At 60.8% G+C, this 57,671-nt stretch carries 49 protein-coding genes (2 of these 49 only partly in view); 40 read left to right on the top strand and 9 right to left on the bottom strand.

The features are described from left to right. From CEY05_RS16195 to CEY05_RS16170, 6 genes are all read left to right on the top strand, one after another. A protein-coding gene (locus tag CEY05_RS16195) for an ABC transporter permease (RefSeq protein WP_088599383.1) crosses the window boundary here: on the top strand, nucleotides 1–384 show its final stretch. It extends 525 nt beyond the left edge of the window; only the last 384 of its 909 coding nucleotides appear in the window; the start codon falls outside the window, past its left edge; it ends in the stop codon at nucleotides 382–384. A 14-nt stretch (nucleotides 385–398) separates the two neighbouring features. Next, nucleotides 399–1,193, top strand: a complete 795-nt coding sequence (locus CEY05_RS16190) for an ABC transporter permease (RefSeq protein ID WP_088599382.1) — start codon at nucleotides 399–401, stop codon at nucleotides 1,191–1,193. A gap of 1 nt (nucleotide 1,194) precedes the next feature. Continuing rightward, a complete protein-coding gene (locus CEY05_RS16185; protein ID WP_088599381.1) occupies nucleotides 1,195–1,563 on the top strand; it encodes a (2Fe-2S)-binding protein in 369 nt (122 codons plus the stop codon). A gap of 92 nt (nucleotides 1,564–1,655) precedes the next feature. Beyond that, entirely contained in the window at nucleotides 1,656–3,215 is a 1,560-nt protein-coding gene (locus CEY05_RS16180) for an NAD(P)/FAD-dependent oxidoreductase (protein WP_088599469.1), read from the top strand. Then, a complete protein-coding gene (locus CEY05_RS16175) occupies nucleotides 3,212–4,384 on the top strand; it encodes an FAD-binding oxidoreductase (protein WP_088599380.1) in 1,173 nt (390 codons plus the stop codon). Before CEY05_RS16180 ends, CEY05_RS16175 begins: the two co-directional genes overlap by 4 nt. A gap of 101 nt (nucleotides 4,385–4,485) precedes the next feature. Then, on the top strand, nucleotides 4,486–5,535 hold the full coding sequence (locus tag CEY05_RS16170) for an ABC transporter substrate-binding protein (protein WP_088599468.1): 1,050 nt from the start codon (nucleotides 4,486–4,488) through the stop codon (nucleotides 5,533–5,535). 95 nt (nucleotides 5,536–5,630) lie between these two features. Here CEY05_RS16170 and panB read toward each other — a convergent pair whose 3' ends face one another. Then, entirely contained in the window at nucleotides 5,631–6,479 is an 849-nt protein-coding gene (gene panB / locus CEY05_RS16165) for a 3-methyl-2-oxobutanoate hydroxymethyltransferase (protein WP_088599379.1), read from the bottom strand. 362 nt (nucleotides 6,480–6,841) lie between these two features. Between panB and CEY05_RS16160 the strand changes: the two genes are divergently transcribed. Next, a complete protein-coding gene (locus CEY05_RS16160) occupies nucleotides 6,842–8,284 on the top strand; it encodes a DUF1254 domain-containing protein (protein WP_088599378.1) in 1,443 nt (480 codons plus the stop codon). 82 nt (nucleotides 8,285–8,366) lie between these two features. On the opposite strand, the gene ubiA is transcribed toward CEY05_RS16160, so the two are convergent. Next, nucleotides 8,367–9,293, bottom strand: a complete 927-nt coding sequence (gene ubiA, locus CEY05_RS16155) for a 4-hydroxybenzoate octaprenyltransferase (protein ID WP_088599377.1) — start codon at nucleotides 9,291–9,293, stop codon at nucleotides 8,367–8,369. A gap of 2 nt (nucleotides 9,294–9,295) precedes the next feature. Beyond that, nucleotides 9,296–10,501 (bottom strand): PLP-dependent aminotransferase family protein, encoded by a 1,206-nt coding sequence (locus tag CEY05_RS16150; protein WP_088599376.1) that lies wholly within the window; start codon nucleotides 10,499–10,501, stop codon nucleotides 9,296–9,298. Nucleotides 10,502–10,760: 259 nt separating this feature from the next. Here CEY05_RS16150 and CEY05_RS16145 point away from each other — a divergent pair, with 259 nt between their 5' ends. The 12 genes from CEY05_RS16145 (at nucleotide 10,761) to CEY05_RS16090 (ending at nucleotide 25,267) form a co-directional block, all read left to right on the top strand. Continuing rightward, on the top strand, nucleotides 10,761–11,255 hold the full coding sequence (locus CEY05_RS16145; RefSeq protein ID WP_088599375.1) for a GAF domain-containing protein: 495 nt from the start codon (nucleotides 10,761–10,763) through the stop codon (nucleotides 11,253–11,255). 482 nt (nucleotides 11,256–11,737) lie between these two features. Then, complete coding sequence (gene dapA / locus CEY05_RS16140; RefSeq protein WP_233161539.1) at nucleotides 11,738–12,673, top strand: 4-hydroxy-tetrahydrodipicolinate synthase; 936 nt, start codon at nucleotides 11,738–11,740, stop codon at nucleotides 12,671–12,673. Between the two features lie 536 nt (nucleotides 12,674–13,209). Then, on the top strand, nucleotides 13,210–14,859 hold the full coding sequence (locus CEY05_RS16135; protein ID WP_088599373.1) for a GMC family oxidoreductase: 1,650 nt from the start codon (nucleotides 13,210–13,212) through the stop codon (nucleotides 14,857–14,859). A 347-nt stretch (nucleotides 14,860–15,206) separates the two neighbouring features. Next, nucleotides 15,207–15,593: an FmdB family zinc ribbon protein gene (locus CEY05_RS16130; RefSeq protein ID WP_088599372.1), complete on the top strand. Its 387-nt coding sequence runs from the start codon at nucleotides 15,207–15,209 to the stop codon at nucleotides 15,591–15,593. A gap of 14 nt (nucleotides 15,594–15,607) precedes the next feature. Then, nucleotides 15,608–16,324: a DUF502 domain-containing protein gene (locus tag CEY05_RS16125; RefSeq protein WP_198952809.1), complete on the top strand. Its 717-nt coding sequence runs from the start codon at nucleotides 15,608–15,610 to the stop codon at nucleotides 16,322–16,324. Between the two features lie 68 nt (nucleotides 16,325–16,392). Then, a complete protein-coding gene (aspS, locus tag CEY05_RS16120; protein WP_088599370.1) occupies nucleotides 16,393–18,180 on the top strand; it encodes an aspartate--tRNA ligase in 1,788 nt (595 codons plus the stop codon). Between the two features lie 91 nt (nucleotides 18,181–18,271). Continuing rightward, nucleotides 18,272–19,132 carry an endonuclease/exonuclease/phosphatase family protein gene (locus CEY05_RS16115; protein ID WP_088599369.1) on the top strand — a complete coding sequence of 287 codons (861 nt, stop codon included), beginning with the start codon at nucleotides 18,272–18,274 and terminating at the stop codon, nucleotides 19,130–19,132. Further along, complete coding sequence (clsB, locus tag CEY05_RS16110) at nucleotides 19,129–20,358, top strand: cardiolipin synthase ClsB (protein WP_255407771.1); 1,230 nt, start codon at nucleotides 19,129–19,131, stop codon at nucleotides 20,356–20,358. The genes CEY05_RS16115 and clsB overlap by 4 nt, the downstream gene beginning before the upstream one ends. Before the next feature lie 182 nt (nucleotides 20,359–20,540). Continuing rightward, nucleotides 20,541–23,066 carry a 3-hydroxyacyl-CoA dehydrogenase/enoyl-CoA hydratase family protein gene (locus CEY05_RS16105; protein WP_088599367.1) on the top strand — a complete coding sequence of 842 codons (2,526 nt, stop codon included), beginning with the start codon at nucleotides 20,541–20,543 and terminating at the stop codon, nucleotides 23,064–23,066. Between the two features lie 9 nt (nucleotides 23,067–23,075). After that, nucleotides 23,076–24,281 carry an acetyl-CoA C-acyltransferase gene (locus tag CEY05_RS16100; RefSeq protein ID WP_088599366.1) on the top strand — a complete coding sequence of 402 codons (1,206 nt, stop codon included), beginning with the start codon at nucleotides 23,076–23,078 and terminating at the stop codon, nucleotides 24,279–24,281. A 105-nt stretch (nucleotides 24,282–24,386) separates the two neighbouring features. After that, nucleotides 24,387–24,689, top strand: a complete 303-nt coding sequence (locus CEY05_RS16095; protein WP_233161538.1) for a hypothetical protein — start codon at nucleotides 24,387–24,389, stop codon at nucleotides 24,687–24,689. After that, nucleotides 24,686–25,267: a DUF6036 family nucleotidyltransferase gene (locus CEY05_RS16090; RefSeq protein ID WP_198952789.1), complete on the top strand. Its 582-nt coding sequence runs from the start codon at nucleotides 24,686–24,688 to the stop codon at nucleotides 25,265–25,267. The genes CEY05_RS16095 and CEY05_RS16090 overlap by 4 nt, the downstream gene beginning before the upstream one ends. A 39-nt stretch (nucleotides 25,268–25,306) precedes the next feature. Here the strand turns inward: CEY05_RS16090 and CEY05_RS16085 are convergent, their stop codons facing one another. The 5 genes from CEY05_RS16085 to CEY05_RS16065 all read right to left on the bottom strand — a co-directional run bounded on the left by CEY05_RS16085 (nucleotide 25,307) and on the right by CEY05_RS16065 (nucleotide 30,980). Continuing rightward, entirely contained in the window at nucleotides 25,307–26,182 is an 876-nt protein-coding gene (locus CEY05_RS16085) for a CPBP family intramembrane glutamic endopeptidase (protein ID WP_088599365.1), read from the bottom strand. A 74-nt stretch (nucleotides 26,183–26,256) separates the two neighbouring features. After that, nucleotides 26,257–27,132, bottom strand: a complete 876-nt coding sequence (locus tag CEY05_RS16080) for a DMT family transporter (protein WP_088599364.1) — start codon at nucleotides 27,130–27,132, stop codon at nucleotides 26,257–26,259. 187 nt (nucleotides 27,133–27,319) lie between these two features. Then, a complete protein-coding gene (locus CEY05_RS16075; protein WP_088599363.1) occupies nucleotides 27,320–27,889 on the bottom strand; it encodes a carbon monoxide dehydrogenase subunit G in 570 nt (189 codons plus the stop codon). A gap of 172 nt (nucleotides 27,890–28,061) precedes the next feature. Continuing rightward, nucleotides 28,062–29,627 carry a hypothetical protein gene (locus tag CEY05_RS16070; protein WP_088599362.1) on the bottom strand — a complete coding sequence of 522 codons (1,566 nt, stop codon included), beginning with the start codon at nucleotides 29,625–29,627 and terminating at the stop codon, nucleotides 28,062–28,064. 84 nt (nucleotides 29,628–29,711) lie between these two features. After that, on the bottom strand, nucleotides 29,712–30,980 hold the full coding sequence (locus CEY05_RS16065; RefSeq protein WP_088599361.1) for an O-antigen ligase: 1,269 nt from the start codon (nucleotides 30,978–30,980) through the stop codon (nucleotides 29,712–29,714). Between the two features lie 184 nt (nucleotides 30,981–31,164). Here CEY05_RS16065 and CEY05_RS16060 point away from each other — a divergent pair, with 184 nt between their 5' ends. Genes CEY05_RS16060 through rfbC form a run of 6 tightly spaced genes read left to right on the top strand, consistent with a single transcriptional unit; the run spans nucleotide 31,165 to nucleotide 36,665 of the window. Continuing rightward, the gene (locus CEY05_RS16060; protein ID WP_088599360.1) at nucleotides 31,165–32,280 is read left to right on the top strand and encodes a glycosyltransferase; all 1,116 of its coding nucleotides are present in this window, start codon (nucleotides 31,165–31,167) and stop codon (nucleotides 32,278–32,280) included. Continuing rightward, nucleotides 32,271–33,242, top strand: a complete 972-nt coding sequence (locus CEY05_RS16055) for a glycosyltransferase family 2 protein (RefSeq protein ID WP_233161537.1) — start codon at nucleotides 32,271–32,273, stop codon at nucleotides 33,240–33,242. Before CEY05_RS16060 ends, CEY05_RS16055 begins: the two co-directional genes overlap by 10 nt. Before the next feature lie 2 nt (nucleotides 33,243–33,244). Then, entirely contained in the window at nucleotides 33,245–34,315 is a 1,071-nt protein-coding gene (rfbB, locus tag CEY05_RS16050) for a dTDP-glucose 4,6-dehydratase (protein WP_088599358.1), read from the top strand. Further along, nucleotides 34,312–35,211, top strand: a complete 900-nt coding sequence (gene rfbD / locus CEY05_RS16045; protein WP_088599357.1) for a dTDP-4-dehydrorhamnose reductase — start codon at nucleotides 34,312–34,314, stop codon at nucleotides 35,209–35,211. Before rfbB ends, rfbD begins: the two co-directional genes overlap by 4 nt. Before the next feature lie 3 nt (nucleotides 35,212–35,214). Beyond that, entirely contained in the window at nucleotides 35,215–36,111 is an 897-nt protein-coding gene (gene rfbA / locus CEY05_RS16040) for a glucose-1-phosphate thymidylyltransferase RfbA (RefSeq protein WP_088599356.1), read from the top strand. Then, a complete protein-coding gene (gene rfbC, locus CEY05_RS16035; protein ID WP_088599355.1) occupies nucleotides 36,108–36,665 on the top strand; it encodes a dTDP-4-dehydrorhamnose 3,5-epimerase in 558 nt (185 codons plus the stop codon). The genes rfbA and rfbC overlap by 4 nt, the downstream gene beginning before the upstream one ends. 54 nt (nucleotides 36,666–36,719) lie before the next feature. On the opposite strand, the gene cysQ is transcribed toward rfbC, so the two are convergent. Further along, nucleotides 36,720–37,502: a 3'(2'),5'-bisphosphate nucleotidase CysQ gene (gene cysQ, locus CEY05_RS16030; protein WP_088599354.1), complete on the bottom strand. Its 783-nt coding sequence runs from the start codon at nucleotides 37,500–37,502 to the stop codon at nucleotides 36,720–36,722. A 959-nt stretch (nucleotides 37,503–38,461) separates the two neighbouring features. Here cysQ and cysD point away from each other — a divergent pair. The 15 genes from cysD to CEY05_RS15955 all read left to right on the top strand — a co-directional run. Continuing rightward, nucleotides 38,462–39,313 carry a sulfate adenylyltransferase subunit CysD gene (gene cysD / locus CEY05_RS31735; RefSeq protein ID WP_233161564.1) on the top strand — a complete coding sequence of 284 codons (852 nt, stop codon included), beginning with the start codon at nucleotides 38,462–38,464 and terminating at the stop codon, nucleotides 39,311–39,313. Further along, the gene (gene cysN, locus CEY05_RS16020) at nucleotides 39,313–41,202 is read left to right on the top strand and encodes a sulfate adenylyltransferase subunit CysN (protein ID WP_088599353.1); all 1,890 of its coding nucleotides are present in this window, start codon (nucleotides 39,313–39,315) and stop codon (nucleotides 41,200–41,202) included. The genes cysD and cysN overlap by 1 nt, the downstream gene beginning before the upstream one ends. A gap of 11 nt (nucleotides 41,203–41,213) precedes the next feature. Beyond that, complete coding sequence (locus CEY05_RS16015) at nucleotides 41,214–42,575, top strand: FAD/NAD(P)-binding protein (protein ID WP_158219344.1); 1,362 nt, start codon at nucleotides 41,214–41,216, stop codon at nucleotides 42,573–42,575. A 180-nt stretch (nucleotides 42,576–42,755) separates the two neighbouring features. Then, a complete protein-coding gene (locus CEY05_RS16010) occupies nucleotides 42,756–43,574 on the top strand; it encodes an ABC transporter permease (protein WP_088599351.1) in 819 nt (272 codons plus the stop codon). Then, the gene (locus CEY05_RS16005) at nucleotides 43,564–45,015 is read left to right on the top strand and encodes an ABC transporter ATP-binding protein (RefSeq protein WP_088599350.1); all 1,452 of its coding nucleotides are present in this window, start codon (nucleotides 43,564–43,566) and stop codon (nucleotides 45,013–45,015) included. Before CEY05_RS16010 ends, CEY05_RS16005 begins: the two co-directional genes overlap by 11 nt. A 2-nt stretch (nucleotides 45,016–45,017) precedes the next feature. Beyond that, nucleotides 45,018–49,640: a glycoside hydrolase family 99-like domain-containing protein gene (locus tag CEY05_RS16000; RefSeq protein ID WP_088599349.1), complete on the top strand. Its 4,623-nt coding sequence runs from the start codon at nucleotides 45,018–45,020 to the stop codon at nucleotides 49,638–49,640. A gap of 81 nt (nucleotides 49,641–49,721) precedes the next feature. Beyond that, complete coding sequence (locus tag CEY05_RS15995; RefSeq protein ID WP_143220467.1) at nucleotides 49,722–51,116, top strand: hypothetical protein; 1,395 nt, start codon at nucleotides 49,722–49,724, stop codon at nucleotides 51,114–51,116. A gap of 20 nt (nucleotides 51,117–51,136) precedes the next feature. Then, nucleotides 51,137–51,910 carry a glucose-1-phosphate cytidylyltransferase gene (gene rfbF, locus CEY05_RS15990; protein ID WP_088599347.1) on the top strand — a complete coding sequence of 258 codons (774 nt, stop codon included), beginning with the start codon at nucleotides 51,137–51,139 and terminating at the stop codon, nucleotides 51,908–51,910. Then, entirely contained in the window at nucleotides 51,907–52,986 is a 1,080-nt protein-coding gene (gene rfbG, locus CEY05_RS15985) for a CDP-glucose 4,6-dehydratase (RefSeq protein WP_198952788.1), read from the top strand. The genes rfbF and rfbG overlap by 4 nt, the downstream gene beginning before the upstream one ends. Before the next feature lie 80 nt (nucleotides 52,987–53,066). Continuing rightward, entirely contained in the window at nucleotides 53,067–54,389 is a 1,323-nt protein-coding gene (rfbH, locus tag CEY05_RS15980) for a lipopolysaccharide biosynthesis protein RfbH (RefSeq protein ID WP_088599345.1), read from the top strand. Nucleotides 54,390–54,400: 11 nt separating this feature from the next. Beyond that, nucleotides 54,401–55,225 carry a transketolase gene (locus CEY05_RS15975; protein ID WP_088599344.1) on the top strand — a complete coding sequence of 275 codons (825 nt, stop codon included), beginning with the start codon at nucleotides 54,401–54,403 and terminating at the stop codon, nucleotides 55,223–55,225. After that, nucleotides 55,222–56,169, top strand: a complete 948-nt coding sequence (locus tag CEY05_RS15970; RefSeq protein ID WP_088599343.1) for a transketolase family protein — start codon at nucleotides 55,222–55,224, stop codon at nucleotides 56,167–56,169. The genes CEY05_RS15975 and CEY05_RS15970 overlap by 4 nt, the downstream gene beginning before the upstream one ends. After that, complete coding sequence (locus CEY05_RS15965) at nucleotides 56,166–57,104, top strand: NAD-dependent epimerase/dehydratase family protein (protein WP_088599342.1); 939 nt, start codon at nucleotides 56,166–56,168, stop codon at nucleotides 57,102–57,104. Before CEY05_RS15970 ends, CEY05_RS15965 begins: the two co-directional genes overlap by 4 nt. Then, the gene (locus CEY05_RS15960; RefSeq protein WP_088599341.1) at nucleotides 57,101–57,526 is read left to right on the top strand and encodes a GtrA family protein; all 426 of its coding nucleotides are present in this window, start codon (nucleotides 57,101–57,103) and stop codon (nucleotides 57,524–57,526) included. Before CEY05_RS15965 ends, CEY05_RS15960 begins: the two co-directional genes overlap by 4 nt. After that, on the top strand, nucleotides 57,519–57,671 hold the start of the coding sequence (locus CEY05_RS15955; RefSeq protein ID WP_088599340.1) for a glycosyltransferase family 2 protein. It continues 804 nt past the right edge of the window; 153 of the gene's 957 nt are visible here — the first part of the coding sequence; the start codon lies at nucleotides 57,519–57,521; the stop codon falls past the right edge of the window. The genes CEY05_RS15960 and CEY05_RS15955 overlap by 8 nt, the downstream gene beginning before the upstream one ends.

Here is a 57,671-nt window from a genome sequence, read left to right as displayed (position 1 = left end):
GTGCACGTGATGTTGCCTTTCATGGTGATCCCGGTGTGGACGTCGCTGCAGAAGCTGGATCCCGCCGTGGAGCAGGCGGCTTATTCTCTCAATGCGTCGCGCTTGCAGACCTTGCTGCGCGTGGTGCTGCCGCAGACCGCGCCGGGCATCCTGTCGGGCAGCCTGATCGTGTTCGGCTTGAGCGCCAGTTCCTTCGCCATTCCGGCGCTGCTGGGCGGGCGTCGCCTGAAGATGGTCGCCACCATCGTCTACGACGAATTCCTGACCGAATTGAATTGGCCGCTGGGCGCGGCCATCGCTATTCTGCTGCTGGTGGCAAATGTGATCATCATGATGGCCTATAACCGCGTCATCGAACGTTCCTACCGGCGCAGCCTGGGCTGACTGGATACCTGACCATGCAAAAAAACGGTCCCTTCGCGCTGGCGTTCAACTTCCTGGTGGTGGCTTTCGTCCTGGCGCCGCTGGTGGTGGTGTGCCTGGTGGCTTTTACGCCGGCATCCACGCTGACCATACCCACTACCGAATTTTCCTTGCGCTGGTTCCATGCGGTGTTCGAGCATGCGGACTTCATGCAGTCCTTTCGCAACAGCTTGTGGTTGGCGACGCTGTCGGCAACGTTCTCGGTGTGCCTGGCCGTGCCGGCTGCCATCGCGATCACGCGCTATCGCTTTCCTGGACGCGACCTGTTGAACGGCTTGTTCCTGTCGCCGCTGATGATTCCGCATCTGGTGCTGGGGGTGGCGTTGCTGCGTTTCTTCGCGTTGATCGGGCAGACCGGCAGCTTTGCTTGGCTGGTGGTCAGCCATACCGTCATCGTCACGCCTTATGTGTTGCGCCTGGTGATCGGCGCGCTGGTCGGCTTCGACCGTTCCATCGAGCATGCGGCCCTGTCGCTGAATGCCAGCCGCGCGACGGTCTTCTGGCGCATGACGCTGCCCTTGATCATTCCTGGTGTATCGGGCGGGTGGCTGCTTGCCTTCATCAACAGCTTCGACGAATTGACCATGTCGGTGTTCATCACGTCGCCGACCACGATCACGCTGCCGGTACGCATGTATATGTACGCCACCGAATCGATCGATCCGATGATGGCCGCGGTGTCGGCGCTGGTGATCGCATTGACCGCGTTGACCATGCTGTTGCTGGACCGCGTCTATGGCCTGGATCGCGTGCTGGTGGGACAGAAATAGGATGCCGATACTCAAACGCCTGACTGAAACGGCGCGCGCGCCGGTCGCGTTCACGCTGGATGGCGCGCCGGCCCAGGCCCTGATGGGCGATACCGTGTTGACGGCGGTGCTCACGCACATCGACCGCGTGCGCCGTTCCGAATTCGGCGGCGGCCCGCGCGCGGGTTTCTGCATGATGGGCGCGTGCCAGGATTGCTGGATGCAGCTGGAAGACGGTGGCCGCTTGCGGGCCTGTACGACGTTCATCGAACCGGGGATGAGACTGCTGTCGCAATGGCCGGAGGCATGGCAGCCTGCCGCGGCGGCTGCGCTTGAGTTGCAGCCACAGCCTGCGCCGCCGTCCGCAAGCGATCCGGAGGAGCGACTGTGAACGGTTTCGTCGCGCCAAATTTTGGAGTGACGACGGCCGCGCCTGGCGCGCCGGCTACGCTGGGCACATCGACGGCCCCGTCCCGCCCCACTGTGCAAGATCTCCAACCCGTCATCATCGGTGCCGGCCCGGCCGGTATCCGCGCCGCGCAGGCATTGGTCGCGGCCGGCCTGCGGCCGATCGTGCTGGACGAGAGCCTGCGTGCCGGCGGCCAGATCTATCGGCAGCCGCCCGCCGCGCCAGGCTATACGCGCACGCCTGCGACGCTGTACGGCTTCGAACATCGCAAGGCGACCCGCCTGCATCGCCTGATGGCGCAGCTGGCGCCGAGCATCGATTACGAACCTGGCTCGCTGGTGTGGAACCTGGCGGACGGCGTGCTGGACGTCATGCGTGACGGCAGCAGCCGGCAGGTGCCGTATCGCCACCTGATCATCGCCACGGGCGCGACGGACCGCGTCCTGCCCATGCCCGGTTGGCTGACGCCAGGCGTCTACACACTTGGCGGCGCGCAGGTTGCGTTGAAGTACCAAGGCTGTGCCATCGGCAGCCGGGTCGTGTTCATGGGTACGGGTCCCTTGCTTTACCTGGTGGCGTATCAATACGCCAAGGCCGGCGCGCATGTCGCGGCGGTGCTGGATACGGCCCGCTTCAAGGATCGTCTCGTGGCCTTGCCGGGCCTGCTGCGTGCGCCCGTGCTGCTGGCCAAGGGGCTGTACTACATGGCCTGGCTGCGCCGCCACGGCGTGACGCTGCATGAAGGTGTTCGGCCTTTGCGCGTTGTGGGCGATACCCGTGTCGAAGCCGTTGAATTCCAGGCCGGCACGCAGACCATGACCGTTGCGTGCGACGCGCTGGGCTTTGGCCTGGGCTTGCGTTCGGAAACCCAGTTGGCCAGCCTGGCGGGCTGCCGCTATGCCTTCAACGCGCGCGATCGCGCATGGCTGCCTACCCACGATGCGGCAGGTCGCTCATCGGTGGCGGGCGTATATCTGGCGGGCGACGGTGCCGGCATTGCCGGTGCGGACGCCGCCGAGCTATCGGGCGAGCGGGCCGCGCTGGCCCTGCTGCAGGACATGGGCCGGCAGGTCGACCCTCGGCATGTCCGTAGTCTGGATGGCAAGCTGCTGCGCTGGCAGCGCATCCGTGACGCATTGGAGCGCGCCTTCCCCTTCCCGGATGACTGGGCTGCCGGCATCGAGGATGACGTCATGGTCTGCCGCTGCGAAGAAATCTCCGCCGGTACGCTGCGCGCGTCCGTCGCAGGCCAGGGGACGCAGGAATTGAATCGCTTGAAAGCGCTCACGCGCGTCGGCATGGGCCGCTGCCAGGGCCGCATGTGCGGCGCCGCCGCGGCCGAAGTGCTGGCGCATGCCTGCGGCGTCGGCCCCGACCAGGTCGGCCGCCTGCGTCCGCAGCCACCGGTCAAACCCATCCCCATCCACATAGTGATGATGGCCACCCCCGGAACCGCGGCCGCTGCGACGTCGTCAACGCCCGCCGCACCCGCGACGCCTATCGCGTCCACAACGCTCGCCCCGTCTGCCGTGCCTGCAGTAGCGGTAGTGGCATCCGCTGCTGATACCGCGGCGCACGACGCCGCCCGGGCCGTTGTCCCTGCCGCAACGGAGTCTGTGGAGGTCCACCGCTGATGGAACGCATAGACACCGAAGTCGCCATCATCGGCGGCGGCATCGTTGGCGGCAGTGCGGCCCTGTTCCTGCGCCGCCGCGGCGTGCCCGTCACGCTGCTGGAGGCGGCCGCTTGCGGTGCCAAGGCCAGCGGCGTGAACTACGGCGGCGTGCGCCGCCAGGGCCGCCCCATCGAGCAGATGCCGCTGACCCGCCGCGCCCATGAACTGTGGGGCCAACTGCCCACCCTCATCGACACCGATGGCGAATACCTGCGGTCCGGCCATTTGAAGCTGGCCCGAACCGAAGCCGACATGGCCGCGCTGGAAACCTATCGCCAGGCCACGCGCGGCTACGGCATGCACCTGCGCATGCTGAACCGTGCGGATCTGCAGCGCGACTATCCCTGGCTGGGCGAAGAAGTGACAGGCGGCTCATTCTGCCCGGAAGACGGCCACGCCAACCCGCGCCTGGTCTCGCCGGCCTTCGCCCGCGCCGCGCAGGCCGCCGGCGCCGTGGTGCGCGAATCCACATCGGTCACCAGCGCCGTCCACGATGGCCGGCAGTTCATCGTGCGCGCCGGCACCACGCTGGAAGTGCGCGCATCCTTCCTGCTGAATTGCGCGGGCGCCTGGGCCGGTGCTTTCGCCGAGTCCTTCGGCGAAGCGGTGCCGGAAACCTCGATCCATCCCCTGATGATGGTGACCGAGCCCCTGCCGCCCTTCATGGCAGTAAGCCTGGGCATACAGGGCGGCGGCATCTACGCGCGCCAGGTAACGCGCGGCAATTGCGTCATCGGCGGCGGCCGTGGCCTGTCGGTGGGCACCGACTACGCACGCCCCGGCCAGCGCGACATCCCGGCCTTGTTGTCCAACGCCGCCGCCTTGCTCAGGCCGCTGCGCGGCGCACAGGTGATCCGTTTCTGGACCGGCGTGGAAGGCAGCATGCCCGACCACAATCCGGTGCTGGGGCCCAGCCGTACGACGCCGGGCCTGTTCCACGCATTCGGCCTGTCCGGTGCCGGCTTCCAGGTCGGCCCGGCGATAGGCGAAGTGCTGTCGCAGCTGGTGGTCGACGGCCATACCGAAATACCCCTCGATGCATTCCGCATCGATCGATACGCGGCTGCCGCTCATGAGGCCGCTTGTCCAGGTCATCCGTTACGTGAGCAAACGCTGGAGGCATCATGACCATCGATACCCATCGCGGCCGCAAGGTGCGCAAGCCGGGCACCGCCCCGGCGCAGAAATCCATCCGCCCGGCCGCCGGGGCGGTCCCGTCCGTCCCGTCAATGCGCAAAGGGCTGCTCGCCAGCTTGCTGGCCGGCTTCCTGGCCATGACCGCCTTGTCGGCCACCGCCATGGCGGAACAGAAGACCCTCTACGTCGGCATGAATGGCGGCGATATGGAGCGGGCCTTCACCCAGAATGTCTTCCCGGCGTTCGAGAAGGCCAACAACGTCAAGATCGTCGTCGTGCCCGGCACGTCGACCGAAGTGCTGGCCAAGGCACAGGCGTTCAAGGACAAGCCGCAGATGCACGTCATGTTCCTGGACGACGGCGTGATGTCGCGCGCCATCTCCATGGGCTTGTGCGAGAAGATCCAGGACAGCGCCGTGCTGCAGCAGCTGTATCCCGCCGCCGTCATGAAGGACGGCATGGCCGCCGGCATCGATACCGGCATGACGGGCCTGGGCTACAACACCCACATCTTCAAGGACAAGGGCTGGGCGCCGCCCACTTCGTGGATGGACCTGGCCGATGCCAAGTACAAGGGCAAGGTGGTGTTCCAATCCGCCGCCAGCAGCACCTTCGGCCTGCATGCTTTCCTGATGTTCAATCGCATCCTGGGCGGTAATGACCAGAACGTCGAGCCGGGTTTCGCCAAGTGGAGTTCGTCCATCGGTCCCAACGTCCTGGAATACATCACGAACTCGGCCAAGCTGGCGGAGATGATCCAGTCCGACGAGGCCGCCATCTTCCCGCTGACGCCGACGGCCATCGCACGCTTGAAGAAACGCGGCATCCCGGTGGAGTACGCGCAGCCCAAGGAAGGCTCGGTGATCCTGGTGGTGGGTGAATGCGTGGTCGCCAAGAATTCGGAGCCGGAGCTGTCGCAGAAACTGGCCGCCTACCTGCTGTCCAAGGAGGCGCAGGAAGCGGCGCTGGAATACGGCGGCCACTTCCCGTCCAACCGCAACGTCACGGGTACCGGCGACAACGTGGCGGTGCTCAAGCAATTCCAGGAGTACATGGCCAATGCCAAGGTGCTGGATTGGGACGCCATCAACGCGACCCGCGCGGCGTTCAACGCCCGCTGGAATCGCGTGATGGAACGTTGATCGAAAGCATCACCAGAAGGTGTGCTCCGGCTCGATCTGTCAGCGCTATGGCAATCATGCTCCGGCGATCGCGCGGAGCATTGGCCTCGTAACGATCAATACGTGTGCTCGGGCGCCGGGAAGCTGCCGTCCTTGACCGCCCGCACATAGGCGGTCACGGCGGACTGGATGCTGTCGGCGCCTTCCATGAAGTTGCGCACGAAGCGCGCCTTGCGGCCGGGGAAGACGTTCAGCATGTCGTGCAGTACCAGCACTTGGCCGGAGCACCCCGCACCCGCACCGATACCGATGGTGGGTATGCCCACCTCGGCGGTGATCTCGGCCGCCAGCGTGGCAGGCACCATTTCATAAAGCAGCATGGTGGCGCCTGCGTCGCGCGCGGCGCGTGCCTGTTGCTTCAGGTGCGACGCACTGGCGTCATCCTTGCCCTGCACGCGATAGCCGCCCAGCGCATGCACGAACTGCGGTGTCAGGCCCATGTGGGCGCACACCGGAACGCCGCGTTCGGCCAGGAAGGCGATGGTGTCGGTGAACCACGACGAACGCTGGTCCAGGCCTTCGATCTTGATCATCTGCGCGCCGGCCGCCATCAAGGCCGCCGAGCTGGCATAAGCCTGCGCGGGCGATTCCTGGTAGCTGTTCCAGGGCAGGTCCGCCAGCACCCACGCGCTGCGGTTGCCGCGCGCCACGCATTGCGTGTGATAGATCATGTGTTCCAGCGTCACCGGCAGCGTGGATGCCTGGCCCTGCACCACGTTGCCCAGCGAGTCGCCGATCAGCAGGATGTCCACACCGCACTGGTCCAGTAGCGCCGCGAAGCTGGCGTCGTAGCAGGTGAGCATGGCGAGCTTCTCGCCCTGCTTGTGCATGGCCTGCAATTGGGCGAGGGTGATGGGTTTGCGGTCGGCGGGAGTCGCCGTGCCGCTGGCTGCGGTGGGGTACATAGGCAAACCTTCTTCCAGGTGACTCGGTCGCCAGCTTCTGGCGGCCGTCGGCGCGGTGGCGCGCCGAAGAGCTTCATTCTAGTGCTTATACGCACAAGTTTGGTGCATTGCGGCATTGCCCGCGGGGGGCATATGGAAAGGTCGAGCAACAGCGCAGGCCGGGTACAAGGGTAGGGGCAGACAGGTCACGTGGCGGACGGGTAGCAATTCGACGGGACGTAGAAATCCAAAAGGATTGCGCCGCCTCCGCCGTTTTTCATGCTTTTCTCCACCCTATCTCAACCCTTCATCCAGGTCGGACAGCGAGGCGCCGTCGCTAAAATTTTCCTTAGCCGTGCCGGTGCGCGGACAAGGTGAACCGCATGATCTGGCGCCGCATTTCCCGACGACTGGCATGTTTCTTCCTGGCGGGTGGGCTCGCGGGCGGCTCCCTTGCGCAAGCCCCTGCTGACGTAAGCCCGCAGGAGGCCCGCAGCATCGCCGCCGATGGCTATCTCTATGCCTATCCCTTGATGGTGATGGAGATCGCTCGCCGCATCCAGACCAATGTCGTCGATCCCGACATGCGTCTGGGTACCGGTGCGCCGCTCAATCGTTTCACGCACATGGCCCGCCTGCCCGATCCGCTGCTGCATGACATCGGCCCCACGCCGGATATCGACGTGCTGTGGTCCTCGATGTGGTTCGACGTGGCGCGCGAGCCGCTCGTCATCGACGTGCCCAACGCGAAGGGGCGCTACTTCATGATGACGGTGGCCGATATGTGGTCCGATGTATTCGCTGCCCCCGGCACCAGGACTACGGGCGCGGGCGAAGGCGTCCGTTGCTATGCGATCGTCGCACCGGACTGGCGCGGCAAGTTGCCGCGCGGCGTCGAACTGCTGCGCGCGCCCACGTCCAGCGGCTGGCTGCAGGTGCGTATCGCCCTGGATGGGGCTGGCGATCTGGCGGCTGCCCAGGCTTTCCAGGCCGGTCTCAACGCGATGCCGTTCTCGAATTGGCGCAAGAAGGGCGCTACCCCACAGCCGGGGAAGTATGACGTGGCGCTGCTGCGCCGCCCGCCTGACGAACAGGTGGCCGGCATGAGCCCCGAGGACTATTTCGCCACCTTTGCCGAATTGGCTGGCCGCTATGCGCCGCACGACAACGACACGCCGATCCTGCAGCGCCTGCGCAGGATCGGCATCGAGCCCGGCAGCCGTTTCGAATTCAAGCGCCTGCCCGCCGTCTTGCAGACCGCCATCGAGCAGGGCGTGCAGGCAGGCCAGGCGCAGGTGCGTTCCCCGCCGGAGCCGCGCGCGGGCAATGTTGGCCTGATCATGCCGCTGAAGCGGCGCGGCAGCTACGGCACGGATTACGCCTTGCGGGCGCGTTCGATGCGGCCGGGTTACAGTCCCGCGCCCTGGGTGGCACCGCTGAGCGACGACATGGTCCAGGTGCGTGCCGATACCGATACTGATGGCCGTTTGCTGGACGGCACGTTCCGCTACGAGATCCGCTTCGAGAGGAAGCAGTTGCCGCCGGTGCAGAGTTCCTGGTCGATCACGCTGTACAACGATCGCGACGAGTTGCTCGACAACCTGGGCAATCGCCATGCCGTGCGGATGCGCGACAAGATCAATGTCGAGGAGGATGGGACGGCGACGATCTACCTGCAGTACGAGCAACCGCTGGCCGAGCGCACGCGCAACTGGCTGCCGGCGCCGCAAAGCGGGCACTTCTCATTGGTCATGCGCCTGTATTGGCCGCAGGACGCGGCCGTGGAAGGAACCTGGAAACCGCCACAGATCCGCCGGCTGCGTTAAGTTCAGCATCGCCACGACCAAGAAAAAGCGCGCCACGCTTGTCACAGCGTGGCGCGCATCATTCTGCGTCAGATGACCAGACCTATGCAGCCAGACCGCCCGCTACCGATGCGGCGACCAGCATCACGCCCACCCACAGGTTGGCACGGAACAGGCCCAGGCCCAGTTCGGGACGGCGGATGTCGAAGCGCAGCAGTTGCCAGATCAGATGGATCGCGATCAGGCCCATGCCGACGTAATACGGCCAACCCATGCCGACGCCCCAACCGCCCAGCGTCCACAACACCATGGTGGCCACGTAGAACGCACCCACCCACGTCTTGCCGGCATCGCCGAAGCGCAAGGCGGTGGAGTGCAGCCCCAGGCGGCGATCGTCGCGCACGTCGATGTACGCATAGATCGTGTCGTAGCCGATCTGCCACGCGATGGTGCCGACGTACACCGCGATGGCGCCCCAGGGCACCATGCCGCGCGTGTCCGACCAGGCCATCAGCATGCCCCAGTTGAAGCATACGCCCAGCACGGCTTGCGGCCAGTAGGTGAAGCGCTTGCACAACGGGTAGATGACCACGATGGGCAGCAAGGCCACCGCCAGCCAGCGGCTCATGGGATTGATGAAAAACAGCAGGGACGCGCACACCGCCAGCTGCGCCAGCAGGAACCAGAGCGCCTTGCGCAGCGTCAGCTGCCCGCTGGTCAAGGGCCGATAGCGCGTGCGTTCGACATGCTTGTCGATGTCGCGATCGAAGATATCGTTCAGCGTGCAGCCGATGCCGCGCATCAGCAGCGCGCCCAGCGAGAACACCACCAGGCGCAGCAGGTCCGGCCAACCGGCCGCTGCCTGCCCCAGCGCGGCCAGCGCCGGCAGCAGGGTCAGCCAGGTACCGATAGGCCGGTCCAGCCGGCATAGCCGCGCATAGGGACCCCATGAACGCGGCAGCCAGCGCGCCACCCAGTCATCGAAAACGATGTCGTTCAGATCGATGGGGCTGGATGATTGCTGCGCCATCGTCACGCGAGCTGGGCCTTGATCAGGCGGCCCAGCGTCGCCACGCCGGTGCGGATCTTGTCTTCCGGCACGGTGACGAAGGACAGGCGCAGCGTGTTGCGCGGCGCCGGCGCGTTGGCGTAGAACGGTTCGCCGGGAACGAAGGCGACCTTCTCTTCGATGGCCTGTTGCAGCAATACCTGGGTGTCGATGCCTTCGGGCAGCGTGACCCAGATGAACATGCCGCCTTCCGGACGCGTCCAGGTGGCCGACGACGGGAATTCCTTCTGCAGCGCATCCAGCATGTAGTTGCATTGCTGGCGATACAGCTCGCGCACGGTCGGCAGATGGGAGTCCAGGAAGCCGTCCTTGACGATTTCATACACGGCCATCTGCGTCAGCGTGGCGGTGTGCAGATCGGTGGCTTGCTTGGCTTGCACCAGCTTGTCGATCAGCTTGCGCGGGGCGGCGATATAGCCCAGGCGCAGGCCGGGGGCCAGCACCTTGGAGAAGGAACCCATGCGGATCACCAGGGCGTTGGCTTCGCCGCCCAGGGCCAGCAGGCTGGGTTCGGGTTCGCCGGCATAGCGCAATTCGCCGTAGGGATCGTCCTCGACCACGGGCAGGCCCAGGGCGGCGGCGCGTGCGATCAGGTCCTGGCGACGCTGGCGGCTGAGCGTGCGGCCGGTGGGGTTCTGGAAGTTGGGCAGGGCGTACAGGAAGCGGGCGCCCTTGGTGTTTTCTTCGGTCAGGGCTTGCGGCACCAGGCCGCCTTCGTCCGAGTCCACCGACACGAAACGCGGCTGGTACAGGCTGAACGACTGCAGCGCACCCAGGTAGCTGGGGGTCTCGACCAGCACCTTGCTGTCCTTGTCGATCAGCACCTTGCCCAGCAGGTCCAGGGCCTGTTGCGAGCCGGAGACGATGAGGATGTTTTCCGGCGCCACGTTGGCGCCCTTGCTGTTCAGGTCGTTGGCGACCCAGGAACGCAGGGGGGCGTAGCCTTCGGTGGGGCCGTATTGCAGGGCCGCGCGGCCGTTCGAAACCAGTACCTTGTCGAAGGCTGCCCGTACGACGTCTACCGGAAATCCGCTCGGGGCCGGCAGGCCGCCCGCGAAGGAAATAATGTCCGGGCGCTCGGTTACCTTGAGAATCTCGCGGATGGCGGAGCTGGTCAGTTGGGTGGCGCGTTCAGAAAAGGAACATTCAGGTTCGAAAGGCTTGTCCATGGATCGGTCTTAGGCTCAAAGAACAAAAGCAATACGGTGCATTCAACCGGCCGCCCCCATGGGCGGCGAAGGAGCATTGTCCCACTTTTACAAAAAAACGCTCGGGGGAAGGAGGGCGGGGCGGGCATCCGGTGCCCTGGGAACCGGCCCCGTTTATGGATACGGCCCGGGACTGGCGTAAAGTTGCGGTTTCATGGACCGGTAGGGGTCGTTGCCCGGCCGGAGTTGTCTCGCAATCGCCACATCCTGGCCATATCTCATGTTCACCATCGCCACGCCGTCCACCCAAGATAAAGCCGGCCTGTACGCCGAAGTCACCGCGCAAGCCCGCGCGCTGCTGGACGGCGAGCACGACCGCATCGCCAATGCCGCCAACCTGGCGGCGCTGGTCTACCGCACGCTGCCGGACCTGAACTGGGCCGGCTTCTATTTCTTCGACGGCCAGGAGCTGGTGCTGGGGCCTTTCCACGGCAATCCGGCTTGCGTGCGCATCACGCTGGACCGCGGTGTCTGCGGTGCGGCTGCCAGCCAGCGCCAGACCCAAGTGGTGGCGGACGTGCATGCCTTCCCCGGCCACATCGCCTGCGACGCGGCATCCCGCTCGGAAATCGTCGTGCCCCTGGTGGTGGGCGATCGTTTGATCGGTGTCTGGGATGTCGACAGCCCCATCCCCAGCCGCTTCGACGAGACCGACCGCGTCGGCATGGAGGCGCTGTGCAAGGTCTATCTGGACAGCCTCAAGGCCGCTGGGTAATATCGTCGGCAATCCGGCTGCAGCGTCGTCGGATACCGGACACGAGTCGGCGACCGTGGGGTGCGGTTTATTGCAACCAGCGCATCGCCAATCCGTGAATATCCGGGCGCAATGCGCGGGATCCGCGCAAGACAGACCTGCGGTTCGCCGCACATTCTTCCCTATATGCCCTTTCATGCTTTCCTCGCCAACGTTCTCTCTGCCTCCGGCAGGGGTGACGCACGCCTGGTCAGCCTGAAAAAATCCAAAAAACAGCCGCTCGTCTGACCGGAGCTGCTGTTCCGTCAGAAGAGCGACGGAACAGCCAGCGGCCAGCAGCATGGCGGTGGCGACAGGGCAGCAATCCAAATCCCCCCCGTGGCGCTTCTTGCGGACTTTCATCGGTCTTCGCACAGGAAGTTATCGCCATGTTCAACGCTCGCCCGCATTACCCCGCGCAGGATCCTCAGCCAGTCTCTTCGCGAGACCCGTTGCAAAGTCCAGTGCAGGATTCTCTCCACGCCGCCCTGCACGGCCGCCGGCGTGCCCCTTTCCATGGCATCTGGGTGCCATTGATCACGCCCTTCGCCGGCCAGCAAGTCGACCATCCCGCGCTGCGCCGCCTGGTGCGCCATTACCGCCGTGCCGGCGTGCACGGCCTGGTGGCCTGCGGCACCACGGCCGAGGCAGCCGCCATGGACGTGGCCGAGCAGGGAGAAGTGCTGGACACCATCCTGGCCGAAGCCGGCGCCACGCCGGTGGTCATGGGCATCGCGGGCAACAACTTGCGGCAAGTGCAGGCGCGCGCCCGCGAGTGGGGCACGCGGCCGATTGCGGGCCTGCTGGCGACGGCGCCGTACTACATCCGGCCCAGCCAGGCAGGCTTGCTGGATTGGTTCACGGCCTTGGCCGACACCGCGCCGGCGCCACTGGTCATGTACGACATTCCCTATCGCACCGGCGCCACGCTGGAGCTGGCGACGCTGCTGCAGCTGGCGGGACATCCCAACATCGCCGCCATCAAGGATTGCGGCGGATCGCTGGACAAGACCATTGCTTTGATTGCGGACGGGCGGCTGGCGGTGTTGGCAGGTGAGGACCTGCAGGCCTTGACCACCCTGTGCCTGGGCGGACGGGGCGTCATCGCGGCGTCGGCGCATGTGCGGCCGGATCTGTACGTGGCGCTATACGAAGCCGTACAGTCCGCGCGCCTGGACGATGCGCGTGCGGTGTTCCACGCCTTGGCGCCGGTCATCCGCCTGCTTTACGCTGAACCCAACCCGGGCCCCGTCAAGGCCCTGCTCGGTCGCCTGCACGGTTTCGACGGCGCGGTCCGCGCACCTTTGATCGCTCCCGACGCGAACCTGCTGCATCGATTGGAAGCCGCCGTCGCAGCCTTGCAGCCTGTCAACGCTGATGCGACCGTCGCAGTCGCCTAGGAAATCGGCAGCTGTTGGAGTGGAGAATTTTTATTTATGGGGGATACCCCCATCCCCCCTTTTCTTGGGCTAGCGCCCTTATGGCCGCCACAGTCTCTCCCAACTCGTTGCTAACCGGTGGAGGAAATTTTTCGATGATCGACAGACAGACCGCAGCCCAGGGGCGCTAGCCAAAGAGGGGGGCGATGGGGACTCCCCCAATCATCAAAAACTTTTTCACTGCTGGCCCCGCGTTGTCCGAGCAACCTGCAGCCCAGGGGCGTTAGCCCAAGAGAGGGGCGATGGGGGCTCCCCCATCATCAAAAACTTCTTCGCTGCTGGCCCCGCGTTGTCCGAGCAAGTCGCAGCCCAGGGGCGCTAGCCCAAGAAGGGGGCGATGGGGGAACTCCCCCATCATCAAAAAACTTCTACGGTTACCTTCCTTTGCACGGTATTGCGCACTATCTGCCCTCGCGCACAACCCGACTTGCCCTCAACGGTGCAAGTCGTCTAAAACCCCTTGGACCCGCCGCCACGAGCGGGACCGAGGAGACGAGATGAGTAGCAACGCTTATGAAGACGAGCCGGTCGCCGACGCAGGCTGGACGTTCGATTACATCATCGTGGGCGCTGGTTCGGCCGGCTGCCTGCTGGCCAACCGCCTGACCGCCAACCCCAACATCCGCGTGTTGCTGCTGGAAGCCGGCGGTCCCGACGACTGGCGCTGGATCCACATCCCCGTCGGCTATCTCTATTGCATCGGCAATCCCCGCACCGACTGGTGCTATCGCACCCAACCCGACCCGGGCCTCAACGGCCGCGCCCTCGGTTATCCGCGTGGCCGCGTGCTGGGCGGCAGTTCCTCCATCAACGGCATGATCTACATGCGCGGTCAGGCCGCCGACTACGACGGCTGGGCCGCCGCGGGCAACACCGGCTGGGGCTGGCGCGACGTCCTGCCTTATTTCACCCGTGGCGAGGACTACCACGGCGCCAGCAATTCCTACCATGGCAAGGGCGGCGAACTGCACGTCCAACGCCAGCGCCTGTCCTGGGCGCTGCTGGATGCTTTCCGTGCCGCCGCCGAACAGGCCGGCATCCCCCCCATCCGTGACTTCAACCGCGGCGACAACGAAGGTTGCGACTATTTCGACGTCAACCAGCGCCGGGGCATCCGCTGGAGCGCCGCGCGCGCCTTCCTGCATCCCATCCTGAAGCGTCCCAATCTGAAAGTGGTGACAGGCGCCCGCGTTTCGCGCCTGGCGTTCTCCGGCCGCCGCGTCGAGGGTGTCCACTTCCAGGGCGAAGACAACCGCGATCGCGTGGCCCTGGCGCGCGCCGAGGTCGTGCTTGCAGCCGGCGCCATCGGATCGGCGCAATTGCTGCAGGTATCGGGCATAGGCCCCGCCGCCATGCTGCAGAACCTGGGTATCCCGGTGGTGCAGGACCTGCCGGGCGTCGGCGAGAACCTGCAGGATCACCTGCAACTGCGCCTGGTCTACAAGGTGACCGGCGCCAAGACGCTGAACGCCATCGCCGGCACCCTGTGGGGCAAGGCCATGATGGGCATGCAATACGCCTTCGCCAAGCGCGGGCCGCTGACCATGGCGCCGTCGCAATTGGGCGCATTCGCGCGCTCGGGACCGGAGCAGACCCGCGCCAACGTCGAATATCACGTGCAGCCCCTGTCGCTGGAGAAATTCGGCGACCCCCTGCACACCTTCCCCGCCTTCACGGCGTCGGTGTGCAACCTGCGCCCGACCAGCCGCGGCCATGTGCGTATCGTGTCGCCATCCGCGCGTGAGCATCCGCACATCCAGTGCAACTACCTGGCCACCCCGGAAGACCGCCAGGTCGCCGCCGACAGCGTGCGGCTGACCCGCCGCATCGTGTCGCAGCCGGCACTGGTGCGCTACAAGCCGGAGGAATACAAGCCCGGCGTGGAATTCCACACCGATGCCGACCTGATGCGCGTGGCGGGCGACATCGGCACCACCATCTTCCATCCGGTAGGCACCTGCAAGATGGGCGTGGATGACCGCGCCGTGGTCGACCCCCGGCTGCGGGTGCGCGGGGTGCAGGGACTGCGGGTGATCGACGCGTCGGTCATGCCCACCATCACGTCGGGCAACACCAACGCGCCTACCATCATGATCGCGGAAAAGGGCGCCGCGATGATCCTGGAGGACGCCGGCGTCGCGGCGTGATCGTGGGGGCGATCGCCCATGTTCGGCGCAGTATTCGGCGCATTGAGCGCTAGTCGCACCTCCCGGATCGGCCCAGGGATCGAGGCCAAACCCGGCTGCGGCCGGCGAAGCCGCCGGCCTGTTACAGGCCAGCGCCGAGGCGTCGTGGGCCGGGGCCGCGCAGCCGGCTCCGGCTGTCCGTGAATGCCGCCCCCGGGCGGCGGCGCGCGCCTTGGAACGGGGGCGCCTTCTATACGCTAAAATTCAAGACTTTCCCGCTTTTTTTGCCGGCCTCGCCGCCGTTCCGGGAGCTGTCTCCTGGGATAGGGCGAGCGATTTTTTTGTGCCGACGCCCTTGGGGTCGAACCATGCCCATCTACGCTTACAAATGCAGCGCCTGCGGTTTTGCCAAGGACGTCCTGCAAAAAATCTCCGACGCACCGCTCACGGTCTGCCCTGAGTGCGGCGCCAGTGCCTATTCCAAGCAAGTCACCGCCGCCGGCTTCCAGCTGAAGGGCTCGGGCTGGTACGTGACCGATTTCCGCAATAACGGCAACGGCAACGCCGCCAACGGCTCGACCGCGGCCAAGAAAGACACCGGCGCCGACAGCGGATCCTCCGCCAAGGAAGCCACGGCGGAATCCAAGCCGGCTGACTCGTCGTCCAGCGGCGCGTCGTCCAGCAGCGGTAGCAGCAACGCCAGCCCGGCCGCCCCCGCGCCGGCTGCCAAGCCCGCAAGTCCCGCCGCGTCCTGACGACCCCGATGTCGATGCGCTTTTTCAAGAAGTACTTCATCACCGGCCTGTTGATCTGGGTGCCCCTGGTCATCACGGTGTGGGTGCTGGGCGTGCTCGTCGCCACGCTGGAAGGCTTCGTCCCCAATTTCCTGTCGGCGGAATCGCTGTTCGGGGTCGACATCCCCGGTTTCCGCTTCGTGCTGGTGATCGTGGTGGTCCTGCTGACCGGCGTGTTCACGGCCAACCTGCTGGGCCGCACCCTGGTCGAGCAGTGGGAAAAGATCGTCGGCCGCATCCCCCTGGTGCGTTCCATCTACAACTCGGTCAAGCAGGTCAGCGACACCGTGCTGGCGCCCAACGGCCAGGCTTTCCGCCAGGCGGTGCTGATCCAGTACCCGCGCCATGGCTCGTGGACTATCGCCTTCCTGACCGGCACCCCCAGTGGTGAAGTGGCGGAGCACTTGCAAGGCGAGCACGTCAGTGTCTACATTCCGACTACGCCCAATCCGACTTCCGGTTTTTTCCTGATGATGCCGCGCAGCGACGTCATCGATTTGCATATCAGCGTGGATGCCGCGCTGAAGTATGTGGTTTCCATGGGTGTCGTGGCCCCCCCGGCGTCGACCGCCGCGGCCACGCCGCCTGCGGTTCCACCCTCGGTTCCACCTTCCATGCCCCCTGGCGCGATTCCCACCGCGCCAGGCGCTCGTCGACCCAGTAATGATGGGCCGACAGGGCCCAAGCAATAAGCTGGCGTCCCGGCAAGGCCCCCAATCATCGTGACGCCTCAACAAAGTCAATAACGGAGTTTTCCCGTATGCGTACCTGCTACACCGGCCAGGTTTGCCGTGACCAACTAGGTCAGACCGTTACCCTGTTCGGCTGGGTAAACCGCCGCCGCGACCACGGCGGGGTGATTTTCATCGACTTGCGCGACCGTGCTGGCCTGGCGCAGATCGTGTTCGATCCGGATAACGCCGCTTTCGCCACCGCCGAGCGCCTGCGCAACGAGTTCTGCATCAAGGTCACCGGCCTGGTGCGCCTGCGTCCGGAAGGCACCGCCAACGCGGATCTGGCCTCGGGCGAGATCGAAGTGCTGTGCAAGGAAGTGGAAATCCTGAACGCGTCGGTGACGCCGCCGTTCCAGCTGGACGACGACAACCTGTCGGAAACCACCCGCCTGACGCACCGCGTGCTGGACCTGCGCCGCCCGCAGATGCAGCGCAACCTGATGCTGCGTTATCGCGTGTCCATCGAAGTGCGCAAGTTCCTGGACGGCCTGGGTTTCATCGACATCGAAACCCCCATGCTGACCAAGAGCACGCCCGAAGGCGCCCGCGACTACCTGGTGCCGTCGCGCGTCAACCCCGGCATGTTCTTCGCGCTACCGCAGTCGCCGCAGCTGTTCAAGCAGATGCTGATGGTGTCGGGTTTCGACCGCTACTACCAGATCACCAAGTGCTTCCGCGACGAAGACCTGCGCGCTGACCGCCAACCGGAATTCACCCAGATCGATTGCGAAACCTCGTTCCTGAACGAATTCGAGATCCGTGAAATCTTCGAAGGCATGATCCGCCACGTCTTCAAGGTGGTGCAGAACGTCGACCTGGCCGACACCTTCCCCACGATGACGTGGACCGAAGCCATGCGCCGCTATGGTTCGGACAAGCCCGACCTGCGCGTGTCGCTGGAATTCACCGACATCGGCGACATCATGCGCGACGTCGACTTCAAGGTGTTCGCTTCGGCCGCTACCGCGCCGGGCAGCCGTGTGGTCGCCCTGCGCGTGCCCGGCGGCGCGGCCCTGTCGCGTAGCGAAATCGACAGCTACACCCAGTTCGTCGGCATCTACGGCGCCAAGGGCCTGGCCTGGATCAAGGTCAACGAAGTGGCCAAGGGCCGCGAAGGCCTGCAGTCGCCCATCGTCAAGAACATTCATGACGCTGCGCTGAACGAGCTGCTCAAGCGCACCGGTGCGCAAGACGGCGACATCATCTTCTTTGGCGCGGACCGCGAGAAGGTCGTCAACGACGCCATCGGCGCGCTGCGTATCAAGATCGGCCACAGCGAATTCGGCAAGACCACGGGCCTGTTCACGGCCGGCTGGCAGCCCCTGTGGGTGGTCGACTTCCCCATGTTCGAATACGACGAGGAAGACGCCCGCTACACCGCTGCCCACCACCCCTTCACCAGCCCGAAGGACGGCCACGAGGACTTCCTGGAGACCGATCCCAGCAAGGCGTTCGCCAAGGCCTACGACATGGTGCTGAACGGTTGGGAAATCGGTGGCGGTTCGGTGCGTATCCACCGCGAGGAAGTCCAGAGCAAGGTGTTCCGCGCGCTGAAGATCAACGCCGAGGAAGCGCAAGAGAAATTCGGCTTCCTGCTGGACGCGCTGCAGTACGGTGCGCCCCCGCACGGCGGCATCGCCTTCGGCCTGGACCGCATCTGCACCATGATGACCGGTGCCGATTCGATCCGCGACGTCATTGCCTTCCCCAAGACCCAGCGTGCCCAGGATCTGCTGACCCAGGCCCCGTCGGCGGTCGACGAGAAGCAATTGCGCGAACTGCATATTCGCCTGCGCAACGCCGAAGTCAAATAAATGCGGTAACCTCGGTAGCATGAATACCGGGATGCGGCGCCTGCTGGAGCTTCCACGGGCGCCGTTTTTATTGGGTTAGTGTCCACGCACCATGTCGATACTGCGCGTCGTCAGCTACAACATCCACAAAGGCAAATCCGCGTCCGGTGCGCGCGATTCGCTCAAGGAATTGCGCCTGGGGCTGCATGGCCTGCGCCCGGACCTCGTCTTCCTGCAGGAAGTGCAGGGGCGCAATGACCACCGCAACGTCATCGATGCCCAGCACATGTCGCTGGGCGCGGCCCTGCAGATGGAAGTCTGCTACGGGCGCAATGCGGTGCGCAGTGCGTCGGACCACGGCAATGCGCTGCTGTCGCGCTATCCCATCCTCGATCACGAAAACCAGGACATCTCCGATCACCGCATGGAGCAGCGCGGCCTGCTGCATGCGCGCGTGGGCATCAAGGGCCACGACGTGCATTGCTTCGTGGTGCACCTTGGCTTGTTCGCGGGCAGCCGTGAGCGGCAGATCCAGGCCCTTACGGACCGGATCGATCGCCTGGTGCCTGCGGGCGCCCCCATCCTGATCGCCGGCGATTTCAACGATTGGGGCGACCGGCTGTCGCCCTTGTTCGTCCAGCGGCTGGGCGTCTATGAAGTGTTCTCGCACGCGCCGCGCTCGCATGGCGGCGATGTTCCACGCCTGCGCGATTCCATGCGGCGGCTGACCAATGTGCTGCGCGGCGTGCCCAACAGCCTGTCCATGCTGGAACGCCACAACCTGGTGTCCATGGACGGCAATTACCGCATCGCGCCGCCGCCGCGCACGTTTCCCGCCGTGTTCCCCTGGTTCCGGCTGGACCGCATCTACCAGCGCGGCTTCGCGGTGCGCAGCGCGCGCGTATTGCGTGGCCGTGAATGGTCACGCCTGTCCGACCATGCTCCCCTGCTGACCGAACTGGAAATCCCTTGAGTACGCATGCCTTGAGGTTGGACTGGACGGAAGGCAATGCCATCCGCCTGCTGATGAACGGCGCGGATTTCTTTCCGGCCTTGTGCGAGGCCATCGACGATGCACGCCATCATGTGCATCTGGAAACGTATATCTTCCTGCTGGATCGCACCGGACGTAAGGTGCTGGAGGCGCTGGAGCGCGCTGCCGGACGCGGCGTGCGCGTGCGCGTGGTGATCGACGGCTTCGGCAGCCAGGAACAGGGAGACGCTGTCGTCGCGCGCATCAAGGCGGCGGGCGGCGATTGCCGCATCTTCCGGCCGGAGCCGCACTGGATCAAGCGTTTGATGTTCTCGCGCAGCCGGCTGCGCCGTTTGCATCGCAAGGTCGCCATCGTGGATTCCGAGATCGCTTTCATCGGCGGCATCAATATCCAGGACGATTACGACGATGTGGCCTTGACGGAGGAAATCGCCGCGAATCCCCGCTTCGATTTCGCCGTCGAAGTGCGGGGGCCTTTGGTGCCTTATGCCGTGCATGCGCAGGACCTGCTGTGGGTGAGATTGAACTGGGCGGCGGCGCGGCGCCATCCCAAGCAATGGCGGCGGCCTGCGCAATGGCGCCGGCTCCAGAAGCCGGGCGATGCGCCCGCCCAGCCGCCGGCCGGCGGGTTGCGCGCGGCGCTGGTGTTGCGGGACAACCTGCGGTTTCGTAATACCTTCGAGCGGGCTTATCTGTACGGGATTTCCCGCGCGCGCGAGGAGATCCTCATCGCCAGCGCGTACTTCTTTCCGGGCGTGCGCTTTCGCAAGGCCTTGGCCCGCGCCGCGGCGCGTGGTGTGCGGGTGCGTCTGCTGCTGCAAGGCAAGATCGAATACCGCATGCAGTACTACGCCACGCATGCGCTGTATGAAGAGTTGCTGCGCGCGGGTATCGAGATCTACGAATACATGCCCAGCTTCCTGCATGCCAAGGTGGCGGTGATCGATCACATGGCGACCGTGGGTTCGTCCAACCTGGATCCCTTCAGCCTGCTGCTGGCGCGTGAAGCCAATGTGGTGGTGGATAACGCGGGCTTCGCGGAAGAGCTGCATACGCGCCTGGAGGCGGAGATTGCGCGGGGCGGGCGGCTGGTGCGCAGTGTCGAGTACGCACGGCGTGGATGGTTGCGGCGGTGTGTGGATACGGTGTCGTATACCGTGCTGCGCCTGGGCGTGGCGTTGACGGGACGGTCCGGAAAGTATTGACGGGCGCTTCAGTCGCCACCGCGTCGCCGCGGCTTTCCGGCGCGCTGCTGGAATGCTTTGCGGCACCGTGTCGGATGAGTCATGTTGCGCGGACAAGCGGGCGATGCTCGCGTTATGCTGGCCCTTACGATAAATGCACCGATGCGCCGCTGTAATTCGCGGGGGCGCCGCAGGAGACAGGCATGGAGACAAGCAAGCATCCCACCGTTGAAGAGGTCACCTTGACCCCCACCGCGCGGATACGCAAGGTAGCCGTGCTCGGCGCCGGCGTGATGGGCGCGCAGATCGCCGCGCATTGCGTCAATAGCAGTGTGCCGGTGCTGCTGTATGACCTGCCTGCGGAAGGTGCCGACCGCAGCGCCATCGCGCGCAAGGCCGTGGCGGGCCTGGCCAAGCTGAACCCGGCGCCACTTGCGCTGCCTGCCTTGGCCCAGCACATCGAACCGCTCAACTACGACGAACACCTGGACCGCCTGCACGAGTGCGACCTGGTCATCGAAGCGATTGCCGAGCGGCTGGATTGGAAAGAGCAACTCTACCGTTTGATCCTGCCCGCGCTGGCGCCGCATGCCACGTTGGCCAGCAACACTTCCGGCTTGTCGCTGAGTTCGCTGGCGGCGAGCCTGCCAGCGGACATCCAGCCACGCTTCTGCGGCGTGCATTTCTTCAACCCGCCGCGCTACATGCCCTTGGTCGAATTGATCCCCGGGCCGCTTACGGCGCCCGAGTTGCTGGACGACCTGGAGACCTTCCTCGTCGCCGATCTGGGCAAGCGCGTGGTGCGGGCGAAGGACACGCCGAATTTTGTGGGTAACCGCGTTGGCGTCTTCGGCATCATGGCGGCCATGATAGAAGCCGATCGTCATGGCCTGACCTACGACATGGTCGACGAGTTGACCGGCAAGCGCCTGGGCCGGGCCAAATCCGGCACTTTCCGCACGGCGGACGTGGTCGGCCTGGACACCCTGGCGCACGTGATGCGTACCATGCAGGATGGACTGCCGGACGACCCTTTTCATCCGACCTTCGCCACGCCCCCGGTACTGGCGGAGCTACTGCGTAATGGCGCGTTAGGGCAGAAGACGGGCGCGGGCTTCTATCGCAAGGCCGGCAAGGCCATCCTGCGCCTGGATCCGGCCAGCCGGGATTACGTGCCGATCGATGCACAGCTGGACGACCGGGTTGCTGCTGCCTTGTCCCAGCGCGATCCGGCACGCCGACTGCAGGACTTGCATGCCTGCGATCACCCGCAGGCACGTTTCGTCTGGGCCTTGTTGCGCGATACCTTCCATTACGCGGCGGTGCATCTCGCGGACATCGCGGAGACCGCGCGCGACCTGGACCAGGCCATGCGTTGGGGCTTCGGCCATGCGCAGGGGCCGTTCGAAGTCTGGCAGGCGGCGGGTTGGTTGCAGGTCGCGCGCTGGATCCAGGAGGACATCGACAGCGGCGCGGCATTGGCTGCGACGCCCTTGCCGTCATGGGTCCTTGAAGGACCTGTCGCGGAGGCGGGCGGTGTGCATACGCCGGAAGGCTCGTGGAACCCCACGCTCGGCCAATTCCAGCCACGGCGCATGCTGGCCGTCTACGCAACGCATCTGGCGCCGCCGTTGCTGGTGGGCGAAGCGAGAGCAGGCGCCGCGAAGTTGGCGGCGCACTCGTCCACGGCATCGACCGCACCGGCGAAATCGCCGGCGCTGGCCGCCGCCGTGATGGCCTTGGGCGATACCGTCTACGAAGACACCGATATCCGTTTGTGGACGGCTTTCGAGCCTGGCCGTGCCGACATCCTCGTCGCGTCGTTCAAGACCAAGATGCACACCATCAGTCCCACCGTCACGGCCGGGATTCTACGTGCGATAGATCTTGCCGAAGCCAACTACCGTGGCCTGGTGATCTGGCAGGATGGCGAGCCCTTCTCCGCCGGCGCCGACCTGCAGTCCATGTTGCAAGCCTACATGCAGGGCGGGGCGGCAACCATCGAACCGATGGAGCGTGAACTGCAACGCGTGGCCCAACGCATGCGCAACGCGCAGGTGCCCACCGTCGTGGCGCTGGCGGGCCTGGCCTTGGGCGGCGGTTGCGAAATCTCCGTGCATGCTTCCGCGCGCGTCGCGCATATGGAGACCTATATCGGGCTGGTCGAAGTCGGCGTCGGCCTGGTGCCAGGTGCGGGCGGCCTGGCTTACTGCGCCCGCCGCGCCGCCGAATTGCGCGCCGCCAGCGCACCAGACGCACCACTGCTGTGGTTCGTGCAGAAATTCGCGCAGGCCGTGGCCACCGCGCAGGTTTCCCGGTCCGCCCTGGATGCGCGCGAGATCGGTTATCTGCGCGAAAGCGACCTCATCGTTCCTCATCCGGATGCCTTGCTATATGCGGCCCTGCAGCAGGCAGGCGCCCTGGCTGATGCCGGCTGGCGGCCGCCTTTGCAGCAACCCTTCCCGGTAGCGGGCCGCGACGGCATCGCCACGCTGACCGCGCAGTTGGTGAATATGCGCGATGGTGGGTTCATCTCCGCTTACGACTACGAGTTGGGCTTGGCGGTCGCGCAGGTCATCTGCGGCGGCGATGTCGATGCCGGTTCGCTCGTGGACGAAGAATGGATGCTCGCACAAGAGCGCCGTGCCTTCCTGCGTCTGCTCGGCCAGCCCAAGACTCAGGAACGCATCGCCGGCCTGCTCAAGACGGGCAAGCCGGTACGGAATTAAGGAGCCACCATGACCCGCAATCTCCAAGACGTCTATATCGTCGCCGCGACCCGCTCGCCAGTTGGCAAAGCGCCGCGCGGCATGCTGCGCACCGTGCGTCCGGACGATCTGCTGGCGCACATGATTCGCGCCGCTCTGGCTCGCGTACCCGCCTTGGACCCCGCCGCCATCCAGGACGCCGTCATCGGTTGCGCGCGTCCGGAAGGCTCGCAGGGCTTGAACGTCGCGCGACTGGCCGCCTTGTTGGCCGGCCTGCCGGACACCGTTGCCGGCATGACCGTCAATCGCTTCTGCGCCTCGGGCCTGAGCGCCATCGCCCTGGCCGCGGACCGCATCCGTGTCGGCGAGGCGGACGTCATGCTGGCGGGCGGTGTCGAATCCATGAGCCAAGTGCCGATGATGGGCTACGCCCCGTCATTTTCGCCGTCCGTCTTTGCCAATGACGAGAACATCGGCATCGCCTACGGCATGGGCCTGACCGCGGAACGCGTCGCGCAACAATGGCAGGTATCGCGCGAAGACCAGGACGCCTTCGCGCTGCGCTCGCATCAACGTGCGTTGGAAGCGCAGAAGGCAGGTGAGTTCGACGACGAAATCAGCGGCGTCGCTGTCACGCTTCGTGCGCCCGACCTGTCGCAAGGCACGGGCGAATCCGTGCAAGCCGGCATCGCGTTCACGCGCGACGAAGGTCCGCGCGCAGACACCTCCGCGGAAGCCTTGGCGCGCCTGAAGCCCGTCTTCGCCGCTCGCGGTAGCGTCACCGCCGGCAACAGTTCCCAGACCTCCGACGGCGCCGCCGTGTTGCTGTTGGCTTCGGAGCGCGCCGTGCGCGACCACGGCCTGACCCCGCTGGCACGTTACGTGGGCTGCGCCGTACGCGGCGTCGCGCCGGACATCATGGGCATAGGCCCGCGCGTCGCCATCCCCGCCGCGCTGGACCAGGCAGGCCTGAGCTTGAACCAGATCGACTGGATAGAACTGAACGAAGCCTTCGCCGCCCAATCCTTGGCGGTCATTCGTGACCTCGACCTGGACCCTGCCAAGGTCAACCCTTTGGGCGGCGCCATTGCCCTGGGCCACCCCCTTGGCGCCACCGGCGCCATCCGCGCCGCCACGCTGGTGCACGCATTGAATCGTCGGCAATTGAAGTACGGTATGGTGACGATGTGCGTAGGGACTGGCATGGGGGCTGCGGGGATATTCGAGCGGGTGTAGCAACCACCGACTATCAGTTGGTGTTCGTACCTGGCTGATAGGTAGAAGGGCGCCGTGTCCTCGTGGTTCCGTGTGATAATTTCCCGTCGACTTGGAGGTCACGCCATGGACGCGCGCGAGAACGAACAACGAATGCTTGATAGCTGCATCGCGGCAGCGTTAGGCCAGGTAGCGTCCGCGCGCGATCAAGTTGAGGCTAGCATTTTTCGTCTGGCCGCTGCCGCAGTGGAAACCTACTATCCAACACGTGCGGACGCGCTGTGGACTTCGAGCGAGGTGTATTTCGACAAACACGCCGATGAGTGCCGTTTGCCGCCCGCCGACTTGATGGCACAGGGCCACATCGTGACGCTGCCGCGATTGCGAAGCATGCTCCTTCGTCAGTTGGAAGAGAGAGATCGCGCGTGAAAGCGAATTTTCCTTTTCATCTCGATACGCCGTTGGCTCGGTCGCTGCGCGATCTGCTGTTGCAGTTGCAGGATCGGCTCCAATTGCAGCGCACAATCAAGGGCTATATCGCCGGCGGAATCGCAGTGCATCTGTATACCGCGTATCGGGTGACCACCGACGTCGATATGGAATTCGACGCCAGAATCCCCATTCCTGGCGATCTTTCAGTGGAGTTGCCAGGAACGAATGGCCGCGACCCCTGGCTATACATCGATACCCAATACAACTCGGCGTTCTCCCTGATCCACGAGGATCATCGAGAGGACGCCTGGCGGGTACCTCTCGGTCTCAGCCACATCGATGTCTACGTCCTGTCTCCGGTGGATCTTGCCGTAAGCAAGATTTCCAGATTTGCGCAGAACGATAGAGAAGACATTGCAATGCTGGTGCGCCAAGGCCTGGTCACAGCCGACGCTATCGAGACGCGCGCGAACGAAGCGCTGTCGTGCTACGTGGGTCACCTGGATTCGCTCAGGACCAGCATTCGGTTGGCAGTGGAGCTTGCGAGAAAAATCGAGGCACAGATTCTCCCATAAGCAGATGCGAGCCTTGTGTCGGGGCCTGCGCTTCATCTCCTAACGCATCGCAGAAGCCTGCAATTCCGGATACGTAAGAAAGAAGAAATGCACGGCATTCAGACCAAAGCGCGTCATTACCGCAGCACGGAGACCTCCACGCTGATAAGCCCAGCCACACGCGGTGCCTGCGACGGTGGCAAGTAGCATCCAGCGCCATCCACCCGCATAACACGCCGCGCCGGAAAAAATCGCCGCTACGAATAGCGCACCGAACCGAGCAGTCTTGCCATTGTGGAAAAGTCGAGACAGCCCACCCTGCACGTAAGCGCGGAAGAACGCTTCCTCGGCTACACAAACCAGCAGTAGATTATTCAGCGTCCAAAGCAACGTGTAGGGCGGTAGCTTCGGTGCCCAGTGCACGATACCCAGTGCAAGGGCCAAGGTCATGCAGAGGGGGATTGCCAAAAGCAGTGCCGCGCCCGCCGCGGGAAAGACTTGTCGCCAGAAGCGGCGTGACGTGATCCAGGGGAGAGTAAGAACCACCCAAAATCCGACCAGCGGCTTGTCCAGATTCAGGAACAGCGTAAAGGGCACGGCATCGGGTGTCGTACGCACGGCGTAGAGCGCCACCGGATTCTGGAAGCCGGGTAGTTGATGGGTACCCAATGCGATGGCTACCCCGATATAGAGCATATGCCCCGGCACCAGCAGATAAGGAGGCATGCGTGGCTGAACCGCTCCGGCTGCGGTGAACAGGACGCCAAATATGGCCAGCGCTTCCCAAGTTAGCTGCAGGTCCAGGGTCGCTGCCGTATAGCCAAAGGCAAGCAGCACCGGCAGATGAATCCGCCATCGCGCCGGCTGCAGCCAGGCGCATGCCGCAGCCAGAAAGACGCAAGCCCAGGTCAGCCAAGCCAAAGGGTCGTACAACATATATCGTTTCCCATCGTGAGATTGCGCGGTACGTCGGCGTGTCGCCCGCCGGCGTACCGCAACAACGCACGACGTCAGCGCAGGGCGGGAAGCCTGATCAGGCCCAACGCCAGCGCGGTACCGGCCAATACGACCGCGGCACCCGCCAGCATGTTGGACGTGACGATCTCGTCAAGCAGGAAGGCTCCCCAGAACACGCCGAAGATAGGTACCAAAAACGTCACACTAATCGCACCGGTCGGCCCGACACTGGCAATCAGTCGGAAAAAAAGGACGTAGGCAAAGCCTGTGCAGACAAGTGCCAGCAGCAATGTGGCGCTCCAGGCCTGGAAGGAGACGGGCTGCGATGGCCAGGTCCAGATGGCGAAGGGAAGAAGCGTCAACGCTGCCGCGAGCATGCTGCCGGCTGTATTGGTCAACGCATCGACGCCGGCCAGATAGCGTTTGGTGCAATTCGCGGAGATGCCGTAGCAGACGGGCGCCAGTAACGCGGCCAGAACGGGCAAGCCGCTGCCGCCCGAACCGAAATTGAATTTGTCCCAGACCAGGACCACGATGCCTGCCAGTCCCAGAGCCATCCCAGCGACTCGCGAAGGGGCGAGGCGATCACCCAGCCAAATCCAGCCTATCGCGGCGCCCCACATGGGTGTGACCGCGTTGGCGATAGACAGGAAACCTGCGCCCAGTTGCTGTGCGGCATAGGCGAACAGAATGAAGGGGAGGGTAGCGTTGAATGTGCCGACGACGAAGATTGCTTTCCAGTTGCGGAGCAACGTGCGGGTCTTGTTCTGCCAGATCAGCAGCGGCAGCAGAGCGAGGGCGGCAAGGCCGACGCGGAGCTCGATCAGCGGGGCCGGGCCAAACTCGGGCACGCCCATGCGGATGAAGAGAAACGATCCGCCCCATACCGCGGCGAGGATTAGCAGGTCGGTTATATCGCGGCTACGCATGGCTTAGATTTGCTTACAGCCTGGGGGCAGCAAGCATATCACCAAGGACGTTGACGATATGCAACGAGAGACGCTACGGCAGCGTCAAGCCGCCCGCCTGGGCTATGACACCGCAGGCGAGCGACGACGCGGTTCTCGGCAAGCGGAGCGCATCGTCAATAAACCATAAATCGCGAAAGCGGAGCGATCAGGTGAAGAAGGTGTGATATCCCACAAATACCACCACAACCGCCAGCACTGCCGCCCAGGACCAACGCGAATTGTGCAGGCCGCGTGATTCCGGAGTCGGGGGCGGCGCCGGGGGGGCGACACGGGGTTGCCGCGACATGTAATCGATGAAGGAGGCGAAGAACTTCTCGACTATTTTCTCGGCCGCCTTCACCAGCGTGGCCTCGCCGACTTCGCCCAGTTTGCCGCCTGCCATCGCAGCAACCGTATAGGACAGGCGGGTACCGTCGTCCTTGGGGGACAAGTTGACTTGAGCAGTGCCGATTGCAAGCCCGGCCGCTGCGCCCTTGCCCTCGAAGACAAGTGTGCAACCGTGGGGGGCGTTGACATCCGAGAGCAAAAGCTCGCCCTCATAGTCCGCGCCAAGACCGGCCACTTTGACGCGAACGGTAAAGGCATATTCCGTCGGCGATTTGCACTCCACCTGCACACAGCCGGGAATGCATTCCCGAAGAACTGAACAGGTAGTTAGCGCTTCCCAGGTTTGATGCTGGGTCGACGGAATCCATTGAGCATCTGAAATGCGCATGGCTGTCTCCTTTCTTCTTATGGAGTTTCAACCATTCTGGACCTGTTTTTGTGGTCTCGTCTACGGGGTTCTCCATAAACGTTCGTTGCAGGATGTGACGGAGCGGTTAAGAGGTGAAAGCGGTGAACTAATTTACAGGAAGCTTAACTCTCGCCGGGCACTCCATTTTCCGTTACTGGCTTAAGCTTCTCGCTGTGTAAATCTGGTACGGCGGATCACCCGATTTCGGCAATAAATGATAATGGTTCTGAATGTATTGGTTGATTAGCGGATGCGTATTTTTAAAGCGAAGGTCGTCCCGGCCGTCAAGCGGCAGATCGAAGATTAGCGCAAACCCGGGTTTTGACGCCTCGATGCGTTCGATTTCAGATTTTTCGAAAGCTTTAGAGCGGGGAAAGAGTGCATAAATTTCCCACATCGGCGCTTTGCGCTGCAGTAAGGCATACGCACCGGGCCACAAAGGCGCTGCGATGAACGTTTGACCATTGGGTGCATATTCTGCGGCCAGATGGCGTAGTAGATCAATATCGTTGGCTGTGCCTCGGGCAACCTGCAGTTCGCTGCCACTGATTTCTACGGTGACACATTGTTTGCTGGTCGAGCATTGCCAGCCAGGTTGATATAAAAAGGTGAGCCAGACGCTTGCAGCACAAAGAACTACCGCTAGCGGCCATTTAATCTTTCCTCGGGCTTGCGACAAGAGAACCATGCACCCGATCAGCAGCGGAAAAATGCCCTGAGCGAGATGACTTATATCAGCGCGAGAGAACGCAAAGTGTGCGTACGGGAAAGCTAAAAACGCTGTCGCCACCAATGCCGGAGGGACTGATTTTCCTCTCGCCCTTTGCCATTCGGCCGCTGCGATTGCCAGTACCCCAAAGACAAGCGTGCCCATGAAGAGCAGGCCCGTCAAAACAGAGCGAGCAGCATCGGCCACAGACATTGCGGCAAAGTTGATGGTCCAGGGCCACGGGACAGATAGCGGCAAATTCGTGGCATTCTGTTCAAGCAAGAAACGAACGCTCTCCCAAAAAGCAATCGCAAAACCTGGAACCAGCAGAGCCATCAAAATGATTGGCAGAAAGCCTAACAGCACCCCTACGCCCCAAATGGCCGTCGCTTTGATAAAACCTGGGTGAGGATGATGTTTGATCCTTATCCACGCGATCACTCCAAGGCTGCCAACCGCTCCATACAGACCGTGATTGCGTCCAAAAACCGCGGCTAAACCAACACATCCTCCGGCGATAAAATAGCGCTTGGGTATTGGTTTATTGATGAGATGTGTCAGGACACCAACCAGAAATATCGAGACCGAAATATCGAAAATTTTGTGGCGAGGAAACATCCATGCCAGGAATGTGACCGACGACAACAGCCAGAAAATAGTCTCGGATCGGCTCTTGTTTTTTGTGGATTGAGCCACTAGAAACAAACCCACGGCCAGTCCCAATGCTTGGAAGACAGCAGCGGCTGCGCGGACTCCAATTATGCCCTGGTTACCGAAAAGGCCTACCAGAGCTGCCGACCAATAATATCTGCCAGGGTCGTATGCCATGAAATCACGAATCGGAACCTCGCCTAGCAATACGCGTTGAACGCCATACCATAGAAACCCTTCATCCCAAAGGCTGAATTCCTTGTTTCCTTGCCATAGGAAAGAAATCAAAACAGCCAGGAAGGAGATTGCCCAAACCTGGAGGGCGATGTTGTTATTTTTTTGCGTATTCAGGTTCATAAAGCGGCGGACAGCTGTTGCGGTAATTGGCAGTTTAGTGCGGGGGAACCATTACGTTGCCCGCTTGGCTCGGATTGCCTGGCATCAATCCACGCGATGCCGGATCCCGGCAGCTTGTGACACGGCGAGCAACCAGGCAACGCTGACGGCATAGAACGAAACAGTGCGCATGCCCCGAAACATCAGTTCCGTCAGACCAAACACCGCAAAGCCCAGGCAAAACGCCAACCCCATCGCAGCCGCCGTTCTATATTCCTGCTCGATCCCTTCACAAGTCAGCCGTCTAAAAAAAATCCACGCGGGAGCGAAATAAGCGAGCATCAGTCCTATTCCTCCCAGAATTCCTGTAGTTGCCAAGGTATAAAGTGGATCGCTGTGCGCTTCGCCGAAATTTTGAGCGACATAGTGTGAGACACCACGGCCTTCTTCGGCCTTCAGACGGCCTGCGAACGGCTTCCCTCCGCCCACCCCAAATACCGGCGATTCGGCGAACATCCGCCAGGCCGTGCCCCAGAGTTGCAGGCGTATGCACATGGAGCTGTCCGTCAATGGCGCAATTTCGCATTTGCGCAGTTCATTGACGCCCATTTCGACTCGATGGCGCAAGGCCGAGCTACTCGCACCCACGCCTACTGCGATCGTTAGTGCAACAAAACAGATAGCGATGGCTTTGCGTCGACCGGCCTTGTGAGCGAAGAGTCCTACGCCAATCAGAATGAAGATCGGAACCGCCATCCACCCGGTGCGTGTCTGTGTCAGAACGAAGCCATAGAACGCTGCAATGGCCGTGATGACTTTCAGCACGGACTCGGTTCGTCGGTACTTGGTCAGACGCCAGCCCAGGGAAAACAGGGTGAGCACGCCAAACAGCAACAGCAGATTGCCGTAACCCACTGCGTTGTATTCCTCTGTTTCGGGGCGGCGCCCTGTTTCCCAAGCCAGCTTGGCCACCGTAGCGGTGGCGATCCAGCTGGCGGCACCGAATCCCAGGACGGGAAAGCGTAAGTGTCCAGCGTCCAGGCGGCGAAAGGCGGCCAGACAGACCAGAACGCCGAGCACCAGTCGCCCAGCTCGCTCGAATTCCGATCCTGACCCCGACGTGAAATGGTGTGTCGCCTGACTTGCAAGCACCGCCACCAGGGTCACAGCCAGGCAGATCGTCAACGTCCTGTAGCCCCGCAGACTACCGTCCGGCGGGGCGGACAGACAGGAAATCGCCGCCACGCTCAGCAGGAGAGTCACGTAGAACAACGCGCTGCCGCCCTGAGATGTCGCTACCAGCAATACAGGTAACAACCCGATGGATCCGATGAGCAAGATGGAAAAAAAGCAGTAGGGGCGGTTCGTGGTCATGAAACGGTGACATAACGCAAGTAAAGGTGGCAGGCAGCGCGCAAGGAATCGAAGTAAAATCGTCCAGCTATCTGGTGGGGTAATGATAGCTGATACCGGCTGACAGCCTTGGACGCGCCGGATCAGCCCTTTGGTTGACAGGCCCTCAAAAATTCTTCATAAGTAATAGGGCGGATATCCCCTCATGCTTTACGTGTCGATCGCTTTTATCGTGTCCGCGGTATTTACGCTGCTGACGCTGCGCTTCGGCCATTGGCACGCGAGGTACACATCGGATCACGATATGTCGGGCGTGCAGAAATACCACGTGCGTCCGGTACCGCGGGTCGGAGGCGTCTCGCTCATGATCGCCATGCTGGCAGTTTGCGTTGTGGCAGCGTGGCGCGAGCCTTTTCTTCTGAAACAGCTCTTATTGCTACTGGCCGCCGGCGTGCCCGCATTCCTGGGAGGATTGGCGGAAGACGTAACGAAGAAAGTACGTGCGATTGTGCGCTTGGTCCTGGCCATGGCCGCTGGCGCCCTTGGGTATTATTTTCTCGGGGCGGCCGTTGTCCGCCTGGACATAATCGGTATCGATTGGCTGCTGCAATTCACCGTAATTTCGTTTCTCCTTACGATGGTCGCGGTCGGCGGAGCCGCTAACGCCATCAATATCATCGATGGATACAACGGCTTGGCAGCTGTGGTATCCGTGATGATCCTCGCCGGCCTTGCATACGTCTCTTATTATCTAGGCGACCGCTTGTTGGTTGTGGCTTCGGTGGGCATGATAGGAGCCATAGGCGGATTTCTTATCTGGAATTACCCGCGAGGCCTTATTTTTCTCGGAGACGGCGGAGCTTATTTCATCGGTTTTTTTATCGGTGAACTTTCGGTTTTGATGCTCTACCGTCATCCTGATGTGTCTGCCTGGTTTCCGTTGCTTCTTTGTATATACCCTGTTTTCGAAACGCTTTTCTCGATTTACAGAAAGCGCTGGTTGCGGGGACGGTCACCCGGCATGCCGGATGGCGTGCACCTGCATATGCTGGTCTACAAACGTTTGGTGCGGTGGGCAATAGGGTCGACCGAGGCCAAGGACAAGGTGCAGCGCAATGCCATGACGTCGCCTTATCTATGGGTGCTGTCTTCGCTCGCCGTAATACCTGCGGTATGTTTTTGGCAGTATGAATATGTGTTGATGGGGTTCGCGGCGCTTTTCTCCATTATTTATCTTGGTCTTTATCGAACTTTGGTCCGCTTCGCATCGCCACGCTGGCTGATGGTGAAGAAGGAAGTGGACGAATCTGAATGCAAGTAATGTCTTTTGAGAGGTCCGAGCCCGTATCGCGCGATGGTGATATCCCCCATGTTGTCATACTGCTATGCGCCTACAACGGCGCACAGTATCTGGCAGAGCAGCTGAATTCGATCGAAAACCAGACGCATCAGGAATGGTCGGTGTGGGTCTCCGATGACGGGTCGACTGACGGGACGTGGGACATACTCGAACAGTATCGCCAACGCTGGGGGGCGGATCGCCTGTGCGTAGTGCCCGGCCCGGCGCGCGGATTTGCAGCGAACTTTCTCTCTCTGGTGTGTCGGGGGGGCATCGTCGGTGATTATTTTTCCTATGCTGATCAGGACGACATCTGGCAGCCCGATAAACTGGAGCGGGCCTTGCAGCGGCTTGAGGCCTACGGCAGGAAGGCCCCGACGTTATACTGCTCGCGCACACAACTGATCGACGAAAAAGGCCGGCCTCTGGGCTTATCGCCGTTGTTCAAGCGCTCACCCTGCTTTCGTAATGCCGTGGTGCAGAACATTGGGGGGGGCAACACCATGGTGTTCAATCAAGCTGCCCGGCAATTGTTGCTCTCTGCCGGACCGGACTTGAAGATCGTGGCGCATGACTGGTGGACCTATGTAGCGGTCAGCGCCGCGGATGGCGTCGTGGTGTATGACCCTCAACCCAGTTTGCTGTACAGGCAGCATGGTGGCAACCTGATTGGCTCCAATCTGGGATGGGGTGCGCGCTTGCAGCGGATACGGCTGCTCATGCGAGGGCAGTTGCGCGGCTGGATTGATGAAAACCTTGCAGGTATACGCAGGATATCGCCGCGTCTCTCCCCGACGAACCGGCAAGTGTTCGAGGACTTTCTGGCTGCTCGTGACGGCGGGCCACTACGCCGGATCCGGGGCTTGAGGAGGTCTGGTGTGTTTCGCCAGACATTTATGGGCAACGTCGGGCTTTTAGCCGCGGCGCTTTTCAAGAAGCTATAGTCATGACGATTCTGGTAACCGGCGGCGCCGGTTTTATTGGTGGCAACTTCGTGTTGGACTGGCTGGCCCAGTCCGACGAGCCCGTGGTCAACGTCGACAAGTTGACCTACGCCGGAAATATGGAGACGCTGAAGCGTGTCAAAGACAATCCGGCGCACATCTTCGTCAAGGCGGATATCGGTGATCGCACGATCATCCGCGAGTTGCTGCGTGAGCATCAGCCGCGTGCGGTGCTCAACTTCGCGGCTGAGTCGCACGTCGATCGCTCCATTGACGGCCCGGGCGAGTTTATCCAGACCAATATCGTCGGGACTTTCAATTTGCTCGAAAGCGTACGCGAGTATTGGACCGGTCTAGGCGAGGAGGCACGTGCGGCATTCCGGTTCCTGCACGTTTCCACCGACGAGGTGTACGGTACGCTGGAGGCTGACGATCCACCGTTCAACGAGACCAATCCGTACGAACCAAACAGCCCATATTCCGCGAGCAAGGCCGCCTCGGACCATCTGGTGCGGGCTTGGCATCACACTTACGGCCTGCCCGTTCTGACCACCAACTGCAGCAACAACTACGGCCCTTATCACTTTCCCGAAAAGCTGATCCCGCTGGTCATCCTGAATGCCCTTGCCGGCAAGCCTTTGCCGATTTATGGCGATGGCCAGCAGGTGCGGGATTGGCTCTATGTCAAAGATCACTGCTCTGCCATCAGGACCGTGCTGGCAGGTGGGAAGACAGGGGCGACCTACAACGTCGGCGGTTGGAATGAAAAGCCCAATCTGGAAGTGGTGAAAACCATTTGCAGCATTCTCGACGAATTCAAGCCGCGCGCGGATGGCTGTTCATACGCCGAGCAAATCACCTTCGTGAAGGACCGCCCCGGCCACGATCGCCGCTACGCCATCGATGCCCGCCGATTGGAGAAGGAATTGGGCTGGAAGCCCGCCGAGACGTTCGAGAGCGGTATTCGCAAGACCGTGGCCTGGTATCTGACGAATTCGAGCTGGACTGCCAACGTACAAAGCGGCGCGTATTTGCAGTGGGTCGAGAAAAATTACGCGGATAGAAACACGTGAAAATATTGTTGCTTGGTTGTAATGGTCAGGTTGGCTGGGAGCTGCAGCGAGCGCTTGCGCCGCTCGCTCAGGTAACGGCACTGGGCCGTACTGCCTCCGGTGATTTGCGCGGCGATCTCGCTGATACCGAAGGGCTTGCGCAGACCGTGCGCGCCCTTGCTCCCGACGTCATCGTAAATGCCGCGGCTTACACGGCGGTCGACAAGGCGGAGAGCGAAGTGAGTTTGGCGCAGGCCATCAACGCGGAGGCGCCGGGCGTCCTGGCGCGAGAAGCGGCGCGGTCTGGTGCGCTTCTCGTTCACTACTCGACCGATTATGTCTTTGATGGGTCGGGTAATACGCCCTGGCGCGAGGATGATCAGACCGGTCCCCTGAGCGTGTATGGCAGCAGCAAGCTGGCGGGTGAGCAGAAGATCGTGGCGTCTGGATGCCGTCATCTTATTTTCCGTACAAGCTGGGTATATGCCGCCCGCGGTGGCAATTTCGCCAAGACCATGTTGCGGCTGGCCGGCGAGCGAGATCGCTTGAGCGTCATCGACGATCAATTCGGGGCACCTACCGGTGCGGATTTGATTGCGGACGTCACGGCTCAAGCCATCGTTGCGCAGCGTGGGAATCCGTCCTTGGCAGGGATCTATCATTTGGCGGCTGCCGGTGTGACTTCCTGGCACGCTTATGCGCGCTTCGTCCTGCACACCGCCGGTGATCTTGGTATTACGCTGCGGGCGACTCCGGATGCGGTCGACGCGGTGCCGAGCACCGCCTATAAAACCGCTGCTCAGCGGCCGATGAATTCGCGTTTGGACACCCGCAAGCTCGCGCATGATTTCCAATTGCGCTTGCCTTTATGGGAAAACGGGGTCGCCCGCATGCTCGCGGAAGTTCTGGAGAAATAAGCCATGACACAACAAAAAAAACGTAAGGGCATCATCCTCGCCGGCGGCTCAGGTACTAGGCTGTATCCGGTGACGAAGGCGGTATCGAAGCAGTTGCTTCCGATATACGACAAACCAATGATCTACTACCCACTAGCTACGTTGATGCTGGCGGGTTTACGCGACATTCTCATCATCTCGACGCCACAGGACACGCCGCGGTTCCAACAATTGCTGGGCGACGGCAGCGATTGGGGCATCAATCTCCAATACGCTGTCCAGCCCAATCCGGATGGACTGGCGCAGGCCTTCATCATTGGCAAAGAATTCCTGGATGGCGCGCCGTCGGCGCTGGTTCTGGGCGATAACATTTTCTACGGCCATGATTTGCACGTGCAGCTCGACAATGCCATGAGCAGGGAGCAGGGCGCGACTGTCTTCGCTTATCATGTTCAGGATCCGGAGCGGTACGGTGTCGTGGATTTCGATGCATCGGGACGTGCGACCTCGCTTGAAGAAAAGCCACTCAAGCCAAAGTCGAGTTACGCGGTGACGGGCCTATATTTTTATGACTCGCAGATCATCGACATTGCGGCGTCGCTGAAGCCGTCGCCACGCGGAGAGCTTGAAATTACCGATGCCAATCGGGTCTACCTGGAGCGTGGCCAGTTGACCGTAGAGATGCTTGGCCGTGGTTTTGCCTGGCTGGATACGGGCACCCATGAAAGTCTGATCGAGGCCAGCAATTTCATCGAGACCATAGAGCATCGGCAGGGTCTGAAGGTTGCTTGCCCCGAGGAAATTGCCTATCGGCATGGTTTCATCGACGCGGCCCAACTCGAGAGGCTGGCAGTGCCCCTGGCCAAGAGCACCTATGGCCAATACCTGATGCGTCTATTGAAGAACGAGGTGCGTACGTGAATGTCGTAGCGACTGCTATCCCTGAAGTGCTGATCATCGAACCGCGTGTGTTTGGGGATGAGCGAGGTTTTTTCTTCGAGAGTTTCAATAGTCGGCAGTTCAACGAGGCTGTGGGGCGAGAAGTCGATTTCGTGCAGGACAACCATTCTCGCTCCGTGCGCGGCGTGCTGCGAGGCCTGCATTATCAGATGCAGCAGACGCAGGGCAAGCTGGTGCGTGTAGTGGCTGGAACGGTTTATGACGTCGCTGTCGACGTACGCAAGTCATCGCCGACGTTCGGCAAGGCCGTGGGAGTGGTTCTCAGCGCTGAAAACAAGACCATGTTCTGGGTGCCGGAGGGATTCGCACACGGGTTTCTGGTGCTGTCTGAATCGGCGGATTTCCTTTACAAGACGACGGACTACTACCTCCCGCAGGCTGAGCGGTCCATCTCCTGGAACGATCCCGATTTGGCAATTCCGTGGCCTTTGGAACAGTTGGAAGGCGCACCTGTGCAGTTGTCGGCCAAGGACCAGGAAGGCGTCAAGTTTCGCGACGCCGAAGTGTTCGCCTGACGGCAATCCGAAGATTGGATGGCGGCGCAGTGGACCGCCGCCCCCCAGCTTCTGCTAAGCAATTTCCCGACGCGTGGCGCGAGCATAGAAGTGCGGATTTTCATGGCCGCTCTTGCCGTAGGCCAGGGGCTGATGATCCAACGTCAGAACTTCCCCTCCCGCGGCCAGCAATACGGCGTGCCCGGCCGCCGTGTCCCACTCCATCGTGCGGCCGAGACGCGGATAAAGGTCCGCGCTTCCTTCCGCCACCATGCAGAACTTGAGTGAGGACCCTGCCGCCAAAAATTGCTTGACGCAATAATTGGCGAGGAACCCCTGCATTGCGGTCGGATCGTTGTGAGAGCGGCTGCCTACGACAGTGATTCCTTCTTCGGGACAGATGCGACATTGCAGCGGCCGCCTGTCGTCAAAGCGGCGCACGAACGCTCCGTGACCAAGGGCACCTGTATATAGCGTATCCAGTGCCGGGGCATGGACGGCTCCCAAGATCGGCTGGCCGCGGTGTATCAAGGCGGCATTGATCGTGAACTGGCCGTTGCGATCGATGAACTCGCGCGTGCCATCCAGCGGATCTACCAACCAGAACAATTCCCGCACGGATGCCGGCCCGGCTTCGTAGGATTCTTCCGCTATGACGGGGATGGCAGGAGTGAGCCGGCGTAGCCCCGCCAGCAGAATTTCCTCTGCACGTCGATCAGCCAGCGTTTGCGGGCTACCGTCTTCCTTCGTCACGATGTGGCAATCGGATTGCTCGTACACATCGAGCACTTGGCGACCAGCTTCCACCATCAGTTCAGTGAGCGTGGCTAAAAAAGCTGGAACGTCGATTTCAGTCATGACTTTAAAAGTTTTAAGAAATATCTGAATTTTAAACAGATGAATTTGACTATATAAGTCAGCTAATGTTTAAATCTCTTGTCACCGCAGGAGCTCATCGCATGACTGGAAAACACCTCGAAGTGCAGGAACTGAACCAGCGGCGTCGCGCCGCGGTACGCCTGCGCCTGCAAGGTCGCATGTTGCAGGAAATTCGCGCAACGACCGGTTTGTCGGCACCCACGATTATCGCCGCTCATAAAGCCTACGAACGCGGCGGATGGGAAAGTGTTGATGTGATGCGTCGAGGTCGAGCCGTGGGCTCGGGGCGGGCCCTTACGGAACAGGACGTCGATGGTTTGTTGGCAGTCATGTCGCAATCGATCCCGGCAGAGCACGGCTTGGGCGGGCTTGTCTGGCAGGCCAGCAGTCTGCATGGTCTGCTGGAACTGCGCCTGAAGCGATCGCTCAGTCCTCGAACGGTGGATCGTTATCTGGCTCGCTGGTCCTGGCCTGATCCGCAGGAGGCCTTCCGGCAGGACTGGGGCCATCATGCCCGGCAATGGCTGGAAACGGAATATTTGAGGCTGTCCGAACGCAGGCGTGCGGACAGTGGGGAAATTTATTGGGTTACGCGGTGGAGCGCCGATACAGGGGAACTGTTTATCGCACGTAACCGGCGGGGAGCCGTTTTTTGGGGGAGCGCCGCGGATGCCTCCTCCAACATAAATGCCTGGAATGAGTTTGCGGCGCGCCTGCAGCGTACCGTTGCCCAGAAAATTTGGCTGATATTGCCGCCCGGAGAAAGCATGGAAGGACTACAGAACAGCCACCGCATCGAGTGGGTAATACCGAAGTCCGGCACGCAGTCGGTATCCGAAGCGCCGCGGACCGATACTTCGGTGCCACGAACATTACGCTCCGGCCTGGTGGGTTCCCTCACGCATCTGGACCGCCTCGAAGCCGAGAGCATACACATTATGCGCGAGGTGATGGCGGAGGCCGAGAATCCCGTCATGCTGTACTCGATAGGCAAGGATTCGTCGGTAATGCTCCACCTGGCGCTCAAGGCGTTTTATCCCGCGCCCCTGCCGTTCCCATTGCTGCATGTCGATACGCGCTGGAAATTCAGGGAGATGTACAAATTCCGCGATCAACGCGCCAAGGATATAGGGGCCAGGCTGATTACCCACATCAACCCTGATGGCGTGGCTCAGGACGTCAATCCTTTTACGCATGGGTCGGCTGTCCACACCGACATCATGAAAACCCAGGGCCTGAAGCAGGCCCTGGATAAGTACGGGTTCGACGCCGCCTTCGGGGGAGCACGCCGTGATGAGGAAAAGGCGCGGGCCAAGGAGCGGATCTTTTCGTTCCGTTCGGCCGGGCATCGTTGGGATCCTAAAAATCAGCGCCCGGAACTTTGGCGCCTCTACAACGGGCGCAAACGCCCCGGTGAAACCTTGCGGGTCTTCCCCTTATCAAATTGGACCGAGCTGGATATCTGGCTTTATATCCATCGGGAAAACATTCCCATCGTGCCGCTGTATTTTGCTGCGCAACGCCCCGTGGTCGAACGTGACGGCATGCTGTTCATGGTGGACGACGAGCGCATGCCGTTGCGAGACGGCGAGCAACCGCAGATGCGCCAGGTTCGGTTCCGCACGCTGGGCTGCTATCCACTGACGGCCGCCGTTGAGTCCAACGCTACGACATTGACGGACATCATTGAGGAAATGTTGGTTGCGACGACCTCGGAGAGGCAGGGCCGGGTTATCGATTTCGATGGTGCGGGATCCATGGAGAAAAAAAAGCAGGAGGGCTATTTCTGATGCGCTACGATCCTGGTTCCGACATCGCGCAATATCTGGAGGCGCATGCACGCAAGACGTTGCTGCGCTTTATCACCTGTGGCAGTGTGGACGACGGCAAGAGTACGCTGATCGGTCGCCTGCTTTATGAAGCCAAGCAGCTGTTCGACGATCAGTTGACCGCGCTCGCCAGCGAGTCGCGCAAGTACGGCACCCAGAACGGCGAACTGGATTTCGCCCTTTTGGTCGACGGCCTTGCAGCAGAGCGCGAGCAGGGCATCACCATCGATGTCGCCTATCGTTTTTTCTCCACTGAAAAACGCGAATTTATCGTCGCCGATACGCCCGGACACGAACAATACACGCGCAATATGGTTACGGGTGCGTCCACCGCGGATGCTGCTGTCATTCTGGTCGACGCTCGTTCGGGCTTGCTCACACAGACTCGCCGGCACAGCTTTCTCGTAGCGCTGCTGGGCATAAAAAATGTCGCGTTGGCGGTCAACAAGATGGACTTGGTCGACTACGACGAAGCGGTGTTCCGCAAGATCGAAGAAGACTATCGCAATTTCGCCAAGGAAGTGGGCCTGGAGTCCGTTACCGCGATTCCGGTTTCCGCACTGTGCGGCGACAACATCATGGAGCCCAGCGTCAGGATGCCGTGGCATGCGGGGCCGACGCTGATCGACTATCTGGAGAATGTGCCAGTTCAACAGCAGGCCGACGCGGGCGACTTCCGCATGCCTGTGCAGTGGGTCAATCGTCCCAATCAAGACTTCAGGGGCTATGCGGGAACCGTGGTGGCGGGGCGTATCGCGGCGGGTGACACAGTCCGCATCCTGCCCTCAGGGCGGGAAGCGTCCGTCGCGCACATAGTTGGCTATGAATGTGATCTGGAATATGCGGACGCCAATCAGGCGATCACTCTAGTGCTGGACCGCGAGTTGGATGTTTCGCGGGGTGACGTCATAGTGAAAGCCGACGCGCCGGCCGAAGTGGCGGACCAGTTCGAATCGCATGTGGTCTGGATGGCGGACGCGCCCATGTTGCCTGGGCGGCAATACCTGATGAAACTCGGCACCCAGACGGTCAACGCCAGCATCACTGACATCAAGTACCAGGTGAACGTCAATTCCTTGGAGCGGCTTGCCGCCAAGACCGTGCCGTTGAATGGCATTGCCGTTTGCAACGTCCAGACCGATCGACCGGTGGTTTTCGACCCTTACGCCGTGAATCGCGATATGGGCGGATTCATCCTGATCGACCGAGTCTCCTATGCCACAGTAGGTGCCGGGATGCTGCACTTCGCGCTACGGCGCGCCAGCAATATCCATGTCCAGCATATCGATATCGGCAAGCGTGAGCGCGCGGCCAGCAAAGGCCAGGCGCCAGGCGTTGTGTGGCTTACGGGACTCTCCGGCTCGGGAAAGTCGACCATTGCCAATCGCTTGGAGCAGCAGTTGCATGCGCAAGGTTTCCACACCTACATCCTGGACGGTGACAATGTCCGGCACGGGCTGAACAAGGACCTGGGTTTTACCGATGCTGATCGTGTCGAGAACATCCGGCGCGTCGCGGAAGTTGCCAAGCTTATGGTCGATGCCGGGCTTATCGTCATCACTGCTTTCATCTCTCCATTCCGCGAAGAACGGCAAATGGCGCGCGACCTCTTCGCGCCAGACGAATTCATGGAAGTCTATGTCGATACCCCTTTGGAAGTAGCCGAACAGCGGGATCCCAAGGGGCTGTACAAAAAAGCCCGAGCGGGAAAATTGAAGAACTTCACAGGCATCGATTCCCCGTACGAAGCTCCGCAGGCTCCAACACTGCATTTACGGACAGCAGAGCAGTCCGTCGATGAGATGGTGGGTGAGATCATGCGTGTGCTGAGTGTGCGCTCGCGAAGTTAAGGATGTCGGCGATGGACGAAGTTCAAGAGACCGGCAAGCCACGCCGGATTGCCATCATCGGTGCCGGCTTCTGCGGATCGCTGACGGCCGTACAGTTATTGCGGCAGGCAAGGGAGCCGATAGAGATTGTCCTGTTCGAACGTGAAGGTGGGCGTCTGGGCAAAGGCCTGGCATATGGAACCACCGACGACTGCCACCTGCTGAATGTGCCGGCGGGGAAGATGAGTGCTCTTCCAGATGAGCCTGATCATTTCATTGACTGGGTCAGGCGCCAGGGGGGGCTGCCCAACGCCGAACCGCAGGCGTTCCTGCAGCGGCGTCTCTACGGTACGTATATACGAAGTTTGCTGCTCGATAGCGTGGCGGCCTGCCAGGGCACTCACCAGATAACCGTGATCGAGGATGAAGTGATCGATATCGCGTCTGGCCCGCGCGACCTGACGCTTCACTGCCGGTCGGGAGCACGTTATACCGCCGCGCAAGCGGTGCTTGCCCTGGGCAATTTCCCGCCCGGTGATCCTCCCGAAACCGCGGGTCATCGTGGCTATCATCCGAACCCCTGGCGCGAGCATGCCCTACCGTCCTTGTTGCAGAGCCGGTCGTGCCTGATGATCGGTTCCGGACTGACCATGCTGGATCTGGTCATGAGCATGCACGAGCGGCGTTATCAAGGCGTCATCCACGTAGTGTCGCGCCGTGGCCTGATGCCGCAGGCGCATCGGCCCGCCAGCATCGTCGCCGACATCGCGGCGGTGCAAACTGGCGCGGGGCCTCGGGAACTCACTCGCGTGATCAGGGGGCTGGTGAAGGATTATGGTGGCGATTGGCGCGCAGTGATCGATGCTATGCGTCCCCATAATCCTGATATCTGGCAAAGTTGGTCCTTGCCCGACCGTCTACGATTCATCAGGCACGTCCGGCCCTATTGGGAGAATCGTCGTCATCGCAGCGCGACGACCTTGATTGCCCGCTTTGAAGCCCTCGTCAGCGACGGACGAGTGCAAATGCATCAGGGCCGCGTTGGCACTATCCGCGAAGAGGGTGAGGAACTGCTGGTAAGTCTGAAGTCACGTGGTGAGACGCGAGAAATACAAGTTGAAAGCGTCGCCAATTGCACGGGCGCGGAATGCAACTTCCGTAAGCTCGGCAGTGAGCTAGTCCAGAATTTGCTCACTCGAGGAATGACTGCATGTGATCCCGTAGGGTTTGGTATCACCGTTGCTAGCTACGGTGCATTGCGCGATAACGAGGGGCATCTCTCAGATCGACTTTTTACCCTCGGTCCGCCGATGAAGGGGACGCTGTGGGAAACAACCGCTGTCCCCGAATTGCGTCAGCAAGCGGCGGCCATTGCCACCCGTCTCCTGGCTTGATAGACCACTTCCCGGCGCCGCGCCTTTGTGTAGTGCGCCTTATTACAAGGCGGGACGCATTGCAATAGCCACCGATGCTAAACTGTCCAGTTAGCCAAAATTTCGCGTGGGCACGCTTCGTGTCGGGGCGACTCCACCCGCGGAAAGACGCCAGCGGGCAAATCTAGAGAAATTTTTCGAATGCAGGATTTCAAACCTACACCGCGCGAGATGGCAGGTAGCTTGAGGCGCAATTGGTCGCTGATCGCCACTCTGGTCAAGCGAGAAGTCATTGGCCGATATCGCGGTTCCGTCATGGGGATTCTGTGGTCGTTCTTCAATCCACTCTTCATGCTGGTGATTTACACCTTTGTTTTTAGCGTGGTCTTCAAGGCCCGCTGGCATGATGGCGCGGAGTCGAAGACGGACTTTGCGCTTTTGCTCTTTGCCGGGCTAATCGTATTCAATCTATTTGCGGAATGCCTCAATCGCGCACCGACGCTGATAATGTCGAACGCAAATTACGTGAAGAAGGTCATCTTCCCGCTGGAGATTCTGCCCTGGGCCACCTTGGGGTCCGCACTGTTCCATGCAGGTATCAGCGTGGCGGTATGGCTATTGGTTTATTCCGTTGTCTACGGAGTGCCGCACGTGACGGTATTGCTTCTACCGCTCGTGCTCATTCCCATGCTGTTGATGACGATGGGTGTGTGCTGGGCACTCGCTTCGCTTGGCGTCTTCTTGCGCGACGTGTCCCATTTCATCGGCATCGTGACTTCGGTATTGATGTTCATGTCACCGATTTTTTATCCCATCACTGCGCTGCCTGAAAAATATCGCACCATTCTTTTGGCAAACCCGCTGGCAGGCACGATCGAACAGGCTCGCGATGTCATGTTTTGGGGGCGCATGCCTGACTTGAAGTTTCTCAGCGTCTACCTGATTTGCTCGCTGCTGATTGCATGTCTGGGCTTCGCATGGTTCCAGAAAACGCGTAAGGGATTTGCGGATGTCATCTGAAATAGCGATTCACGCGAACAACATCAGCAAGTGCTATCACGTCTATCACAAGCCCAATGAAAGGCTCAAACAATTAGTTCTACCCCGCTTGCGCGGGATGATGGGACGGCCGACCAAGAATTATTTCAGCGAGTTCTGGGCGCTCAACGATGTGTCGCTCGACATCCGCAAGGGCGAGACCGTCGGCATCGTGGGCCGCAATGGCAGCGGAAAGTCCACCTTGCTGCAGATCATCTGTGGCACCTTGAATCCCACCGGGGGCGATTTGCTTGCCCGTGGCCGAATTGCCGCTCTCCTGGAGCTGGGGTCTGGCTTCAATCCAGAATTCACAGGGCGCGAGAACGTCTACATGAATGGTGCGTTGCTGGGCATGAGCACCAAGGAAATCGACGCGCGCTACCAAGACATCATCCAGTTCGCCGATATCGGCGATTTCGTGGATCAGCCGGTAAAGACCTATTCCAGCGGCATGGTTGTGCGTCTGGCGTTCGCCGTGGCGATCAACGCGGATCCGGAAATTCTCGTGGTGGACGAGGCTTTGTCGGTCGGCGACGAACTGTTCCAGAGGAAGTGTTTCGCTCGTATCGAAGCAATCAAGGAAACCGGCGCCACGATACTCTTCGTCTCGCATTCGGGCGGGACTGTCGTGGAGTTGTGCGATCGCGCCATCTTGATGGACAGGGGCGAAAAATTGGCCGATGGTGCGCCAAAGCATATCGTCGCCCTGTACCAGAAGCTGCTGTACGCTTCCGAGGAATCCCGTGCCGAAGTCCGAGCTGGAATAAAAGCAGGGACCCTGGCGGCCACTACCAGCAAGACAGTGGAAACGTCCGCTCCCGCCCTGACTATAGAGGCACCTGCATCTGCATCTGCATCTGCTTCTGTCTCGGTCCCCGCTGCCGAATCTGTCCCTGCTCCCAAATCTGCCGCTGCTCCTGAATCTCAGTCTGAGGCTTTCCTGGACCCTGGACTGGTACCGTCCAGTACGGTTATCTACGACTCGCAGGGCGCGGAGATCTTCGACCCACATATCGAGACTGTCAATGGTGTGTGGGTGAATAATCTGGTCAGGGGTGAGGTCTACCACTATTGTTACCGCGTCCTGTTCTCCGTCGCATCGGAAGGTGTCAGGTTCGGCATGTTGATCAAGACGATTACCGGCGTAGAACTTGGCGGCGCTGCCAGTGCTGGGCCGACGCACATTGACCGCGGTTTCCTTCCAGGCGACACCATAGACGTGCACATTGCGTTCCGATGTGCCCTGAATCCAGGTACGTTCTTTTGCAACGCCGGTGTTATGGGGATCGTAAACGGTACTGAAACTTATCTTCACCGTGTCGTAGATGCTGCGATGTTTCGGGTGCAGCCGGTACGCAGTTCCGCGGCCAATGGCATCGTCGACTTCGAGCCGACGTTTCACGTGATTAATGAGCAAGCTTGAATATGGGTAAAAATCTCATCGCGGTGCTTGGTATGCATCGCAGCGGTACCAGTGCCTTGACCCGCGGTCTTCAGGTGTTTGGCGTGGACCTCGGCGAGAATCTCATGCCCAGTGTCATGGGCATCAATGACAAAGGTTTCTGGGAAGATAACGATATTGTCATGCTCAATGAGGAGATCCTGGCCTCACTGGGCAGTAGTTGGCATTCCTTGGCGCCTATTTCCCCTGCTACGCTCCCGCAACTGATCGCAGCTGGCTTTGTCGATAGAGCGGTGACCATGCTCGCTGGCAAACTGGGGCATGCCGAATACTTCGGCATGAAAGATCCGCGTCTGGGAAAGCTGCAGTTCTTCTGGAATGCCGTCTTCGAACGCTGCGATGTGCGCGTTCGATACGTTATTTCACTACGTCATCCGCAAAGTGTGCGTGATTCCCTGGTTAAGCGTAACGGGTTCGCTCCCGTGAAATGCTATTACCTGTGGGCGGAACACGTCGTCGGAGCGTTGACCGACCCTCAAGTGTGCCGCAGCCCGCGAGTTCTGGTTGACTACGATGTGTTGCTGGCACATCCCGAAGCGGAACTCGCGCACGTTGCCAACGTCCTGGGACTCCCGGTAGATGAGGCGGCGCTGGCGGACTATGCCCGGGAATTTCTTGACAAGAATTTGCGACATGCGGCGCATGATCCGTCCGCGCTGGCGGATGACGTGGATTGCCCCACCTTTATCAGCGAGCTGTATGTCCAACTGCTGCGGGTCGCGCGACGCGAAAGCGAGTTGGATGACACGACAGTTGTACAGGCTATCGCGAACTGCCAGGCGCGTCTGCTTGAAAGGGAGTCTCTGCTGCGGCTGGCGGCGGACGAAGAAAGCAATCATCGGCATCTGACCCAAGAAGCGACACAACTCCAATCGCAGATTGCGGAACAGGCTGCGGTAATCGCCGAACGCGACGAGCAGCTCGAAGAGTTGCATACAGTGCGGCAGAAGTCGCGGGATCGTGCCCAAGAGATTCAGCAACTTAAAGGAGACCTCAAACGCCGGGACGCAGAACTTAGCCTTCTAAGATCCACCCTGGAAGAACGCGAGGACTCTCTCGCCGCAGTCTCCAAGGCCCTCGACGACACGCGGAATTCGACCAGTTGGCGTTTTACCGCGCCTCTGCGCAGCGCGACGTCTTCGCTACGCAAGGCATCCACCGGCACTCGCATCGTTCGCGAGGCAATAGGCAGGCAGGGAGGCGTCCTGGCCGCTGTACGCAAGACCGGCACCATCCTGCGCGACGAGGGCTTGGCCGGGATTCAAGGCCGTGCTCGTGCTGCCGCGCGTGGTTTGGGAAAACCTGTTGGTGAAGTGATCGTGGGCCAAGGGCGGCAGCGTTCGGCCGTGGGCTATCGCCCCTATTACTTGAGCCCATTTTATGAGGTGACGGACGCGGACTTGCGCGACGCGCCGTCCATGGGGATCCATCTGCATCTGTACCACGAAGATCTGCTGGATCAGATGCTCGACCACCTGCGCAACATTCCCTATGACTTCGACCTGTACGTCTCGACACGAGAGACTGCGGATCAGCAGTCTCTCGCTACCGAGATTGAGGGCAAGCTGCCGAAGGCGCGCAAGGTAGTAGTGGAGCGTGTCCCCAATCGTGGGCGCGACATTGCGCCCTTCATCGTAAATTTTGGCGAACGGCTCAAGCAGTACGAAATCGTTGCTCACCTGCACACCAAGAAGAGCCCGCATGCGGAGCTATTGTCGAATTGGCTGCGCGAGATTCTTTGCATGCTTTACGGTTCGCCGAACGGTGAAAGCCGTACCGTGGTGCAAATCGTCAATTTGCTCAAGAGTGGTGCGAAAGTCGTTTATCCCGAAGGCAGCTTGTCGATCTCGGTCGATCCAACGGGCTGGGCCGATAACTACGTTCTGGCGGGGCGCCTGTTGCGGCGCTATACGCAGTACCACATCGAGGATTTCCCCAGTATCGAATTTCCCCAAGGGATGATGTTTTGGGCGCGCGGAGAATGCCTGGGGGATTTCCTGTCGTTGCCTTTGACGCTGGAGGATTTTCCGGAGGAGCCGATCTTGCCAGACGGCACGATCGCACATGCGTTGGAACGTATCGTCCTGATCATGATGACGCGCTTCGAAGGCACGTGCGTGCGGCTGCACGCACGTGATATCGGGAACGATTATCCCTTTTACGAAGAGCAACAGGACTATTCGGGCCTCATTTCCTCGGACGCACCGAAAGTTCTTTCCTACTATCTGCCGCAGTTCCACCCGACTCCCGATAACGATGAGTGGCATGGCAAGGGATTTACGGAGTGGACCAAGGTACGGGCGACCAACCCTTTGTTCGAGGAACACTACCAGCAACATATTCCGCATCCTGACCTCGGCTACTACCTCCTCGACTCGCCCGCGATGTTGCAGAAGCAGGCCGATATAATGAAGAAGGCCGGTGTGCATGGACAAGTCTTCTACCATTACTGGTTCGGCGGACGTCTGATCCTGGAAAAGCCGGTGCGCATGCTTCTGGAAAATAGTCAGGTTGACATGCCATTCTGCTTTTGTTGGGCTAACGAGAACTGGACTCGGCGCTGGGACGGCAACGAAAGGGAAATACTGCTTGGCCAGAATTACTCGGCGGAAGACGCGGTCGCATTCATCGAATACCTTATCCCGTTCTTCCGCGATGAACGGTATATAAAAGTCGATGGCCGACCGCTGCTATTCGTCTACCGCGCTTCTGCGATTCCCGATCCGGATATCTATGTCCAGGCGTGGGCCCAAACCTGCTTGGCGCATGGGATACCCGAACCCTATACCGTGACGGTGTTGACTCGCGGCGCTACGGATCCACGCGACTTCGGCATGGACGCCGCCACCGAGCGCGTACTGCACGATTGGACGGGCGGCGCCGCACCGGACATTTCAAGCGGTCTCACCTTCTATGAGAACTTCAATGGCAGCGTCTTGCGCTATGACGACGTCGCCAATGCATACATTGCGGAAGACCCTGAGCGTCCTTTTACCTGGTTCCGCAACGCCGTACCGATCTGGGACAACACGGCTCGATATGGGTCCGAGGCCTATGTCGTACACGATAGTTCGCCTAAAAAGTTCCAGGAATGGATGCAGGTCCTGGTTGAGCAGTCCATGGAGCGCCAGCCGAACGACCGCCGCTTCATTTTGGTCAATGCGTGGAATGAGTGGGCGGAGGGGGCTCATCTGGAGCCAGACACCAAGCATGGGTACGCCTATCTCAATTCAGTGGGACGCGCGCTTTCCTGCCAGCCCTACGGGACTGTCCTGACCGGCGAGAGTCTGGATTTGGCGGGAACAGTTGTCGAAATTGAGGTCGCGAGTTTGCCCGCTGATGCGCTGGTGGTCGACGACTCGTTGCGTCGGCGCTTTCTCCGATGCCTGGCTAATTCAACGCTGTTCCGCAAGTGCCGCGTTCGTTTTACGAAAGAGCACTACGCGGAGCTGTTGACAGAGATGGAGCCGACCGTGTCCATCGATCGATCGACCGATCCCGCGCCATACAAGATCGTCGTCGGCAACGTGAGCTTTTTTACGCCTGATGCCCTGGAGGCGTTGGTGCGCACGGGCATGGCGTACAAAACCGCGGTCGTCGTCGCCAACACCTACGATGGTGATACAAAGCTGGTCCGAGTGGCGGAGGATGCGACTGTCGATCGGACAGCAACGTATGGCGCGGCGTTCGCTCTGTACCCGGCGATTAGCAAGGGCGACTTCAAGATTTTCAAGCTTTGCCCTCCTGCACGTTGCGTCGTGACGTACCCGGAATTGCAGCATCCGCCCGAGTGGCCGGTCGTGACTACAATCATTCGCATCCACGGCAAGGGCGAACTCCGCCTGCTGGAAAATGCCTTGTTGTCGTTGCTGGCGCAAAAGGGCTGCCATGTGCGCCCGCTGGTCGCGGCGCAGGATTACAGCGACTCGCAGAAAGCACAACTGGAAAAGCTGCTTGCAACGTATCCGTGGCATGCGGACTGCGCGCCCGTCATTCGATATTTCGATTCGCCGGGGGGCGTCGGTGATTTGCGGTCGGTCATGATGAACGAATCGCTGAAATCGGTTCGCAGTGGCTACGCTGCCTTTCTTGACTACGATGACCTGATGTTCCCTGACGCTTACGCTCGTCTGATAGGGCGGTTGCAGAGGACAGGCAAGGCTGTGGCTTTCGGACGCGTGTTTGTCGCCGTCTATGACACTCGCCTGGAGACGATAGTAGAACGACGTCGGGTTTATGAATATGGTCACAGCTACCATGACTTTCGCTTAGATAATCACGCGCCCATTCATAGTTTTCTTCTGGATATGAGCAAGATAGACGTTCAAAACATCATCTATTACGCCGACCAGAGATATATGGAAGATTATCTGATGACTTTGCAGATTTTCACGGCCAATAATGCGGACTGGGAAGCGCTATCGAATCCGGATATTTATGTGGGCGATTATATTCACAGTGCTGATCGTGCGCACACGTTGGCTATACTCGATGGAGAAAGCCGGGCTGAGTTGCTGCAAAGCGAAGAATATGTCGAGTGCAAGCGTCGAGTTGCCGATATTCGCAAGAAAACTGTTGGGCGTTGATCAATCGAAGTTACTAAGCGCTAGCGGGGCCGCAGCCACGGCCATTTTTTTTGATAATTTGATTGAAATTATGGGTATTACGTGAACGCCAGATCCGTGGCCAGTTTTTTCTCCTGCTACGCGCCCGTGTGGGTCGCGCTGCTCTTCACTGCGGCGCTTCTGGTTGTGTGCTACCCAGGATTCATGTCCTACGATAGCCTGCGGATGCTGGAAGAGGCGCGCACTCAGGTGCAGGGTGGAATCTACCCTGCGATGCCCGTCTATCTGATGCGTTTGGCGGATCTGGGTGGGCATGGTCCCACGGTCATGCTCACGGTTCAGAACTTCATGGTGTTTTTCTGCCTGGCGCTGATACTCAGGTTTGTTTCCGCACCACAGTGGCTCAGCGTCCCGATCTTGGCGATATTTCTGCTTCAGCCGGTGCTCGTCGGTGTCATGCTGGTTGTTTGGAAAGACGTGACGACCACGGCGCCCATGCTGCTGGCACTTGTTCTCATTTACTGGGCGAGCCAGAATCCCACCTCTCCACGGATTTCCCTCGTGAAGTGGAGCGCGCTGTTAATGCTTGTCATAGCGACGCTGGTTCGGTTTAATGCGCTGACGGCCACGGCGGTCATTGTGGGTTATTGGGTCTTGACCTTTTATTCCGGGCGGGGCAGGTCGAAGCAGCTTTTTGTGTTTGTCCTGGCATTGTTGGCCATGGCGGCATCCAACGTATTCGTCAACGGCTACGCCTTCCCTGACCTGCGCAAGCTTGATGAAAACGAACTTGCCTATGGGATTATGAGTTACGACCTCGTCGGTATTTCGAAATGGTCCGGCGAATCGATGGTGCCTGTTGATGTGAGCGGACAGCCTGCGGTGCCAAAAGCCGACATTGCTGATATTGATCGAATTTATAATTCGCTCGGAGCGTTGCATATAAGCGCTGCGAATGAAAGCCTTGGAAATCCTGTCGAGCTGACTCCTCCCGGATATTCGAATTCCGACGTCGCCCGGGCATGGATCAATGCAATAATTCATCATCCTGTTGCATACGCGCGGTACAGGTTTGATTTATTTGAAGAAATTATAGGTGCCAAACCTCACCCCATTTTCGAACCTACGCATTTCGCACGGATAGATCCGAACGAACTGGGCGTGGTGGCCCATGACCGTGCCATAACTCGAAAAGTGCTGGAATATATCGAGACAGCATCCACCATGATTTATGGGAAGCCGTGGCCGTACCTGCTGTTATCGATGGTTTGCTGCGTGGTGATGGTCTGTCTGCGTACAATACCGGGAAGTCTGAAGATTCTGGGGACGGTCGCCACAGGCGCCGCGTTCATGTACATTGCGCCATTTTTGGTCATGACCGGGACGGGGGAAGTGCGCTATGTCTATCCGACTTTGATCCTGGGCAGTATTCCCGTGCTCATCCTTCTTTTTGGATGGCGCCTGGCGCGGCCGATGGCGGCGGAACAAGTTTTATAACCTCTTTTAAGTCGACTCAAATGAAAGCTGTGATTCTGGCAGGTGGGCTGGGTACCCGCATCAGCGAGGAAACGTCCGTTCGTCCGAAACCCATGGTGGAGATCGGCGGCAAGCCGATTCTCTGGCACATCATGAAGATCTATTCCGCGCACGGAATCAACGAGTTCATTGTTTGCTGCGGCTACAAGGGTTACGTGATCAAGGAGTACTTCGCCAATTACTTCTTGCATATGTCCGATGTCACCTTTGACATGGAGCACAACAGCATGCACGTTCATCAACGCTACGCGGAGCCGTGGAAGGTGACTCTGGTGGACACGGGCGACAGCACGATGACCGGCGGGCGCCTCAAGCGTGTTGGGGACTACGTGCGTAAAGACGAAGCTTTCTGCATGACGTACGGTGACGGCGTTGGCGATATCGACATAACCGCGCTGATCGACTTCCACAAGAAGCAGAAGGTGAAGGCCACGCTTACCGCGACGGTACCGCCAGGACGGTTTGGTGCGCTGGAAATAACCAGCGGCAAGGTGAACAGCTTCAAGGAAAAGCCCCAAGGCGATGGCGCCATGATCAATGGCGGTTTCTTTGTCCTGTCTCCCGAAGTATTGGACTTGATCGATGACGACAAAACCATCTGGGAGCGTGAGCCCCTGGAGCGGCTTGCCGAGGCCGGCCAGCTCGCTGCCTACCCTCATCAAGGCTTCTGGCAGCCCATGGACACGTTGCGCGACAAGACCCATCTGGAAGAACTCTGGCAAGGCGGCAAGGCGCCGTGGAAGGTGTGGGCGTGAATCCTGAATTCTGGAAAGGGCGGCGTGTCTTCCTGACGGGCCATACCGGCTTCAAAGGCGGCTGGATGGCGCTGTGGCTCCAGTCCATGGGCGCGGATGTTACCGGTTTTGCATTGCCCCCTCCCACCCAGCCGAACCTGTTTGACATCACAAATGTCTCGGACGGGCTGCGCCATGTTGTCGGTGATATACGCGATCTGGCTGCGCTGCATCGCGCCATGGCTGACTGCCAGCCCGAGGTGGTGATCCACATGGCGGCGCAGCCGTTGGTGCGGTATTCCTACGACGAGCCAGTTGAAACCTATGCGACCAATGTCATGGGTACGGTGCATCTGCTGGAATCCGTGCGGCGCATTGGCGGCGTGCGCGCGGTAGTCAATATCACCACTGATAAATGCTACGAGAATCGCGAGTGGATCTGGGGCTATCGTGAAAACGAGCCGATGGGAGGCTACGATCCCTATAGCAATAGTAAAGGCTGCGCGGAGTTGGTCAGTGCTGCCTATCGCTCGTCTTTTTTCAATCCCGACGATTATCAGCAGCACGGGGTGGCACTGGCTACCGTCCGTGCCGGTAATGTGATCGGTGGCGGCGACTGGGCCAAGGACAGGTTGATCCCGGACATACTGGCGGGTTTTGAAGCTGGCCAGGTGGTTCACATCCGTAACCCGAACGCCATTCGCCCGTGGCAGCACGTGCTAGAGCCGATTCGCGGGTACCTGACTCTCGCCGAAAGGCTGGTCGAGCACGGAACCGAGTTCGCCAGCGCGTGGAATTTCGGTCCCCATGCGGATGACGCGCGACCGGTCGGCTGGATCGTCGAGCGAATGGGTAAGCTGTGGGGGCAGGGCGCGCGCTGGGAGGTGGATAACGGCAAGCATCCCCACGAAGCCAATTTCCTGCGGCTGGACATTACCAAGGCAATGACCCAACTGGGCTGGCATCCTGCGCTGCGCCTGGAGGCTGCATTGCAAAAAATCATAGAGTGGTCGCGTGCCCGAATGAGTGGCGCCGATATGCGGCAGGTGACTCTGGATCAAATCCAGGCTTATCAGGCTGCTGCTGAGCAGGGCTAGCGGAATGGCTGCTACCGCAGCCTCGTCTACACTACGGCCCATGCCGTTTGAACCATATTTTTCATAGATACCGAACTTCCATGCAAAACGACAAAGCCGACGCCATACGCAAGCAGATTCACGATCTGGTGGCTGAGTACGCCGCTATCTCCTTGCGTCCGCAACCTTTCCTTCCCGGCGCGACGACTGTGCCGCCGTCGGGCAAATTGCTTGACGCGACCGAGCTTCAGCATATGGTCGAGGCTTCGCTGGACGGCTGGTTGACGACGGGGCGCTTCAACGCCGAGTTCGAGCGCAAGCTAGCCGCCTTCATTGGCGTCAAGCACCTGATCACGGTCAACTCCGGTTCGTCGGCCAATCTAGTGGCATTCAGCACGCTGACGTCACCCAAGCTGGGCGATCGCGCCATTCAACGGGGCGACGAAGTCATCGGCGTGGCTGCCGGCTTCCCCACTACCGTGAACCCCATTCTTCAGTTCGGTGCGGTGCCGGTATTCGTGGACGTCGATCCGCTGACCCACAATATCGACGCCAGCAAGATCGAGGCAGCGATCAGCCCCAAGACCAAGGCAATCATGCTGGCTCACTCCTTGGGCAATCCCTTCAATCTGGACGCTGTCACCGCCCTTTGCAAGAAGTACAACCTGTGGCTGGTGGAAGACTGTTGCGATGCCCTGGGTTCGACCTACCGCGGACAGATGTGCGGCACGTTCGGCGACATTGCCACGCTGAGTTTCTACCCCGCCCACCATATCACCATGGGTGAAGGCGGCGCGGTATTTACCAATAGCGACGAGCTCAAGGCCATCGCTGAAAGTTTCCGCGATTGGGGCCGTGATTGCTATTGCGCCCCCGGCAAGGACAACACCTGCGGCAAGCGTTTCTGCTGGCAACTCGGTGATCTGCCCAAGGGCTACGATCACAAGTACACGTACAGCCACATCGGCTACAACCTGAAGATCTCCGATATGCAGGCTGCCTGTGGTCTTGCACAGCTTGCCAAGGCGCCGGCGTTCATCCAGGCACGCAAGGACAACTACACCTTCCTGCGTGAGCGACTCGCCAATTGCGAGGAATTCATCAACCTGCCGGAACCTACCGAGCATTCGGATCCGTCGTGGTTCGGTTTCCCCATCACGATGAAGCCCGAGTCGCCGGTCACCCGTCTGGAACTGTTGAATTATCTGGACGAGAAAAAAGTCGGAACGCGGCTGCTGTTTGCCGGCAACCTGATTCGCCAACCCTCGATGATCGGGGCGCATTACCGCGTGAGCGGTGATCTGACCAATACCGATAACGTGATGAACAACACGTTCTGGATTGGCGTGCAACCCTCGCTGACCAAGGACATGCTGGAATACACCGCGTCGCGAATTGAAACTTTCCTCGGCGTCGACTTCTGAGCGATCCATCCATGACCCGTCCGTCGTCATCCTCCAGATTCGACCCTGCAACCCTGCGCCGTACGGTGCTGGACATGGCATATGCCGGGGCCACCGTGCACATCGGGTGCGCCTTCTCCATCATCGAGTTGTTGGCGGTGCTGTACCGCAATCATCTGCGCTATCCGGGCAATGATCCGGATGCTGCGGACCGCGATTACCTGGTGCTGAGCAAGGGCCATGGCGTGATGGCGCAATACGCCTGCATGCGCGAAATGGGCTGGCTGGACGACGCGGCGATCAGCGGTTATTTCTCAGACGGCAGCGACCTGAAGGGCTTGTCGGATTCGCGTGTGCCTGGATTGGAGGTGACGTCAGGATCGCTCGGCCATGGGTTTTCCGTGGGCGTTGGAATGGCAATGGGCGCCAAATTGCGCAAAACCGACCAGAAAACCTATGTATTGGTCGGCGACGGGGAAATCAATGAAGGACCGATCTGGGAAGGTGCCTTGTTCGCTGGGCATCACAAGCTGAGCAATTTCATGACGATCGTCGATGAGAACGGCTTCCAGGCCATGGGCAAGACCAATGAGGTGCTGGATCTGGGCGCGATCGAGGCGAAATTTGCCAGTTTCGGATTCGAATCCATGACGGTCGACGGACACGACGAAAACGCCGTCGATGCAGCGGTCCGCAAGCTTTGGGAAAGCCCCTCGCGCGCGCCCAAGGCATTGATCGCACGTACGGTGAAAGGTAAAGGCGTGTCGTTCATGGAACACAACAATATCTGGCATTACACGCGTTTGAATGCCGACACCTATGCCCAGGCCATCGAGGCCGTGGGAGCCGCCCGATGAGAGCCGCCTTTTCAGATACGTTGGTGCGTCTGGCCCGTGAAGATTCCAATGTCCTGCTCTTGACTGGCGATCACGGCTACGCCCTGTTCGATGCATTCCGGAAGGAATGTCCCGACCAATACATCAATGCCGGCATTGCCGAACAGAACATGGTCGGCATGGCCGCGGGCCTGGCGCGAGCTGGTTTCCGGCCCTTTGTTTACGGTCTCAGCGCTTTCATTCCAGTGCGAGTGGTCGAGCAGATCAAGCTGGACGTCGCCCACGACCAGTTGCCCGTCATATTCATAGGCGACGGGGCAGGCTTCGTCTACAGCCACCTGGGTACCAGCCATCAATCGACTGAAGATATCGCCTGCACCCGAGCGATTCCCGACCTCGCTGTGTATTCGCCTGCGGATCGCCATGAGGTATCGGCGTGCATGGAGCTCGCCTACCAGACGCGTGGTTCGGTCTATTTGCGCATGGGTAAATCCGACCGCGGGGATGTGCATGCTGGGCCTGGCGCTTTAACTGGTACTGATTCAGGGCAGATCGGCCGGTTATTGCCTGTGATTCCTGGGGCGGTCGACCGTCAGCGCGTTTCTTTCATCGCCACTGGATCGATGGTTCGCACCGCGGTGGATATCGCGCGCGAAGAATATCCAGGAGCGCCGGTCTGGAGCGTGCCCTTCATCAAGCCGATCGATGAGGATCAGGTGGCGGCTATCTGCGCGCAAAGCGACGTCGTGGTTACGCTCGAAGAGCATTCGGTGCATGGCGGCTTGGGCTCGCTCATCACCGAGATCGCGAGTGAAAGAGCTCCCGTTCGCGTGTTGCGCATCGGGGTTCCAGACCGTTTTTCCGCGCACTGCGGGACTTATGACTACCTGCTCAAGGAGCACGGCCTTGAGCGCGGCATGGTTGCCGAACGGATACGCGGCTATCTGGCCTCTGCGACGAAATGAAGCTTGCCATCCTTGGCGCGACCAGCCAGATCGCCCGTGATTTCATTGCTTGCTGCGATACCGATGAAACGTGTGAGTTGGCGCTATATGCACGCCGCCCGGATGCGGTGCGACGTTGGTTGAACGAAGCGGAGTTGCGTCCTCACGCAGTTGGCGACTTTGCTGCGTTCGGCCAAGTTCTCGACTACGACGCAGTTTTGAACTTCGTCGGGGTCGGCAATCCGGCGCAGGCGCAAGCGCTGGGCGCATCGATATTTGAGACGACTTTGCAGTACGACCAGTTGGCGTTGGACTACGTACGGCTCCGGCCTGATTGTCGTTATATCTTCCTTAGCAGCGGCGCTGTCTACGGTGGTGGTTTCACGAATCCGGTGGTAGCCGGCACACAAGCCACGGCGGCCATCAATGCGCCCGCGGCGCAGGACTGGTATGCCTGGGCCAAGCTGGCTACGGAGTGCCGCCATCGCGCGTTGGCCCCATTGCCGATCGTGGATTTGCGTGTGTTCAGCTATTTCAGCCGCAGCCAGGATCTGCAGGGGCGTTTCCTCATATCCGATATGTTGCGCGCCGTCCGCGACGGCAGCGAGATGCAGACTTCGTCCGATTACATCGTGCGGGATTTTCTGGTGCCGGAAGACTTCCACCAGTTGGTCCATGCGATCCTGACGGCCGCCCCGGCCAATTGTTCAGTGGACTGCTATAGCCAGGCGCCGATCGACAAGTCTGCGTTGCTGGCGGTCATGCAGGAAGAATTTGGCTTGCGCTACACGGTCACGCCGGCGGCCAATACGGTCAATGCCACCGGCGCCAAGACACATTATTATTCGACCTACCGGCGCGCAGCTGATTTCGGCTACCAGCCACGCTGGTCTTCGCAGACAGGCATCGTCAGCGAGGCCAGCGCGCTTCTCGCCCACACCAGAGGCCAGCGATGACACCGGCCGAAAGCGGAGAATGCGCTCGCCCTCAAGGGGGATGGTCTGCGCTGTGGCGAGCCAAGCTGGCGCGCTTCTTTGGCGTCGGATTGCTCAACACCCTGTTCGGCTACCTGGTCTACGCAGTGTTGGTCCTGGTGCATACGCCGCCTTTGCTGGCCCTGCTGCTTGGTACCATCTGCGGCGTCATCTTTAATTATTTCAGCATCGGCCGCCTGGTGTTTCGCAACCGTGGGGGGTGGGCGACATTTATCCGCTTCATCTGCGCCTATGCGATCGTCTATGTGGTCAATGCCGCCTTGCTGAAAGCGCTCATTCACTGTCTGCCGTTGGGGCCCTTTGTCGCGCAAATTTTGTGTATCCCCCCCAGCGTGCTGACCAGCTGGATATTAATGAATCATTGGGTCTATAAAAATGCTTGAAACCGGGACTAGCCGAAAGCTCATCAGCATCGTTACCCCTTGCTATAACGAGGAAGCGAATATCGATGAGCTCTACGCACGCATCACCGCCGTCATGGCGGCATTGCCTGCCTACGACTACGAGCATATCTGCATCGATAATTGT

Origin of the sequence: Achromobacter sp. HZ34 (assembly GCF_002209485.1) — a bacterium.
Classification (GTDB): domain Bacteria; phylum Pseudomonadota; class Gammaproteobacteria; order Burkholderiales; family Burkholderiaceae_B; genus Bordetella_C.
Note: the sequence above shows the minus strand (reverse complement) of the source record. Positions and strands in the feature narration are given on the sequence as shown.

What these genes read in the sequence shown, in the direction of transcription:
- CEY05_RS16130 (WP_088599372.1), top strand. Translation starts at nt 15,207, where the DNA reads ATGCCCATCTACGCTTACAAATGCAGCGCCTGCGGTTTTGCCAAGGAC.
- cysN (WP_088599353.1), top strand. Translation starts at nt 39,313, where the DNA reads ATGCGCTACGATCCTGGTTCCGACATCGCGCAATATCTGGAGGCGCAT.
- CEY05_RS16170 (WP_088599468.1), top strand. Translation starts at nt 4,486, where the DNA reads ATGCGCAAAGGGCTGCTCGCCAGCTTGCTGGCCGGCTTCCTGGCCATG.
- CEY05_RS16095 (WP_233161538.1), top strand. Translation starts at nt 24,387, where the DNA reads ATGGACGCGCGCGAGAACGAACAACGAATGCTTGATAGCTGCATCGCG.
- CEY05_RS16145 (WP_088599375.1), top strand. Translation starts at nt 10,761, where the DNA reads ATGTTCACCATCGCCACGCCGTCCACCCAAGATAAAGCCGGCCTGTAC.
- CEY05_RS15975 (WP_088599344.1), top strand. Translation starts at nt 54,401, where the DNA reads ATGACCCGTCCGTCGTCATCCTCCAGATTCGACCCTGCAACCCTGCGC.
- CEY05_RS16015 (WP_158219344.1), top strand. Translation starts at nt 41,214, where the DNA reads ATGGACGAAGTTCAAGAGACCGGCAAGCCACGCCGGATTGCCATCATC.
- CEY05_RS16005 (WP_088599350.1), top strand. Translation starts at nt 43,564, where the DNA reads ATGTCATCTGAAATAGCGATTCACGCGAACAACATCAGCAAGTGCTAT.
- CEY05_RS16000 (WP_088599349.1), top strand. Translation starts at nt 45,018, where the DNA reads ATGGGTAAAAATCTCATCGCGGTGCTTGGTATGCATCGCAGCGGTACC.
- CEY05_RS16055 (WP_233161537.1), top strand. Translation starts at nt 32,271, where the DNA reads ATGCAAGTAATGTCTTTTGAGAGGTCCGAGCCCGTATCGCGCGATGGT.
- CEY05_RS16190 (WP_088599382.1), top strand. Translation starts at nt 399, where the DNA reads ATGCAAAAAAACGGTCCCTTCGCGCTGGCGTTCAACTTCCTGGTGGTG.
- rfbA (WP_088599356.1), top strand. Translation starts at nt 35,215, where the DNA reads ATGACACAACAAAAAAAACGTAAGGGCATCATCCTCGCCGGCGGCTCA.
- CEY05_RS16135 (WP_088599373.1), top strand. Translation starts at nt 13,210, where the DNA reads ATGAGTAGCAACGCTTATGAAGACGAGCCGGTCGCCGACGCAGGCTGG.
- CEY05_RS16125 (WP_198952809.1), top strand. Translation starts at nt 15,608, where the DNA reads ATGCGCTTTTTCAAGAAGTACTTCATCACCGGCCTGTTGATCTGGGTG.
- CEY05_RS16075 (WP_088599363.1), bottom strand. Translation starts at nt 27,889, where the DNA reads ATGCGCATTTCAGATGCTCAATGGATTCCGTCGACCCAGCATCAAACC.
- CEY05_RS16150 (WP_088599376.1), bottom strand. Translation starts at nt 10,501, where the DNA reads ATGGACAAGCCTTTCGAACCTGAATGTTCCTTTTCTGAACGCGCCACC.
- CEY05_RS15965 (WP_088599342.1), top strand. Translation starts at nt 56,166, where the DNA reads ATGAAGCTTGCCATCCTTGGCGCGACCAGCCAGATCGCCCGTGATTTC.
- CEY05_RS16115 (WP_088599369.1), top strand. Translation starts at nt 18,272, where the DNA reads ATGTCGATACTGCGCGTCGTCAGCTACAACATCCACAAAGGCAAATCC.
- CEY05_RS16065 (WP_088599361.1), bottom strand. Translation starts at nt 30,980, where the DNA reads ATGACCACGAACCGCCCCTACTGCTTTTTTTCCATCTTGCTCATCGGA.
- ubiA (WP_088599377.1), bottom strand. Translation starts at nt 9,293, where the DNA reads ATGGCGCAGCAATCATCCAGCCCCATCGATCTGAACGACATCGTTTTC.
- CEY05_RS16080 (WP_088599364.1), bottom strand. Translation starts at nt 27,132, where the DNA reads ATGCGTAGCCGCGATATAACCGACCTGCTAATCCTCGCCGCGGTATGG.
- CEY05_RS16105 (WP_088599367.1), top strand. Translation starts at nt 20,541, where the DNA reads ATGGAGACAAGCAAGCATCCCACCGTTGAAGAGGTCACCTTGACCCCC.
- CEY05_RS16010 (WP_088599351.1), top strand. Translation starts at nt 42,756, where the DNA reads ATGCAGGATTTCAAACCTACACCGCGCGAGATGGCAGGTAGCTTGAGG.
- cysQ (WP_088599354.1), bottom strand. Translation starts at nt 37,502, where the DNA reads ATGACTGAAATCGACGTTCCAGCTTTTTTAGCCACGCTCACTGAACTG.
- CEY05_RS16085 (WP_088599365.1), bottom strand. Translation starts at nt 26,182, where the DNA reads ATGTTGTACGACCCTTTGGCTTGGCTGACCTGGGCTTGCGTCTTTCTG.
- CEY05_RS16070 (WP_088599362.1), bottom strand. Translation starts at nt 29,627, where the DNA reads ATGAACCTGAATACGCAAAAAAATAACAACATCGCCCTCCAGGTTTGG.
- CEY05_RS16160 (WP_088599378.1), top strand. Translation starts at nt 6,842, where the DNA reads ATGATCTGGCGCCGCATTTCCCGACGACTGGCATGTTTCTTCCTGGCG.
- rfbB (WP_088599358.1), top strand. Translation starts at nt 33,245, where the DNA reads ATGACGATTCTGGTAACCGGCGGCGCCGGTTTTATTGGTGGCAACTTC.
- aspS (WP_088599370.1), top strand. Translation starts at nt 16,393, where the DNA reads ATGCGTACCTGCTACACCGGCCAGGTTTGCCGTGACCAACTAGGTCAG.
- rfbF (WP_088599347.1), top strand. Translation starts at nt 51,137, where the DNA reads ATGAAAGCTGTGATTCTGGCAGGTGGGCTGGGTACCCGCATCAGCGAG.
- panB (WP_088599379.1), bottom strand. Translation starts at nt 6,479, where the DNA reads ATGTACCCCACCGCAGCCAGCGGCACGGCGACTCCCGCCGACCGCAAA.
- CEY05_RS16185 (WP_088599381.1), top strand. Translation starts at nt 1,195, where the DNA reads ATGCCGATACTCAAACGCCTGACTGAAACGGCGCGCGCGCCGGTCGCG.
- rfbH (WP_088599345.1), top strand. Translation starts at nt 53,067, where the DNA reads ATGCAAAACGACAAAGCCGACGCCATACGCAAGCAGATTCACGATCTG.
- cysD (WP_233161564.1), top strand. Translation starts at nt 38,462, where the DNA reads ATGCGCGAGGTGATGGCGGAGGCCGAGAATCCCGTCATGCTGTACTCG.
- CEY05_RS16100 (WP_088599366.1), top strand. Translation starts at nt 23,076, where the DNA reads ATGACCCGCAATCTCCAAGACGTCTATATCGTCGCCGCGACCCGCTCG.
- CEY05_RS15960 (WP_088599341.1), top strand. Translation starts at nt 57,101, where the DNA reads ATGACACCGGCCGAAAGCGGAGAATGCGCTCGCCCTCAAGGGGGATGG.
- CEY05_RS16060 (WP_088599360.1), top strand. Translation starts at nt 31,165, where the DNA reads ATGCTTTACGTGTCGATCGCTTTTATCGTGTCCGCGGTATTTACGCTG.
- CEY05_RS15970 (WP_088599343.1), top strand. Translation starts at nt 55,222, where the DNA reads ATGAGAGCCGCCTTTTCAGATACGTTGGTGCGTCTGGCCCGTGAAGAT.